This is a genomic window from Candidatus Baltobacteraceae bacterium (assembly GCA_035502855.1).
In the GTDB taxonomy this organism is placed as follows: Bacteria; Vulcanimicrobiota; Vulcanimicrobiia; order Vulcanimicrobiales; family Vulcanimicrobiaceae; genus Aquilonibacter.
Window position 1 is genome coordinate 172,820 of record DATJTX010000021.1, and the last position, 55,439, is coordinate 228,258.

64 protein-coding genes and 1 tRNA gene (2 of these 65 running past the window's edge) are annotated in these 55,439 nt (G+C 63.7%); 44 read left to right on the forward strand and 21 right to left on the reverse strand.

The genetic code is table 11. The features are described 5' to 3' along the window. Nucleotides 1-344: the start of an ATP-dependent Clp protease ATP-binding subunit gene (locus tag VMF11_07020; GenBank protein HTU70058.1), read on the reverse strand. It extends 1,567 nt beyond the left edge of the window; the window shows 344 of its 1,911 coding nt (coding positions 1-344); its start codon is at nt 342-344; its stop codon lies beyond the left edge, outside the window. 32 nt (nt 345-376) lie between these two features. Beyond that, nucleotides 377-1,075 (reverse strand): SIMPL domain-containing protein, encoded by a 699-nt coding sequence (locus VMF11_07025; protein ID HTU70059.1) that lies wholly within the window; start codon nt 1,073-1,075, stop codon nt 377-379. A gap of 76 nt (nt 1,076-1,151) precedes the next feature. Between VMF11_07025 and VMF11_07030 the strand changes: the two genes are divergently transcribed. Together VMF11_07030 and VMF11_07035 are read left to right on the forward strand one after the other, a co-directional pair. Beyond that, a complete protein-coding gene (locus tag VMF11_07030; GenBank protein ID HTU70060.1) occupies nt 1,152-1,415 on the forward strand; it encodes a GlsB/YeaQ/YmgE family stress response membrane protein in 264 nt (87 codons plus the stop codon). 38 nt (nt 1,416-1,453) lie between these two features. Next, nucleotides 1,454-1,702 carry a ferredoxin family protein gene (locus tag VMF11_07035; protein HTU70061.1) on the forward strand — a complete coding sequence of 83 codons (249 nt, stop codon included), beginning with the start codon at nt 1,454-1,456 and terminating at the stop codon, nt 1,700-1,702. Here VMF11_07035 and VMF11_07040 read toward each other — a convergent pair. Further along, nucleotides 1,686-2,519 (reverse strand): methyltransferase domain-containing protein, encoded by an 834-nt coding sequence (locus tag VMF11_07040; GenBank protein HTU70062.1) that lies wholly within the window; start codon nt 2,517-2,519, stop codon nt 1,686-1,688. The two genes, VMF11_07035 and VMF11_07040, sit on opposite strands and share 17 nt — an antisense overlap. A gap of 65 nt (nt 2,520-2,584) precedes the next feature. Between VMF11_07040 and VMF11_07045 the strand changes: the two genes are divergently transcribed. Then, nucleotides 2,585-2,827, forward strand: a complete 243-nt coding sequence (locus VMF11_07045) for a hypothetical protein (protein HTU70063.1) — start codon at nt 2,585-2,587, stop codon at nt 2,825-2,827. A gap of 20 nt (nt 2,828-2,847) precedes the next feature. Here VMF11_07045 and VMF11_07050 read toward each other — a convergent pair whose 3' ends face one another. Both VMF11_07050 and VMF11_07055 read right to left on the reverse strand, forming a co-directional pair. Continuing rightward, nucleotides 2,848-3,093, reverse strand: coding sequence for a NifU family protein (locus VMF11_07050; protein ID HTU70064.1), 246 nt, complete (start codon nt 3,091-3,093; stop codon nt 2,848-2,850). Between the two features lie 198 nt (nt 3,094-3,291). Next, a complete protein-coding gene (locus VMF11_07055; GenBank protein HTU70065.1) occupies nt 3,292-4,215 on the reverse strand; it encodes a hypothetical protein in 924 nt (307 codons plus the stop codon). A 50-nt stretch (nt 4,216-4,265) separates the two neighbouring features. On the opposite strand from VMF11_07055, the gene VMF11_07060 reads away from it, so the two are divergent. The 10 genes from VMF11_07060 (at nt 4,266) to VMF11_07105 (ending at nt 14,272) form a co-directional block, all read left to right on the forward strand. Next, nucleotides 4,266-5,153 (forward strand): NAD(P)-dependent oxidoreductase, encoded by an 888-nt coding sequence (locus tag VMF11_07060; GenBank protein ID HTU70066.1) that lies wholly within the window; start codon nt 4,266-4,268, stop codon nt 5,151-5,153. Further along, on the forward strand, nt 5,131-5,871 hold the full coding sequence (locus VMF11_07065) for a response regulator transcription factor (GenBank protein HTU70067.1): 741 nt from the start codon (nt 5,131-5,133) through the stop codon (nt 5,869-5,871). Before VMF11_07060 ends, VMF11_07065 begins: the two co-directional genes overlap by 23 nt. A gap of 3 nt (nt 5,872-5,874) precedes the next feature. Beyond that, nucleotides 5,875-7,035, forward strand: a complete 1,161-nt coding sequence (locus VMF11_07070) for an ATP-binding protein (protein ID HTU70068.1) — start codon at nt 5,875-5,877, stop codon at nt 7,033-7,035. 91 nt (nt 7,036-7,126) lie between these two features. Continuing rightward, nucleotides 7,127-7,285, forward strand: a complete 159-nt coding sequence (locus VMF11_07075; GenBank protein ID HTU70069.1) for a hypothetical protein — start codon at nt 7,127-7,129, stop codon at nt 7,283-7,285. 105 nt (nt 7,286-7,390) lie between these two features. Further along, the gene (gene pstB / locus VMF11_07080; protein ID HTU70070.1) at nt 7,391-8,182 is read left to right on the forward strand and encodes a phosphate ABC transporter ATP-binding protein PstB; all 792 of its coding nucleotides are present in this window, start codon (nt 7,391-7,393) and stop codon (nt 8,180-8,182) included. 279 nt (nt 8,183-8,461) lie between these two features. Beyond that, nucleotides 8,462-10,081: a hypothetical protein gene (locus VMF11_07085; protein HTU70071.1), complete on the forward strand. Its 1,620-nt coding sequence runs from the start codon at nt 8,462-8,464 to the stop codon at nt 10,079-10,081. Between the two features lie 137 nt (nt 10,082-10,218). Then, on the forward strand, nt 10,219-11,277 hold the full coding sequence (gene tdh / locus VMF11_07090; protein HTU70072.1) for an L-threonine 3-dehydrogenase: 1,059 nt from the start codon (nt 10,219-10,221) through the stop codon (nt 11,275-11,277). Further along, nucleotides 11,274-12,461 (forward strand): glycine C-acetyltransferase, encoded by a 1,188-nt coding sequence (locus VMF11_07095; protein ID HTU70073.1) that lies wholly within the window; start codon nt 11,274-11,276, stop codon nt 12,459-12,461. The genes tdh and VMF11_07095 overlap by 4 nt, the downstream gene beginning before the upstream one ends. Beyond that, entirely contained in the window at nt 12,442-13,014 is a 573-nt protein-coding gene (locus VMF11_07100) for a thymidine kinase (protein ID HTU70074.1), read from the forward strand. The genes VMF11_07095 and VMF11_07100 overlap by 20 nt, the downstream gene beginning before the upstream one ends. A 55-nt stretch (nt 13,015-13,069) precedes the next feature. After that, a complete protein-coding gene (locus VMF11_07105; GenBank protein ID HTU70075.1) occupies nt 13,070-14,272 on the forward strand; it encodes a hypothetical protein in 1,203 nt (400 codons plus the stop codon). Here VMF11_07105 and hisD read toward each other — a convergent pair. Genes hisD through VMF11_07140 form a run of 7 tightly spaced genes read right to left on the reverse strand, consistent with a single transcriptional unit; the run spans nt 14,269 to nt 20,320 of the window. After that, nucleotides 14,269-15,492, reverse strand: coding sequence for a histidinol dehydrogenase (gene hisD / locus VMF11_07110; GenBank protein ID HTU70076.1), 1,224 nt, complete (start codon nt 15,490-15,492; stop codon nt 14,269-14,271). The genes VMF11_07105 and hisD overlap by 4 nt on opposite strands. After that, on the reverse strand, nt 15,489-16,715 hold the full coding sequence (hisE, locus tag VMF11_07115) for a phosphoribosyl-ATP diphosphatase (GenBank protein ID HTU70077.1): 1,227 nt from the start codon (nt 16,713-16,715) through the stop codon (nt 15,489-15,491). The genes hisD and hisE overlap by 4 nt, the downstream gene beginning before the upstream one ends. Further along, nucleotides 16,712-17,464 carry an imidazole glycerol phosphate synthase subunit HisF gene (gene hisF, locus VMF11_07120; protein HTU70078.1) on the reverse strand — a complete coding sequence of 251 codons (753 nt, stop codon included), beginning with the start codon at nt 17,462-17,464 and terminating at the stop codon, nt 16,712-16,714. The genes hisE and hisF overlap by 4 nt, the downstream gene beginning before the upstream one ends. Further along, entirely contained in the window at nt 17,454-18,068 is a 615-nt protein-coding gene (gene hisH, locus VMF11_07125) for an imidazole glycerol phosphate synthase subunit HisH (protein ID HTU70079.1), read from the reverse strand. The genes hisF and hisH overlap by 11 nt, the downstream gene beginning before the upstream one ends. After that, nucleotides 18,065-18,649, reverse strand: a complete 585-nt coding sequence (locus VMF11_07130) for an imidazoleglycerol-phosphate dehydratase (protein ID HTU70080.1) — start codon at nt 18,647-18,649, stop codon at nt 18,065-18,067. The genes hisH and VMF11_07130 overlap by 4 nt, the downstream gene beginning before the upstream one ends. Then, on the reverse strand, nt 18,642-19,727 hold the full coding sequence (locus VMF11_07135) for an aminotransferase class I/II-fold pyridoxal phosphate-dependent enzyme (GenBank protein HTU70081.1): 1,086 nt from the start codon (nt 19,725-19,727) through the stop codon (nt 18,642-18,644). The genes VMF11_07130 and VMF11_07135 overlap by 8 nt, the downstream gene beginning before the upstream one ends. Beyond that, nucleotides 19,724-20,320 (reverse strand): hypothetical protein, encoded by a 597-nt coding sequence (locus VMF11_07140; protein HTU70082.1) that lies wholly within the window; start codon nt 20,318-20,320, stop codon nt 19,724-19,726. Before VMF11_07140 ends, VMF11_07135 begins: the two co-directional genes overlap by 4 nt. Nucleotides 20,321-20,533: 213 nt before the next feature. Between VMF11_07140 and VMF11_07145 the strand changes: the two genes are divergently transcribed. The 6 genes from VMF11_07145 (at nt 20,534) to VMF11_07170 (ending at nt 25,886) form a co-directional block, all read left to right on the forward strand. Further along, entirely contained in the window at nt 20,534-20,923 is a 390-nt protein-coding gene (locus tag VMF11_07145) for a RidA family protein (protein ID HTU70083.1), read from the forward strand. Nucleotides 20,924-21,005: 82 nt separating this feature from the next. Beyond that, the gene (locus tag VMF11_07150) at nt 21,006-23,228 is read left to right on the forward strand and encodes a hypothetical protein (GenBank protein HTU70084.1); all 2,223 of its coding nucleotides are present in this window, start codon (nt 21,006-21,008) and stop codon (nt 23,226-23,228) included. Between the two features lie 159 nt (nt 23,229-23,387). Continuing rightward, nucleotides 23,388-24,134 (forward strand): SDR family oxidoreductase, encoded by a 747-nt coding sequence (locus VMF11_07155; GenBank protein HTU70085.1) that lies wholly within the window; start codon nt 23,388-23,390, stop codon nt 24,132-24,134. Further along, nucleotides 24,131-24,505, forward strand: coding sequence for a DUF427 domain-containing protein (locus tag VMF11_07160; GenBank protein ID HTU70086.1), 375 nt, complete (start codon nt 24,131-24,133; stop codon nt 24,503-24,505). Before VMF11_07155 ends, VMF11_07160 begins: the two co-directional genes overlap by 4 nt. A gap of 61 nt (nt 24,506-24,566) precedes the next feature. Beyond that, the gene (locus VMF11_07165; GenBank protein HTU70087.1) at nt 24,567-25,106 is read left to right on the forward strand and encodes a hypothetical protein; all 540 of its coding nucleotides are present in this window, start codon (nt 24,567-24,569) and stop codon (nt 25,104-25,106) included. Nucleotides 25,107-25,178: 72 nt separating this feature from the next. Next, entirely contained in the window at nt 25,179-25,886 is a 708-nt protein-coding gene (locus tag VMF11_07170; protein ID HTU70088.1) for a type II CAAX endopeptidase family protein, read from the forward strand. An 82-nt stretch (nt 25,887-25,968) separates the two neighbouring features. Here the strand turns inward: VMF11_07170 and VMF11_07175 are convergent. Further along, nucleotides 25,969-26,045 (reverse strand) — tRNA-Met (locus VMF11_07175). Between the two features lie 56 nt (nt 26,046-26,101). On the opposite strand from VMF11_07175, the gene add reads away from it, so the two are divergent. The 4 genes from add to VMF11_07195 are packed head-to-tail and all read left to right on the forward strand — an operon-like array spanning nt 26,102 to nt 30,351. Beyond that, entirely contained in the window at nt 26,102-27,133 is a 1,032-nt protein-coding gene (gene add / locus VMF11_07180; GenBank protein ID HTU70089.1) for an adenosine deaminase, read from the forward strand. After that, nucleotides 27,120-27,788 (forward strand): metal-dependent transcriptional regulator, encoded by a 669-nt coding sequence (locus VMF11_07185; protein HTU70090.1) that lies wholly within the window; start codon nt 27,120-27,122, stop codon nt 27,786-27,788. Before add ends, VMF11_07185 begins: the two co-directional genes overlap by 14 nt. Then, the gene (locus VMF11_07190; GenBank protein ID HTU70091.1) at nt 27,785-28,456 is read left to right on the forward strand and encodes a rhomboid family intramembrane serine protease; all 672 of its coding nucleotides are present in this window, start codon (nt 27,785-27,787) and stop codon (nt 28,454-28,456) included. Before VMF11_07185 ends, VMF11_07190 begins: the two co-directional genes overlap by 4 nt. Continuing rightward, nucleotides 28,453-30,351 carry an ATP-dependent DNA helicase gene (locus VMF11_07195; protein HTU70092.1) on the forward strand — a complete coding sequence of 633 codons (1,899 nt, stop codon included), beginning with the start codon at nt 28,453-28,455 and terminating at the stop codon, nt 30,349-30,351. Before VMF11_07190 ends, VMF11_07195 begins: the two co-directional genes overlap by 4 nt. A gap of 36 nt (nt 30,352-30,387) precedes the next feature. Here VMF11_07195 and VMF11_07200 read toward each other — a convergent pair whose 3' ends face one another. Further along, entirely contained in the window at nt 30,388-30,552 is a 165-nt protein-coding gene (locus VMF11_07200; protein HTU70093.1) for a hypothetical protein, read from the reverse strand. A gap of 79 nt (nt 30,553-30,631) precedes the next feature. Continuing rightward, the gene (acs, locus tag VMF11_07205; GenBank protein ID HTU70094.1) at nt 30,632-32,731 is read right to left on the reverse strand and encodes an acetate--CoA ligase; all 2,100 of its coding nucleotides are present in this window, start codon (nt 32,729-32,731) and stop codon (nt 30,632-30,634) included. Between the two features lie 100 nt (nt 32,732-32,831). Between acs and VMF11_07210 the strand changes: the two genes are divergently transcribed. The 14 genes from VMF11_07210 (at nt 32,832) to VMF11_07275 (ending at nt 44,068) form a co-directional block, all read left to right on the forward strand. Then, nucleotides 32,832-33,326, forward strand: a complete 495-nt coding sequence (locus tag VMF11_07210; protein HTU70095.1) for a TlpA disulfide reductase family protein — start codon at nt 32,832-32,834, stop codon at nt 33,324-33,326. 6 nt (nt 33,327-33,332) lie between these two features. Further along, the gene (gene hrcA / locus VMF11_07215) at nt 33,333-34,379 is read left to right on the forward strand and encodes a heat-inducible transcriptional repressor HrcA (protein HTU70096.1); all 1,047 of its coding nucleotides are present in this window, start codon (nt 33,333-33,335) and stop codon (nt 34,377-34,379) included. Between the two features lie 18 nt (nt 34,380-34,397). Then, nucleotides 34,398-35,522: a molecular chaperone DnaJ gene (dnaJ, locus tag VMF11_07220; GenBank protein HTU70097.1), complete on the forward strand. Its 1,125-nt coding sequence runs from the start codon at nt 34,398-34,400 to the stop codon at nt 35,520-35,522. A 7-nt stretch (nt 35,523-35,529) separates the two neighbouring features. Continuing rightward, on the forward strand, nt 35,530-36,264 hold the full coding sequence (locus VMF11_07225) for a 16S rRNA (uracil(1498)-N(3))-methyltransferase (protein HTU70098.1): 735 nt from the start codon (nt 35,530-35,532) through the stop codon (nt 36,262-36,264). Between the two features lie 9 nt (nt 36,265-36,273). Then, on the forward strand, nt 36,274-37,878 hold the full coding sequence (locus VMF11_07230; protein ID HTU70099.1) for a diguanylate cyclase: 1,605 nt from the start codon (nt 36,274-36,276) through the stop codon (nt 37,876-37,878). Between the two features lie 14 nt (nt 37,879-37,892). Next, nucleotides 37,893-38,609, forward strand: coding sequence for a polyprenol monophosphomannose synthase (locus VMF11_07235; protein HTU70100.1), 717 nt, complete (start codon nt 37,893-37,895; stop codon nt 38,607-38,609). A 20-nt stretch (nt 38,610-38,629) separates the two neighbouring features. Next, entirely contained in the window at nt 38,630-39,478 is an 849-nt protein-coding gene (gene accD / locus VMF11_07240) for an acetyl-CoA carboxylase, carboxyltransferase subunit beta (protein ID HTU70101.1), read from the forward strand. Beyond that, nucleotides 39,475-40,464: an acetyl-CoA carboxylase carboxyltransferase subunit alpha gene (locus VMF11_07245; protein ID HTU70102.1), complete on the forward strand. Its 990-nt coding sequence runs from the start codon at nt 39,475-39,477 to the stop codon at nt 40,462-40,464. The genes accD and VMF11_07245 overlap by 4 nt, the downstream gene beginning before the upstream one ends. Beyond that, complete coding sequence (locus VMF11_07250) at nt 40,461-40,793, forward strand: hypothetical protein (GenBank protein ID HTU70103.1); 333 nt, start codon at nt 40,461-40,463, stop codon at nt 40,791-40,793. Before VMF11_07245 ends, VMF11_07250 begins: the two co-directional genes overlap by 4 nt. After that, nucleotides 40,790-41,134, forward strand: coding sequence for a hypothetical protein (locus VMF11_07255; protein HTU70104.1), 345 nt, complete (start codon nt 40,790-40,792; stop codon nt 41,132-41,134). The genes VMF11_07250 and VMF11_07255 overlap by 4 nt, the downstream gene beginning before the upstream one ends. Next, complete coding sequence (locus VMF11_07260; protein ID HTU70105.1) at nt 41,127-42,107, forward strand: hypothetical protein; 981 nt, start codon at nt 41,127-41,129, stop codon at nt 42,105-42,107. The genes VMF11_07255 and VMF11_07260 overlap by 8 nt, the downstream gene beginning before the upstream one ends. Continuing rightward, nucleotides 42,076-42,318 (forward strand): DUF2630 family protein, encoded by a 243-nt coding sequence (locus tag VMF11_07265; protein ID HTU70106.1) that lies wholly within the window; start codon nt 42,076-42,078, stop codon nt 42,316-42,318. The genes VMF11_07260 and VMF11_07265 overlap by 32 nt, the downstream gene beginning before the upstream one ends. Nucleotides 42,319-42,936: 618 nt before the next feature. Beyond that, on the forward strand, nt 42,937-43,323 hold the full coding sequence (locus VMF11_07270; GenBank protein HTU70107.1) for a helix-turn-helix transcriptional regulator: 387 nt from the start codon (nt 42,937-42,939) through the stop codon (nt 43,321-43,323). Nucleotides 43,324-43,468: 145 nt separating this feature from the next. Continuing rightward, on the forward strand, nt 43,469-44,068 hold the full coding sequence (locus VMF11_07275; GenBank protein ID HTU70108.1) for a hypothetical protein: 600 nt from the start codon (nt 43,469-43,471) through the stop codon (nt 44,066-44,068). A gap of 27 nt (nt 44,069-44,095) precedes the next feature. On the opposite strand, the gene VMF11_07280 is transcribed toward VMF11_07275, so the two are convergent. Next, the gene (locus VMF11_07280) at nt 44,096-44,737 is read right to left on the reverse strand and encodes an FMN-binding negative transcriptional regulator (protein ID HTU70109.1); all 642 of its coding nucleotides are present in this window, start codon (nt 44,735-44,737) and stop codon (nt 44,096-44,098) included. 44 nt (nt 44,738-44,781) lie between these two features. On the opposite strand from VMF11_07280, the gene VMF11_07285 reads away from it, so the two are divergent. The 7 genes from VMF11_07285 to VMF11_07315 all read left to right on the forward strand — a co-directional run bounded on the left by VMF11_07285 (nt 44,782) and on the right by VMF11_07315 (nt 52,412). After that, entirely contained in the window at nt 44,782-45,852 is a 1,071-nt protein-coding gene (locus VMF11_07285; GenBank protein ID HTU70110.1) for an NADH:flavin oxidoreductase/NADH oxidase, read from the forward strand. Between the two features lie 77 nt (nt 45,853-45,929). After that, a complete protein-coding gene (locus tag VMF11_07290; GenBank protein HTU70111.1) occupies nt 45,930-46,055 on the forward strand; it encodes a hypothetical protein in 126 nt (41 codons plus the stop codon). A gap of 54 nt (nt 46,056-46,109) precedes the next feature. Further along, nucleotides 46,110-47,981, forward strand: a complete 1,872-nt coding sequence (locus VMF11_07295) for a hypothetical protein (GenBank protein HTU70112.1) — start codon at nt 46,110-46,112, stop codon at nt 47,979-47,981. Nucleotides 47,982-48,038: 57 nt separating this feature from the next. Then, nucleotides 48,039-48,827, forward strand: coding sequence for an electron transfer flavoprotein subunit beta/FixA family protein (locus VMF11_07300; GenBank protein HTU70113.1), 789 nt, complete (start codon nt 48,039-48,041; stop codon nt 48,825-48,827). Continuing rightward, a complete protein-coding gene (locus VMF11_07305) occupies nt 48,828-49,805 on the forward strand; it encodes an electron transfer flavoprotein subunit alpha/FixB family protein (GenBank protein ID HTU70114.1) in 978 nt (325 codons plus the stop codon). A gap of 18 nt (nt 49,806-49,823) precedes the next feature. Continuing rightward, nucleotides 49,824-51,377: a tetratricopeptide repeat protein gene (locus VMF11_07310; GenBank protein HTU70115.1), complete on the forward strand. Its 1,554-nt coding sequence runs from the start codon at nt 49,824-49,826 to the stop codon at nt 51,375-51,377. Between the two features lie 30 nt (nt 51,378-51,407). Further along, nucleotides 51,408-52,412 carry a hypothetical protein gene (locus VMF11_07315; GenBank protein ID HTU70116.1) on the forward strand — a complete coding sequence of 335 codons (1,005 nt, stop codon included), beginning with the start codon at nt 51,408-51,410 and terminating at the stop codon, nt 52,410-52,412. On the opposite strand, the gene VMF11_07320 is transcribed toward VMF11_07315, so the two are convergent. The 5 genes from VMF11_07320 to VMF11_07340 form a co-directional block, all read right to left on the reverse strand. Continuing rightward, nucleotides 52,381-52,791 (reverse strand): ACT domain-containing protein, encoded by a 411-nt coding sequence (locus VMF11_07320; GenBank protein HTU70117.1) that lies wholly within the window; start codon nt 52,789-52,791, stop codon nt 52,381-52,383. The genes VMF11_07315 and VMF11_07320 overlap by 32 nt on opposite strands. A 6-nt stretch (nt 52,792-52,797) precedes the next feature. After that, nucleotides 52,798-53,715 carry a DUF4367 domain-containing protein gene (locus VMF11_07325; protein HTU70118.1) on the reverse strand — a complete coding sequence of 306 codons (918 nt, stop codon included), beginning with the start codon at nt 53,713-53,715 and terminating at the stop codon, nt 52,798-52,800. Between the two features lie 100 nt (nt 53,716-53,815). Further along, nucleotides 53,816-54,292, reverse strand: a complete 477-nt coding sequence (locus VMF11_07330; protein HTU70119.1) for a zf-HC2 domain-containing protein — start codon at nt 54,290-54,292, stop codon at nt 53,816-53,818. After that, nucleotides 54,289-54,855, reverse strand: coding sequence for a sigma-70 family RNA polymerase sigma factor (locus tag VMF11_07335; protein HTU70120.1), 567 nt, complete (start codon nt 54,853-54,855; stop codon nt 54,289-54,291). Before VMF11_07335 ends, VMF11_07330 begins: the two co-directional genes overlap by 4 nt. Nucleotides 54,856-54,864: 9 nt before the next feature. Next, nucleotides 54,865-55,439 carry the 3' portion of an SCO family protein gene (locus tag VMF11_07340; GenBank protein ID HTU70121.1) on the reverse strand. Its footprint extends 376 nt past the window's final position, so only the last 575 of its 951 coding nucleotides appear in the window; its start codon lies off the right edge, out of view; the stop codon is at nt 54,865-54,867.

Sequence of the window (55,439 nt, forward strand, 5' to 3'; positions counted from 1 at the left end):
TTTTTGCTGCGGCGCGCCAAGATCGAGATGACGCGCTCGATTTCGTCCTCGCGCCCGACCACCGGGTCGAGCTTGCCGGCGCGCGCGAGTTCGGTCAGGTCGCGCGAGAAGTTCTGCAGCGTCGGCGTTCCGCCGGTGATCGAAAGACGGCGCGAGAGTTCGTCGCGATTTTCGATCAGCATCGCACCGCCGGCGATCAGGCCGGCTGCCGCCAGCGCCGCGCCGAGAAACGGTAATGCGCTCGCAGCCGTGCGGCGCTGCGCGCAGGCCGAACAAAGCGCCGCGCGCCCGATGACGGTGGTAGGCGGACGGCGCCCACAGGCCTCGCACATGCTGGCGGTCATATCTTCACCTACTTCGCCGGCCGGGGGCGGTTTCAGGGCTGGGCGATGAAGATCACGGTCAGACTGCTGGTCACGTTCACGCTCCCGGCGTCGAAGACCGTCGGCGGTGCTGGCGCGGACATGGCAGCCATGCGCACCATCGGCACGATGCCGGGCGAGCCGCCCAGAGTGATCCGCCCGATCCGGACGATATGCAGGCCCGCTGCCTTGGCAATCTCCGCCGCTTTGCTTTGCGCATCGCGCATCGCCTTTGCGATCGCCTCGCTTTGGGCTTGTGCAGGATTCGCAAGGCCGAAACTCACGTTATCGACGTTTGTCACTCCGGCGCGGGTCAACGCGTCCACGACTTTGCCCGCATTCGCGACCGCACGCACCTTTACGGCGAACGACCGATTGACGATATAGCCGAATCGCCCCGTCGGCGCGGGCTCGCCCGGAGCCGGACTCGGCCGTGGGTTGTAGGTCAAGTTGTAATACGAGAGCGTAACGTCGTCGCGCGCGATGCCGATCGCGGTCACCGCGGCGACGAGACGCGCGTACGAGGTGTTGTTTTGCGCGGTGGCCGCATCCGCGCTCGGCGCGTCGGTCACGATCGATGCGTTGACCGTCGCCTGATCGGGTATGACGGCGACGCTGCCCTCGCCGGTAACCGTTATGCGGGTTGCCGCAGGCGTCGCCGTCGCCGCGGTCGCAGCCATCACAACGGCCAGCAGGATAGGGAAATGCTTCATGGGGTCCTCTCAATCGAGTGCCCGGTTTTTGCTGCGACGCTGAAGGGTATCCTCTTGCTACACCACGGGAGGCAGTATGGGAATTCTCTTATGGATCATCTTCGGAATCATCGTTGGCGCCGTCGCACGCTGGATCATCCCAGGTGAGGGACCGGGCGGCATTCTCGGCGATCTCATCGTTGGCATTCTCGGTGCGCTGATCGGCGGCTGGATCTTCTCGTTCTTCGGTCACGTCGGCGTGACGGGCTTCAACCTGGGCAGCTTTATCTGCGCGCTGATCGGCGCGGTCGTGCTGCTTTGGATCATTCGCGCGGTCGCGGGGCGGCGCACGGTGGCATAGCAGGCGTCGGCTTCGGCCGTTGCCAATACGACCCCGTTATGGCGTACATCATCACCGAGCCGTGCATCGGAACCAAGGATAAATCGTGCGTCGACGTGTGTCCGGTGGACTGCATCCACGGCAAGGATGAGGACGACCAGCTCTTCATCGATCCGGAAGTGTGCATCGATTGCGGAGCCTGCGTTTCGGCTTGCCCGGTTGAGGCGATCTTCGCCGACTCCGACGTTCCGGAGAAGTGGGAGAACTTCATCGCGATCAACGCCGACTATTTTAAAAAGTCCGCTTGAGCGCGAACATCGTGTGAGCCCGGGCAACCACGGCGTCCGCTTCTTGTAGAAGCGAGGCGTCGGCGTTCCGGCGCTCGACTGCAACCACATCGAGCGGCGTGCTCGCCGCGGGACGCTCGTAGCGATCGTGGCGAGTGCGAAAAAAAATTGCGGGATCCGCGTCGTCGTCCCCACCGCGCAGCTCGACGAACGCGCACGCATACGATCCGACGCTTCGCAATCGGTCGCCTTCGCGCACGAATCCGATCGCGCGTTCGCCGCCATACCCCACGTCGAGCGGAACGACGATGCGGCCTGCGGAAGCGAGCAGCCTCCACCACTGCGGATCGATGTCGTTCGATCGCGCGGTCACGATGATGCGCTCGAACGGACGGTGTAATTCGGCAAGCTTATCGGCGTGCATGACCGCGACGCGCGCGTAGCCCAAGTCATCCAGGCAGGCGCGGGCGCGCTCGATGAGATCCCGTTCGAGTTCGACGCTCACCACCGCGCCGGCGGCACCGGCGAGTTCGGCCAGCAACGCAGCGTTATACCCGCTTCCGGTGCCGATTTCGAGCACGCGCGTTCCCGGCACGACCTCGAGCAACTCGAGCATGTGCACGATCATCGAGGGCTGAGAGATCGAAGAAATGACGAAGCCGTTGCGCTCCTTGATGGCCAGCGCCTTGTCCTCGAAAGCTTCGTCCGGCGAAATCTCGGGTATGAACTGATGCCGGTCGACGGCACGAAGGGCCGCCGCGATGCGCGGGTCGCGCAGGATGCGAGTGCGCTCGAGATGGGCGATCAGGCCGTCGCGCAGCGACCGGTCACGATCCATCGCCTGACCTTCGGGCCGGCTTCCGAGGGCTCTTGCGAGCGGCGTGCGAATGAAAGAAATCCGTTATGAATCCAGTCATTTCGCAGGACGCGCTCCGGGATTTTTTTGCATGGGCGCCGTTGGTGCTCGGAGTCGCCATCTATTTCGCGTTCTGGCTTGCCAAGCGCCACGAAGGCGTGACGGAGCCTGCGACCTTCGGCGCCACGTTCGCGTGCGCGAAATGCGGCCGGCGCGGATCGCGCGAGCACATGGTGCCGCAGCCGCATGACGGTGCGATCAGCTACTACTGCTCGCACTGCTCCCACTAGAAGAGGGACGAAGAGCCGCCCTAAATCTCGACGACTTCGGTGATTTCGGGGACGTCGGCCGTGACCACGGCCTCGATCGCGCCCTTGAGGGTCATCGTCGACGCCGGGCACCCGCCGCACGCGCCGAGCATCTGCACGTAGGCCGTTCCCTGGTCCACGCGCACGAGCCACACCTCGCCGCCATCGGCGGCTATGGCAGGCCGCACCTTATCGAGCGCCCGGTTGATCCGGACCTCGATGCACTCGCCATTCGCCGCGTCAATCATCTGTTTCAATTCTAACTGACCGTTTCGCCGAGGGGCTGCGACGTTCGGCCGAACGGGTTAGCCGAAGCGGCGAGGACCCTGACATTCACTGTCCGAGACGCGAGGCGTTAAGAGAGGTCGAATGTCGCGGGCCCGAGGCCAAACGATCACACCTGCCTCCGTTCGGTCGAATGTCGCAGGCCGAACCCGAAAAATCGGCTATTCTTCTTGGCCGTAGCTTTTCATCAGGTCGTGCATGCGCGAGCTCATCGCGAGGGCGTCGTCCCATTTGCGTTGCCACATGTTACGGCCGAAGATCAATCCGACGCAGCCGGCTTCCATCGCGGCGCGGGCCTTGTTCATCGTGTCGTCGTCGCCCATCTTGCTGCCGCCCGAGACGAGAACCAACGTGCGGCCGGCGGATTTTACGACTTTGCGCAAACCTTCGACGTCGGTGAATTGCATCGTGTTGTACGGCTTGGGCATCTTATCGGCGGTGGCAGGATCCCACTTCGGTTCGTTGAGCTTGACGATGTCGCAGCCCATCTCGCAGGCGACGCGCGCTGCGTAGTCGACGGCGTAGAGCGTGTCGATGCCGCCTTTGGCTTTCATCGCCGAGCCGCGCGGATACGACCAAATGATCAGCGGCATGCCGTAGCGCTCGCACTCGCGGCGCACCTCGTTGCACTGTGCGATGTCGACGTCTTGGGCGGGGCTTCCGACGAAGAGCGTGTAGCCGACCGCGTCGGCGCCCAGACGCACGGCGTCTTCGACCGACGACGTGAGCGACGAGAAGGCTTCGTCATCGGGAGGCACGTTGGTCTTCCCGTTGATTTTGAGCACCAGCGGAACGCGGCCGGCATAGGCTTTGTGATATTTTTCCGCCAGGCCGATATGGAGCGCGATCCCCGAAAAATTCCCCTCGACCGCGAGCCGGTGAATCCATTCCGTGTCGATCGAGTCGGGATTATCGAAGAAATCGATCGGCCCGTGTTCCAAGCCCTGGTCGATCGGCAGAATCATCAGTGTGCCGTTAGCGGGTCCATGTTCGTACATCAATCGATGCAAGCGCGTACGTTTGCCCACCGAGAGGTTCAGTTGATCGAACGTCGGGCGCCGGACGGCGGTGGGTGCAATGCTCATGGCGGCCGCTTCGGCCAGGAGCGGGGCCGCGCCTGTAAAAAGAGCCCGCGATGGAATCACACCCTTCGCTCGGTTTTCTCGGTCTCGGTGCAATGGGCGAGCCAATGGTACGCTCGCTCTTGCGCGCCGGGTTCCCGGTAACGATCGCCGCTCACCGCCGGCGCGAGGCGCTCGAACGTCTTGTGAGCGAGGGTGCGCGCGAAGCCGCCGACCCCGCGGCAGTCGCGGCCCTTGCAACGATCGTCATCACGTGCGTGCCGGATGCTCCACAGGTCGAGGAGGTGCTTTTCGGCGAGCGCGGGATAGCGTCGGGGCTCGCTGCCGGTGGGGTGGTGATCGACATGTCGACGATCTCACCCGTCGCCTCACAGCGTTTCGCCGAGCGGCTGGCCAAAGGCCGGGTCGGGTTCGTTGACGCACCGGTCAGCGGCGGCCCCGTTCGTGCCGCCTCCGGGACGCTTACGATCATGGTCGGTGCCGAGCCGGCGGTCTTCGAGCGCGTCGAGCCGGTGCTGCGCGCGATGGGTACGCCGACCCATCTTGGCGGGGTCGGCATGGGCGAGACCGTGAAGCTCGTCAATCAGGTGATCATCGCCAGCGTGATGATCGCCAACGTCGAGGGCCTGGTCTTCGCGAAGCGGGCCGGAGCCGATCTCGACGGGGTTCGCAAAGTTCTCGCAACGGCGACGGGTTCCAACTACCTCCTTGACCAATGGCTACCCAAGACCTGGCTGGGCGGGACCTTCAATGGTGGCTTCGCCATGGATCTGCTGCGCAAGGACGTTGCAGCGGCACTGGATGCGGCGCGCGCGACGGGATACGCGATGCCGTTGACGGGGCTCGCATACCAACTCTACACCGCCCGATCGGGAAGGGGAGACGGCGCGCTCGACTACAGCGCGATCGCCAAATCGTATGAACGGATCGCTGGAGACTAAACCTTCGCGGGGAACGTTCGTCAAGAGTCCGGACTTCAACAAGAAGATTCTCGTCGTTGACGACGAGTCCGCGATCTTGCAGACGTTGCGCTTCAACCTCGAGCGAAGCGGCTACACGGTCGTGACCGCAAGCGACGGACGCAGCGCGGTCGCGATGGCCCAGCGCGAATCCCCCGATTTGGTCGTACTCGACATCATGCTTCCCGTGCTCGACGGGGTCGAGGCATGCAAGGAGATCCGCAAATTCTCCTCGGTGCCGATCATCATGCTTACCGCCAAGGACCAGGAGATCGACAAAGTCCTCGCGCTCGAATTGGGCGCCGACGATTACGTGACCAAACCCTTCGCGCTGCACGAGTTTCTCGCGCGGGTCAAGGCACGGTTGCGCCGTCAAGCGCCGATCCAGGGCGGACATGAGGAGGCGATCTCACTCGGACAGATCGTGCTCGATCCATCGCGGCAGCAGCTCACCGTTCGCGGCAAGGACGTGGCGCTCGCGCCGAAAGAGTTCGCGTTGTTGCGCGTGCTGATGGAGAACAACGGCCGTGTCGTCACGCGTCAAACGCTGCTCGACAAAGTCTGGGGTTACGATTTCGAAGGCGAGCAGCAGACCGTCAGCGTGCACATCCGCTGGCTGCGCGAGAAGATCGAAGAAGACTCGCGCAATCCGCGCCACATCATTACGGTGCGCTCGCGCGGCTACATGTTCAAATCGTAGGCCATGGTCGAGATCGCGCTGCTGCTCGTGGTGGCGCTCGTGGCGGGTGTCTTGATCGGCTGGGCGGTCGCTAGGCCGCGCTTTCCGCACGAAACCGAGCACGACGAACCCGAAGCTTCGGCAAACGGGACACAAAGCGATGCTGACTTTGCCCGTCTCGTCGGGGCATTGCCGCTCGGCGTGGTGTTCGTCGATCGCGCCGCTCGCGTGCGCTTCGCCAATCCGGCGGCGGGAACGATCTTCGCTTTCGACCCCGAGCGGGCGATCGGATCGCACGTGATCACGTCCATTCCGAACGTTGAGCTGGAACGCCGTATCGACGACGCACTGCTGGGCGAAGCATCGGTCGCACCGATCACGCTTGCGAATGCGACGCAGAGCCGAACGTACGGCGTGTCCGTCTACCCGATCGGTGATGACGGCGCGGGCGGGGTAGTCGTGTTCGCCGACGACCAAACCGACATCGCCCGGCTCGAACGTGCCAGCAAAGAATTCCTCACCAATGTCTCACACGAATTGCGAACGCCGCTCTCTTCGATCAAACTGATGCTGGAAACCGTCGTCGAATCGCCGGATGACGAAGCCGCAGACCTCTTCTTGCCGCAGGTGCTGGCGCAGGTCGATCGTTTGGCCTCGCTGGTGCAACAGCTGCTCGAGCAGGCCCGCGCCGAGTCGGGTCAACTGCGGCTGAATCTTCGCCAGATGGATCTCGAGGAGGTTGCGCATCCGATCGTTGCCTCGTTCGAGCCGCAGGCGGCTAACAAGGGCGTGCGTCTCGAATTGCGCGCGATACGTCCGGTCTCGGTTGAGGCCGATCCCGACCGTCTCTCCCAAGTCTTCGTGAACCTGATCGACAACGCGATCCGTCACACGCCCGCCGGCGGGAGCGTGACGGTCGAACTGGACGCAAACGGCAACGATGCGATCATGCGCGTGCGCGATACCGGAGTCGGCATCCCGTATCGCGACATCCCGCACATCTTCGAGCGCTTCTACGTGGTCGATCGTTCGCGCACGCGCGAGAGCGGGGGAGCCGGCTTGGGCCTGGCGATCGTCAAAAGCATCATCGATGCTCACGGCGGGACGGTCTCGACCGAATCGATGCTGGGGAGCGGGACGCTCTTCACCGTGCGTCTGCCGATCATGCGCGTCGCCGCGCGATAGCCGCGGCGCGGCTCGCCCTTAAAGAGGCGATAAGCCGTGCGTAATCTGGGTGCCCTACCGTAGACCTATGTCGCGTTCCAAGGGCCCTGAGATGGACGAGCGCGCGATGCGCCGGCAGATCCTCGCGTTTCTGGACGAATACTGCGGTAGCCTCACGCTGCAGGACGTTCGAGCGTGGTATGTCGACGTTTTCCCCGATGTCACGCCCGCGGCGCCCTTCGCCGAGGGCGTTTGTCTTAATGCCCCTTAATCGCGACTTAAGGCACACTTCCGGGAGATCACGTAGGAGCTGCTATACTGCCGGCTCAATTCCCACGTACCCGCTTTGCATATGAATGATGACACAGAGACGCGCATGATCGCCACAAATCCCGAATTGACGAGTACGCCGGTCGCTACCAAGCTGGAGGCGCGTGACCTCGAGGTTTACTACGGAAACTTTCACGCGATAAAGAACGCAAACTTGAGCGTGCCGGAACACTGCGTGCAGGCGCTCATCGGCCCGTCGGGCTGCGGCAAGTCCACCTTTCTTCGCGCTCTCAACCGCATGCACGATCTCACGCCCGACGCTCGAGTGGAGGGCAGCGTCCTGCTCGACAGCGAGAACATCTACGCGAGCAACATCGACCCGGTCACGGTTCGTCACCGGATCGGGATGGTTTTCCAGCGGCCAAATCCGTTTCCGAAGAGCATTTTCGAAAACGTCGTCTACGGTCCCAAGATTCATGGCGAGCGCAATCGCAAGATGTTGATGGATATCTGCGAGAAGGGCTTGCGCGGCGCGGCGCTGTGGGAAGAGGTCAAAGATCGTCTCGATCGGTCGGCACTCGATCTCTCCGGCGGTCAGCAGCAACGTCTGTGCATCGCCCGCTGTCTCGCGGTCGACCCCGAGGTGATCTTGATGGACGAGCCCGCTTCCGCGCTCGATCCGATCGCCACCAGCAAGATCGAAGATCTCATCGACGAGCTCAAAAAAGATTACACCGTCATCATCGTCACGCATTCGATGCAGCAGGCGGCGCGCATCAGCGACTTCACGACCTTTTTCCTGATGGGAGAGCTGATCGAATCGGATACGACCTCGACCATCTTCACGAAACCGCTGGATAAGCGCACCGAAGACTACATCACCGGCCGTTACGGCTAAATCGCGGCGATTTTCCGCCCGGTCGTCGTCACCGGCCGCCTCGTGTATTCCGACATACACGTCGGCGGCCGTTTCCTAGACCGGACGAAAAGGCGCTCGCGATGGGTTGTTGGAGGCGTGTCCTTTTCGGCGTTTGCGGGTTTTGCGTTGTGCGAATCCGCTACAGAGCGCGAGGCCTCTCGAGCCGCTTAAGCCGACGTTAAGTGAGGCTTAATTTCATCCAGGTAGCATGAGGCCGTTACCCCTGTACCCTCACTTTCATACGGGAGTACTTTTTACGTGTTAACGAAACTCGCGCGCGTCGGTCTGACCGCTGCGGCGATGGTTTTGGCAGCCACGACTTTTGTGCTGGCGGAAACAACGGCAACACCAGCGCCAAAGAACGTCGCGCAGGCTTCGGCTTCTGCGACGGCTTCGCCCAATCCATTTACCTATCGCGGCTACGTTCGCGCTTACGACCTCACGCGGCAAAACGCATACAGTGCTTTCGGCGGACCGGGACCGGGCAGCAAGGCCAACCAGGCCTCGTTCAACTCGGCGATCAGCCTGCACGGCGACTACAATTTCCTGGGCTCCGGTTTTGACGTCGGCGCCTCGTACCTCTACGCGCAGCCGTTCAACAACTGCGCAAATCCGGCCACGCACTCGTCGACGGCCGGACCGCCCTGCGGTACCAAGAGTGAGCCGCCGGGTCTCAATCCGGACGACACGCTGCCGGGGTTCGAGATGAGCACGCTCTACGAAGCCTATGCGCGGTACGACGCCAACGGTCTGTACGTGCAAGGCGGCGATCAGGTCATGAATACGCCGTGGGCGCCGAGCTCGGATTCGCGCCTCAAGCCGGTGTCGTATCAGGGCGTCGACGCTTCGTACAAACTCAATTCGAACTGGACGATCGAGGGCGCCGACATTTGGGAGTGGGAGTGCCGTACGTGCTCCAACTTCGATAAGGGCACCCTGCTGACGGTCGTCAACCCCGGCGGTTACGCCTATCCGGGTGCGAGTGCTCTGCCGACTACGGTTTACGATCCGTCGGAAACGCCGCTCGACAACAACGGCTTCTTCTATGGGCATCTCGGCTACAAAGGGCCGAAGTCGCTACCGCTCGCGGCGAATCTCTACTACTACAGCTTCAGCAATATCGCGACCAACTTTTGGGCGGACGCGAAAATGACGCTCGGGACGAGCATGCTCAAACCGTACCTCGCGCTGCAGGGCGGCACCGAGAACGGCACGTCGAGCGATCTGCTCGGAAAGATCGACTCGTCGATCATCGGCGCGCAGATCGGCTTCTACCCGATGCCCGCTCTCCTCTTGGCGGGTTCGTTCGATTACATTCCGCTAAAGACCGACACCGTCGATCTCGCGACGTACGGCCTGACCTGCAGCGCGCAGCATCAGATCGGCTTTGCGGCAGGACACAAAGCCTACAACGTAGCGTTTCCGTACTTCCTGCCTTCCGGCGGAACCGCGCAGTGTTCGCCCAACGCGTCGAATGCGGCGCTTACCGACGTGTATTACGGCGGATGGGCCTCGCCGTACACCGACTCCTACGCAACCGACCCAACCTTCGTCTCGAGCGGCACGCAGGACATGCCGGACCGCCGCAGCCCCGGCAGCGCCGCCAAGATCGCCGCGACGTTCACGTCGGACAATCGGCAGCTCGTCACGACGGTGCAACAGGAGTGGTACGACTACTCGAACCCGGGCTATGCGACCGGCAACAGCGAGACCGACTTCGATACGCAGTACTTCTTCGCTAAGGTTCCAAAGCACGGGCTCTACAAAGGGTTCTCGTTGCGCGTGCGCTTGTTCAGCCGTTCCGAGAGCACCTGGCCCGGCGGCTCACCCGACGGACTGTTTAAGTACAGTCGCTTCCAAGCCGAATACGACTTTTAGCATGCAGCCCTGATTCGTCCATACCGTCGTCGCCGAAGGTCTGAACGAATCATGATCTGCAGGTGGACTTCGGGGACCAAGCAGTCGGGGCTCGTGCAAGGCACGGGCCCCTTTTATTTGGAATATGTCCGGCCGCCATGCCATCGACGATGAAAGCGCTCTCGAAACTACGGCCCGAGGCGGGCTTCACCCTGAACGTGGTTCCCGTTCCCTCGATCGGCCCGACCGACGTGCTGATCCGCGTCGAGAAAGCCGGGATCTGCGGCACGGATCATCACATCTACGAATGGGATCCGTGGGCGCAAGCACGCGTGCGTCCGCCCGTTGTGATCGGCCACGAGTTCATGGGTAGCGTGCACGCCGTCGGAAACGCCGTCCGCGCGGTCAAACCGGGCGATCGCGTCTCCGCCGAGGGACACATCGCCGATCTCACCTGCGTGCTCTGCCGCACCGGTCAGGCGCACATCTGCGAACACGTGAAGATCATCGGGATCGATCGCGACGGTGCGTTCGCCGAATTCATCGCGATGCCCGAATACAACGTGTGGAAACTCGATCCGGCGATTCCGGATGAATTCGCCGCCGTATTCGATCCGCTCGGCAATGCGGTCCACACGGTGATGGCGGCCGGCGTGAGTACGAAGAGCGTGGTGATCACCGGCGTGGGGTCGATCGGGTTGATGGCCATCCCGGTGGCGCGCGCGGCCGGAGCGGCAACGGTCTACGCGATCGACGTGAACCCCGCCAAGCTCGAGCTGGCCAAGCGCTTAGGCGCCGACGATACGTTCGATGCGCGCGAGGTCGGGCTCGTCGACGAGATCAAGGAGCGCACCGGCGGCGACGGCGTCGAAGTCCTGCTCGAGATGTCCGGGAGCGGAAGTGCGATCGACCTCGGATTGCAGATGGTGCGCAACGGAGGTACAGCGGCGTTGCTCGGGATTCCGGGCGACAAAGTCAACCTCAATCTCGCCGAATTGATCATCTTCAAAGGCCTCACCGTCTTGGGTATCAACGGCCGCACGATGTTCGAGACCTGGTACCAAACGCAAGCATTGGTCAAGAGCGGGCGCGTCGACCTGCGCCCGATCATCACTCACGTGTTGCCGATGCGCGAATTCGACCGCGCATTCGAGCTGATGCGCAACGGCGAGGCCGCGAAAATCGTCCTCGACGTCAAAGGGGACATAGCAAAGTGAACACCACGTTCGATGCGTCGCTTGAACGGGAGCTCGACGCGTTGCGATCGGCGGGTACCTACAAGCGCCTGCGTCATCTCACCACACCGATGGCGCCGGAAGTGCACATGGAAGAGGCCGGCGACGTCATCGTGCTCTCCAGCAACAACTATCTCGGGCTCTCGGATCAACCGGACGTGATCGAGGCCGGGATCGAGGGGTTGCGGAAATACGGAGCGGGCACCGCCTCGGTGCGCTTCATCTGCGGCACGTTCGACATCCACCGCAAGCTCGAGGAACGAATCGCCGCGTTTTTGGGAACGCAGGCGTCGCTGACGTATGTCTCGTGTTGGAACGCGAATACCGGGCTCTTCCCGACGATCTGCGGGGACGGCTCTGCGATCGTTTCGGATGAGCTCAACCACGCCTCGATCATCGACGGCGTACGTTTGGCGAGCAAGGCCAAGCGCGCCGTGTACAAGCACGGCGACATGGCCAACCTCGAAGCCATCCTTCGACAAGCTCGGGATGACAAGAACTCGCCGGTATTCGTGGTCACGGACGGCGTTTTCTCGATGGAAGGTTCGCTGGCGAAGCTGCCCGAGATCGTGGCATTGTGCAAACGCTACGGCGCGGTGAGCGTGGTCGACGATTCGCACGGAACCGGCGTGATGGGAAAGACCGGTCGCGGCACGATCGAGCATTTCGGGTTGACCGGCGAGGTCGACGTCATCACCGGCACGCTCGGGAAGGCGCTCGGCGGCGCCGCCGGCGGCTTCGTCGCCGGGAGCGCCGCGTTGATCGACGTGCTGATCCAGCGTTCGCGCCCGCAGCTCTTTTCCAACGCGCTGCCGGCGACCGTGGCGTGCAGTTCGCTGGCGGCGATCGACTACCTCGATGCGCACCCCGAGCTGGTCGAACGTTTGCGCGGGAACGTCGCCTACTTCCGCAGCGGCTTGCTGCGCTTGGGGTTCAAGCCGCTCGACGGTCCGAGCGCGATCGTGCCGATCATTGTCGGCGAGACCGCGCGCGCGATCAAGATGAGCGACGAGCTGCTCGAGCACGGCGTCTTCGTGACCGGCTTCGGTTTTCCGGTCGTGCCCGAGGGCACGGCACGCATTCGCACGCAGCTTTCCGCCGCACTGACGAAAGAAGAAATGGACCGCGCGCTCGACGCGTTCGAACATGTCAAAGCTCTACTTTAGATACTCGGCGATGAACGCGGGCAAATCGACCGCGCTCATTCAAGTCGCGCACAATTACGAGGAAAACGATCGCGAGGTGAAGCTGTATACCGCGGCGATCGATCGCCGGTTCGGCCAGGGCGTGGTCGCGTCGCGGATCGGGCCGCAGCGTTCGGCGACGACCTTCGACCCGCATACCGATTTCTTCGCCGAGATGTCGGCGATGCGCGGGATCTCGTGCGTGCTGATCGACGAGGCGCAATTCCTGACTCCAGACCAGGTTCGAGACCTCCACCGCGGTGCGCATCTGCTGGACATTCCCGTCATCTGTTACGGAATACGCAGCGATTTCTTGGGTGAGCCGTTTCCCGGCTCGGCCTATTTGCTCACTTTGGCCGATAGCATCGAGGAACTGAAGAACATCTGCTCGTGCGGCCGGAAAGCGACGATGAACCCTCGTTTCGCAGGCGGTGAGCGCTTGTTTGTAGGTGACCAAGTCGCGATCGAGGGCGATGTCGAGTACCGGCCGATGTGTGCGCGTTGCTTCTACGAGGGCGCCCGTTCGATTAGATGAGCATCCCCTAGCCCGCTGCGGTTTGGGAAACCTTGGAATGCGGGACAACGAGGGTATGGCTCGCTTCATACATCTTCTCGCGGCGCTCGCAATCGCGAGCATTATGTTAGCCGCAGTCACTCCGGCGCGAACCGACGCGCAGATTTCTCTCGGCTTATCCGTGTCGATCGGACCGCCGGCGATTCCCTATTATTTACCGCCCCCGCCGCCGGGTCCCAATTACATTTGGCAGCCCGGCTACTGGGCGTGGGATCCGGTGGACGGCTGGTACTGGGTGCCCGGCACGTGGGTGCTGGCTCCGGCCGTAGGCCTGTATTGGACACCGGGCTACTGGGGCTGGAACAACGGCTACTACCGGTGGAATAACGGCTATTGGGGCCCGCAAGTCGGCTTCTACGGTGGCGTCAATTACGGCTACGGTTATTACGGCAACGGCTACAGCGGCGGCCAGTGGCAAGGGAACAACTTCGCCTACAACACCGCGGTCTACACCAACGTCCCGACGAATCGCTACCACCACTATTACAATCGGGCGGCCGTGCGCTCGTGGACGAACCGTGTCAGTTACAACGGCGGCCCGCACGGCATCGACGCGCGCCCGACCGCAACCCAACAGAGCGCGTATTCGCATCGCCGTTTCGGCCCGACGAGCGTGCAAGTGCAGCACGCGAGCTACGCCAAGGCCGATCCGTCGCTGCGCTATAACACGAATCACGGCCGCCCGTCGATCGCGGCAGAGCAGCAGCCGTTCAGCGCGAGGCATACGCCTCCGGGCGTCCGCGCGTCTGCAGTAACCGCGCATCGCGCCGCGCCCTCGACCGCGCATCGCGCCGCACCCTCGACCGCGCATCGCGCCGCGCCGTCGACCGCGCATCGCGCCGCACCGTCGACCGCGCATCGCGCCGCGCCCTCGACCGCGCATCGCGCCGCGCCCTCGACCGCGCATCGCGCCGCGCCCTCGACCGCGCATCGCGCCGCGCCGGCAGCCGTGCATCACACGGCCCCCGCCGCAGTGCACCATGCGGCTCCGGTGCATCGGGTGATGTCGGCACCGGAACACCGCGCTGCTCCGCCGGCGCACACCGCGTATCACGCGCCCGTTTCCCACGCTGCACCGGCGCAACATGCCTACCACCCGGCAGCGCGCGCTGCGCCGGCCTATCACCCCGCAGCGCGCCCGGCTCCACAGCGCGCAGCGGCGGCACATCCGGCTCAGCGCGCTGCTGCTCCGCATCCGCGGGCATCTCGCGCTCCCTAGCGGCGCGCGAGCGCAGCTTGGCGGTGGGCGATAAGTCCCTCCGCCTGGGCCAGAATCGCCGCATCGTTCGCGATGCGGCGATTGACTTTTCCGAGGGATCGTTCGTACGTGCGCAGGGTGAGGAAATTCATGACCGAGAGACCCGACGAGAACCGTGCGGTGCCCCCGGTCGGGAGCACGTGATTCGGGCCGCTCCCGTAATCGCCGAAAACCTCGGCTGCACCTTCGCCGATGAAGAGCGTGCCGTAGGCCGTAAACCGGTCGGCCAATGCTTGCGCGCGCGATCCCTGCAGCGAGAGATGTTCGGGCGCGAGCCGGTTGCAGAACTCGGGTGCCTCACTGAGCGGCAGTACGATACATCCGCCGCGGCGCTCGAGCGAAGCACGTGCGGTTTGCGCGGTCGAGAGCGTGGCGAGCCGCGATTCGATCTTTGCTCCGACGGCCGACGCGAAGCAACGATCGTCGGTGACGAGCAGCGCTCGCGCGTCGTCGTCGTGTTCTGCCTGCGCCAACAGATCGACGGCGATCAGGTCCGCATCGGCATCCGCTGCAGCGACGATCGCGATCTCGGATGGCCCGGCGAGCGCATCGATTCCGCATTGCCCGAAGAGCGCGCGTTTGGCGGCGGTCACGTACGCGTTGCCGGGTCCGACGATGAGATCGACGCGCGGCACGCTGCGCGTCCCGTACGCCATCGCGGCGATAGCCTGTGCGCCGCCGAGTTCGAAGACGCGCTCGATGCCGGCAACATGGGCCGCGGCGAGCACTTCGCGGCCCGCCCGCGGCGTGCAGACGATCCGCTCGCCCACGCCCGCCACCCGCGCGGGGATCGCGCCCATGAGCAGCGAGGACGGAAGCGGATGGCGACCGGCGGGCACGTAGATACCGGCCCGCTCCACCGCGACGAGCCGATGTCCCAGTTCCAAGTCGTCTTCGCGGATGCTTACGTCGGCGATCGCGGCACGCTGCGCACGGGCGAAGCGTTCGATGCGCGCCGCAGCGCCCTCGAGCGCGCTGCGCAGATCGCCGCCCGCCTCGGAAAATGCGCGCGAGATCTCGCGTGATTCGATTTGGCGCGGGGCCGGATCGCCGAATTGCGCTGCGAGTTCGGTCAGCGCGTCATCGCCGCGCGCGCGCACGGCGGCGAGGATCGGCTCGACGTCGATCGGCTCGCGCGAAGGGCTTGGTGCAAGCACCTCGTCCGGCGTGCGCTCGATCATCGCGCCCTGGAAGCAAGCTGCGCCATCACGTCGTCGATACGAACGCCGGCTTGCTGCATACGAACCGAAAGAAAGTACAACAAATCTGCGCATTCCCAGGCGACCTCGTCGCGCGTGGCCGCTTGCGCCACTTCTTCGGCCTCCTCCAGCAGCTTCGCGCGTAGCAGTGCCGGATCGCGCAGAAGTTTGCGCGTATACGAGCGCTCGTCGCCGGTTCGCGCGCGCTGTTCGATGCGCTGCGCGAGCGTGCTCCACGAAAAGGCGGGTGTGCCAAAGCAGCGTTCGGCGCCGGTATGACAGGTCGGCCCCGACTGATCGACATAGAAGGTGAGCGCGTCGCGGTCGCAATCGAGATCGACGCGCACCAGTCGCTGCGTCGCGCCGGAAGTTTCGCCCTTGCGCCAGAGCGCGCGGCGTCGCCGGCTAAAGTAGACGCCGACGCCGTCGCGCAGCGCCGAGCCGAGCGATTCGCGTGAAGAATATGCCAGCATGCGCACGCCTCGATCGCCGCTGTCGCACACGACGGTCGGTATCAAGCCGTCCCCCTTGGTGAAATCCAGCAGCGCGAGAACCGCTTCGACGGGGTCGATGCGCCCGGTATAGAGCGCCATCCCGACCTGCGCATCGATTCCCAAACGATCGAGCGCGACGATCTCGTCGATTGCGGTGATGCCGCCGGCGATCGTCAACGAACCCTCGATGCGCGCTCGCAGCGCCTCGGCGGAGGCGAGATCGATGCCGCCGAGCAATCCCTCGCGCTCGATATCGGTGTAGAGAAAGCCGGCGCAATAGGGCTGCAAGCGCAGCGCGCGATCGAGCGGTGTCTCGTCCGTTTGCGTGCGCCAGCCTTCGACTGCCACGCGGCCGGCGCGCGCGTCGAGCGCGACGAGGACGCGTTCGCGCGGAAGTGCTTCGAGGAATTCGGGCGTTGCGGCGGTGCCGACGATCAACGACGCCGCGCCCCCGCGTAGATAGCGCTGCGCGCGCTCGAGGTCGCGAATACCGCCGCCGACGCGGCACCGTGCGAGGCGGCAGAGCCGCAAGATCAGCTCGGTGTTCTCGCCCTCGCCGAACGCCGCGTCGAGATCGATCACGGCGATCTCGCCGAAGCGTCCAAAACGCTGCGCGAGTTCGACCGCGTCGTCGACTTCGAGCACCTGACGCCGGCCTTGTTCGAGCTGCACGGCTTTCCCGCCGCGCAAATCGATGCTGGTGACGATCACGCGCGAACCTCGAGTCCGCGCGCGCGGCACACGTCCTTGACGTCGCGCGGACGGGCATCATCGTCGTGAAAGATCGACGCGCCTAGCGCCGCGTCGGCTCCGGCCTCTAAGACGTCGGCGAAGCTTTGCGCATCCGACGCGCCGCCCGATGCAACGACCGGTACGTTCACGTTGCCGCGAACTGCGCGCACGAGGTCCAAATCGAAGCCTTCGCGGCCGCCGTCGCGATCGATCGAGGTGAGCAGCACTTCGCCGGCGCCGAACTCCTGCGCCTCACGCGCCCAGGTCACGGCATCGCGCGCCTGCGGACGGGTGGCGCTGTGCGTGGCGATGGCATAGCGCTCCCCGGAGCGATACGCATCGATCGAGATTACGATGCACTGCGAGCCGAAGCGCGAGGCGGCCTGCGCCAGCAGCGCCGGCTGCTCGAGCGCCGCGCTGTTGATCGCGACCTTGTCGGCGCCCGCATCGAGCAGCCGCGCGACATCGCCGATTCCGCGCACGCCGCCGCCGACGGTAAGCGGCACGTCGAGCGCCGTCGAGATCGATTCGATGGTGCGCAGATTCGCAAGACGCGATTCGAGCGTCGCCGAAACGTCGAGCACGACGATTTCGTCCACGCCATCGTCCCGATAGCGCCGTGCGCGCTCGACCGGGTCGCCGGCTTCGCGCAAATTGGCGAAGCGTTGCCCCTTCACCACCCGTCCGTCGCGGATATCCAGGCAGGCGATGATGCGTTTAGCGAGCATACGCCACCGCTGCCGAGTCTACGAACGTACGCAAGAGCCGCGCACCGTATGCGCCGCTGCGTTCGGGGTGGAATTGCACGCCGAGCGCGCAGCCGCGCAGACCTGCGCTGGCAAAGCAGTCGTTGCCGTCGGAAGAGCTTGCGATCGCATCGGGCGCGTCGGCGTCGGGCGCATACGAGTTCGCAAAATACCCATAACCGGGTTCGATCGCCGCGCAGCACGCGCAGGGTTCGACGCGGTTCCAACCCATGTGCGGCACGCGCGGCGTGCGTAGAAGCCGCACGTTTCCGCTGAAGATGCCCAGCCCGCGGGCGCCCGGAGCTTCGTCGCTGGTTTCGAACAGCAGTTGAAAACCGACGCAGATGCCCAGGAGCGGCAGTCCGGCGGCCCACGACTCGAGGAGCGCGGTGCGCAATCCGGTGCGATCGAGTTCAGCGGCCACGTAGCCGAAGTGCGCGACGCCCGGGATCACCAGCGCATCGCAGGCAAAGACGGCGCCCGGCTCGGTGACGGAGTGCGTCTGCGCGCCGGCGCGCTGCAGCGCTGCGGCGATGCTGCGCCGATTGGCGGCCCCGAGCGCGACGATGCCGACGGTGGGTTTCAAACCAAGAGCCCTTTGGTCGAGGCGACACCTGCGAAGCGGCCATCGAGACTCCACGCGGCCGCGCAGGCGCGGCCAAGCGCTTTGAACGCCGCCTCGGCGAGGTGATGCGGATCTTCGCCGGCGAGGCGATCGAGGTGAATCGTCGCGCGCGCGTTGGCGGCAAGCGTTCCGACGACGTGCGGAATCATGACGGTTTCGAGATCCTCGATTCGTTCCGCGCGCAAATCGAGCGCGGTGCGCGCGTAGATGCGGCCGCCCAGATCGACCGCGCAACGAACCAGCGCGTCGTCCATCGGCAGTGTGACCGCGCCGTACCGCGCGATGCAAGAGCGATCCCCAAGCGCATCGTCGAGCGCGCCCCCGAGGACGATTGCGACGTCTTCGATCAGATGATGGCGAATCGCGTCCAGCGACCGCGCCTCGACCTCGAGCCCCGCACGGGCGTGAAACGCGAACGCGCCCAGCAGGTGATCGAGCATCACGATTCCGGTCTCGACCCGAACGCTCGGTTCGCCATCGAGCGCGAGAGAAACGCGAACGCTGGTCTCGCTGGTTTGACGTTGACGCGCCGCGCTACGCATAGACGACCTCGGCGGCGATTTCGCGCAGCGCCCGTACCACCGTATCGGTGGCTTCGTCGGTGGTTGCGCACAGGCGCAGCATGCCGGCAAGCATCGGATCCTCGAAGGTGCGCACGGCGATGCCGCGTGCCGCGAGCGCGTCGCGAATGACGGTTGCGCGCGCGCCGCAGTCGGCGAGCAAGAAGTTGGCGGGGCCGCGCCAGATCTCGCGCGCGAACGGAGCGAACGCATTTTCGAAGGCGTCGAGGCTGCGTGCCGTCTGGGCTTCCAAACGCGTTTCGAAGGCGCGCGTGCGCGCGGGGTCGCGCAGGTACGCCTGCGCCGCAATCAAGCTGAGCGCGCCGGCCGGATACGGCCCGATACAGCGCCGCAGGGCGGCTGCCGTCGCCGGTGCGGCCAGCGCGTAACCCAACCGCGCGCCGGCCAGCGATGCGCACTTCGAGAACGAGCCGGTGACGACGACGTTCTCGAACGCAAGCGCGTCGCGCGCGAGCGAACGGTCGGAGAAGGCCAGATAGACTTCGTCGATCACGATGAGCGCCTCGGGCAAGGCGCGTGCGACCGCGGTGAGATCGCCGGCGCGCAGCGGATCGGTCGTCGGGTTGTTCGGGTGTCCGAGAAAGACCAGACGCGTGCGATCGTCGGCCGCTTCGATCAACTGCAAGGGTTCGAAGCGCCAGCGCGCCGGATACGGTACGCGCCGCAGCTGCGCGCCGGTGAGCGTCACGACGCGGGGATACATCCCGAACGAGGGCGCGCTGCACAGCGCGGTATCGCCCGGATCGAGCGCGATGCGCGCGCAGGCGGCGAGAAGTTCGTCGGCGCCGTTCCCGAGGACGACGGCGGTTGCCTCGCGCGAGAAGCGCGCGGCGATGCGTTCGCGGACTTCGGCTTGCAGCTCGGTCGGATAGGTGCGTAACGATTCGCCGTCGATGGCGCGAATCGCGTCGAGCACGAACTCGGGCGGCGGCAGCGCGCCCTCGTTGCGGTGCAGACGAATGGCGATGCCGCGATCGGAGAGATCGCGCGGATCGTAGTCCGGGAGCGCCTCGATCGCTCGGCGCAAGGGCAGACTCATACGTTGGCCTCCAAGACCGCCAGGTCGCTCGTGGTGATGACGGTCTTGACGTCGAGGTCGAGTTCCTCGATGGTCTTTCCGGTGACGACCACGTCGATCATGAAGTCGGCCACGTCGTGCAGCAGCGTCGCCTCGACCGTGCCCGAGATCGCGACCGGAGCGATCCGCAACCCCGGCCGCTCGAGCGAGAGGAGGTAGCGCCGTGCGAGGTTTTCGTATTTCGCGCAGAGCGCGACCCGCACGTCGCCTTGCGCCGGAAGCTCGAGGTTGCGCGGACCGATCAGGCAGAGCGCGGGTTTGCCGTATCGCGCCGCCGGATCGTTCCACGGGATGCTGCGCCGGAGGATGCGCCGGTCGAGCGTACGCCCCGCGGCGAGCCATTCGTCGAGCAGATCTTCGCCGGTGAGCGCCAGGAGCGGACGGCCGCTGCGCGCGACTTCGTTCGCGAGAAGCGGAACGTCTTCGCCGCGTACGAGCGTGCGTTCGAACGCGCCGCGCGGCGCAGCGAGCGTGAGCGCGTACTCGGCCATCGCGGCCAGGCCGCGATTTTTCGGAACCAGCACCACCGTCGGCGGCGCATCGATCGTATTCATAAATAAAAAGATAAGAGGCCGCGGGCGGACCGCGACCTCTTCCTGAAACTGGCTAAAACTCAGGCTTACGTCAAACAGTCATCGCACGCGATTCGGCAGAATCCGTGATGATGGTGGTGGTGAACGTGCGCCTGGGCAAGTGACATGGTGTTGTTGGGTTATAACAGGCTGCGCCGGGGCTGTCAAGGCTGATCGGCCGGAAAGGATGGATTCATGCACCGCGAGGTCATCGAGGTTCCGGGTATCTCGGAGGTCAGCCGCGGCCGCGGCGTGCCAATCTCGGCCGCGGTGCGGGCCAATGGCTTCATTTTCGTCTCGGGGACGCCCCCGATCGACCCCGCCGCCGGGACCTTCGAGCGGGGCAGCATTGCCGAGCAGACCGAACGCTGCCTGCGCAATCTGCAGCACGTTCTCGAGACCGCCGGATCGTCGCTCGAGAAGATCTGTATGGTCCGTGTCTACTCCTCGGGCGACCACTACCGGACGATCAATGAAGTCTACGCGCGCTTCTTTCCGGACAATCCGCCGGCGCGCACGTTCGTCCCGGTGGGCGATTGGCCGCTCGACTTCGATCTCGAGATCGAGTGCATCGCACTGGTGTAATTTGGACCATTGCGTGATTCGTTCACCGGGAGTAGCCTGTAGAGACCTCGCGAGCTTTTCATCGCGGGCAAAGGGGTGTGCTATGGGAACCCCGCTCAGCACCACGCACTGGACCGCAGTCGGACCCGCGCCGGTAAACAACGGTCCCGGGAATCTGCTTGTCAGCGGCCGGATCGAGGGCGTCGTGCCCCATCCGACCATCGCCAACCGCATTTTTGCGGCCGGACAGAACGGCGGCATTTGGCGCACCGACGACGGCGGCACGTCGTGGACGGCGCTCACCGACAGCGAGCCGAGTCTGGAATTCAACGGCTACCACCAGTTGCAGATGAATCCCGGTAACGCCGATATCATCGTCGGCGGGTTGGGCTCGCCAAACGGCGGCTTGCTGATCTCGCAAAACGGCGGAACGAGCTGGACCTACGCGACCATCACCAGCAACGACGACGTGCGCGGGCTCGGCTTCGATCCCGTTCTTGCAAATACGATCTACGTCGCAAACGGATGGAATGGCGTCTTCAAGTCGACGGATCTCGGAACGACGTGGACGCAGCTCACTCTCCCGGGCGGCTATTTTTCGGATCTGATTGTGACGCCGTCGGGCGCCATTTACACCGCGCTGTTGGGTAACGGCGGCGGCGCCGCATCGCAGAACGGGTTGTACAGGAGTGTCGACGGTGGAACGACATGGACGCAGCTCAGCTCGAGCGCGCTGCCGTCGGGAACCGCGCTCGGTGGCGGAAGCGCCGCGCGGCTCGCGTTCGGCGTGCACATTTTCTTCACCCACGTGGGGCGCTACGAGCAAGTGTACGCAACGTTCTTGCCGGTCGACGTCAACGGCAACGTGACCGGCGTGACGCGCGCCACCAGCGCCGACTCCGGTGCCACCTGGACCGCGCTCGCACCGTCGCCGGGAAACCTCGAGAACCGGAGCTGGCATCTGCTCATCGCGGTCGCACCGCTCAATCCGAATCTCGTCTTCGTGAACGATGCGTATGCGCTCTACATGAGCTACGATGGCGGCCAAACCTGGAACGCGGCCAACACGCCGGGTTGGGACTACGTGAATCTCGCCTTCGGTGCCGATGCGACCGTCTATGCGACCGCCGATCAAGGATTGTTGAGTTACAATCTCAACACGCAGCAGGCCGCCTCGCTCGTCGGCGATCTCGAGGTCACGCAGTTCTATACCGTCGCGCTGGATGCGCAGAATCCGCAGAACGTGTACGGCGTGGCTCAGGACCTGGGCGCGCTCAAGAGCACCGGGTCGGCGTCGTGGGTGAACGTGCCGGGCGGCGAGATCGGAAAATTCCTGGTCGATCCGACCAATTCATCGAACGTGTACAACTATAATCCGACCAGCAGCGGCAGTTTCGTCACGCAATCGCTCGACGGATATCAAACCCAGGCGACGATCCTGACCGATGCTCAGGCCGGCGTCCAAGCCGGCTACGGCGTGGCGTACGCAACGCAATACGCCTTCGTGATGGATCCCCAGAATTCCAAACGGCTAGCGCTGGGAACGACGAAAGTGTTCGTAACCGACGACGCGACCGTTGCGACGCCGGTATGGAACACGATCGGCGGCGTGCTCTCGAGCGCCGGCGGCGTGGATCAATTCATTCAGGCCTTGGCGATCGCCCCGTCCAACTCGAATGTGTTCTACGCGGCGACCCAGGATGGACACGCGTGGAATTCGGTGGATGGCTCGACCTGGCAAGCGTGCGATGACGGCATGTGGGGCAACGCCAACGGCGCGATCGCCGATCTGCGTGTTGACCCGAGCGATGCAGCGCACGTCTTTGCCGTTACCGGCGGCGGTGGAAAGGGCGTGTGGGAGCTGGTCGCCGGAACGTGGCAGAATCGGACCGGAAACCTGCCGACCGATCTCGGAAACAACACGATCTACGTCGACTGGACCTTCAGCACGCCGGTGCTCTACGTCGGCACGGGTCGCGGCGTGTATTCATCGGTCGACGGCGGGACGACCTGGAGCGTGTTTGCTCAAGGGCTGCCCAACACGCAGGTCAACAATCTCCAGGGGATTTTGCAGTGGCGTCCGTCCCGTTTCTTCGAACGGCAAACGCAGCTCTGCGCGGTGACGTACGGACGCGGCGCCTGGATGATCATGCTCAATTCGGCTCCGCTCGGATGGCCGTGGTGGCGAAAGCTTGCGCCCGCGCAACTGCAAGCGGGGCTCCTCAGCCAACCTCCGGCGAATCTACCGATCAACGTGGGGGTTACGAACGTGCCCGTGCAGGTAGGAGAGAATAATGGAATTCATCGAGTCGCTCTTCGGAATTAGCCCGGACGGTGGATCGGGGGCGCTAGAGACGCTCTACCTCGTACCTCTAATCGCGCTAGCGGTCTTTCTCGCCGTTCGCGCGGTTCGCCGGAGGTCGCGCAGCTAGCGTATTCACCCTCGCTTGAACCCATCGAGATGCGGATGCGGTTCTAGCCGAGTATGAACCCGCAAATCGTTCTCATCACCGGCGCGTTGGCCGGTATCGGCCGCGCAACCGCGCTGGCTTTCGCCAAGGACGGCGCCCGGCTCGCGATCTCGGGCCGTCGTGACGATGCCGGCACCGCTCTGGTTGCCGAGCTGCGCGCGCTTGGAGCCGAGGCCGAATTTTTCCGCGTCGACGTTCGTAACGACAACGAGGTTCGAACGTTCGTCGATGCGGTCGTCGCGCGCTTCGGCCGCCTTGATGCCGCCGTGAACAGTGCCGGCACCGAAGGGAAGACCGGTCCCATCACCGAGCAGACCGCGGAAAGCTACGCGGCCACCTTCGATACCAACGTGCTCGGCACGCTGCTGAGTATGAAACACGAGCTGCGCGTGATGGAGGCGCAAGGATCGGGTAGCATCATCAACCTTTCGTCGACGGTGGGGCATCGCGGAGCACCCGGCGCAGCACTCTACACGGCGAGCAAACACGCTGTCGAAGGGCTGACGAAGGCCGCCGCACTCGAAGCGGCGGCGTTCGGCGTACGCGTCAACGCGATCGCTCCCGGCCCGGTCGATACGGAAATGCTGACGCGCTTCACCGGCACGCCCGATCGTAAGGCGGCGCTGATCGCCGGCGTACCGTTCAAACGCGCGGGCAAGCCCGAGGAAATCGCGGACGTCATCCTCTTTCTCGCCTCGGAGAAAGCCTCGTTCATCACCGGGCAGATCGTCGACGTCAACGGAGGCAAAACGGCCGCATGAAGACCATGAAAATTCCCAATGCCGATCATCCGATCACGATCGAGCCGAGCAAATCGCGCGTTCGCGTGATCGTCGCGGGACGCACCGTCGCCGACACGCGCGCGGCGCTCACGCTGCGCGAGAGCGACTATCCGCCGGTGCAGTATGTTCCGCGTGGCGATGTCGACATGTCGCTGCTGGAGCGGACCGACAACGCATCATATTGTCCCTATAAGGGCGACGCGGCGTATTTCAGTATTCGCACCGGCGGAGAACGCGCCGTGAACGCCGTCTGGACCTACGAAGAACCGTATGACGCCGTCGGGCAGATCAAGGAGTATCTCGCCTTTTACCCCGACCGCGTCGACTCGATCGAGGAGCTGCCGGCGTAAAAGAACCACTCTGCGTGAAACAATCCCCGTCGAGTGGCGTAGACTCTGGCGGGAGGGCCGTATGACAGAGAGGCGCGCGTATCGCTTAGAATTCTACGTCATCTCATTCGCGGTACTTTTTGCGGCTGTGTATCTCGCCTGGCAAGTCGCTCATGGTGGGGTGGTGACGCATCATTTGCTCGATCAACGCAGCCTGCCGGGATTTTCGAATTGGTGGGGCCTCGCGATTATTCCGCTGATCGGTTGGCTTGCAGCGTGGTCGGTGCAACGCCGCGCAGCCGTCGACGCAACGGCGCTTACCAAAGCCGCTGCTGCAGCCGTCGGCGCGCTGCTCGTCGGCGTAGCACTATCGATATCTTTTGCGATCGACCGCGGTGGGAACGCCACGTTCTACATATTTGTGGCCGCGCTTGCGTCAGGACTCGCATTGCCTACCTATCGGGCGGAATACGTCTTCGGCTTTGTCATCGGGATGTCGGTCGTTTTCGGCCTCGTGCTGCCGAGCATTCTCGCACTCGTCGCAGTTACGATCTCGGTGACCTTTCATTTTCTCGTGCGACCGGCTTTTGTATGGACGGTGCGCCGCGTCCGAGCGTCATAACGAGCACGCGCTCATACGACAGATACGCGGCAGGTTCGAGGTGATTCAACAAGTTGCCGAAAAACATACGTAATGACACTTGCTGGTGCAATCTATCCTCTTGCCTTCGCGGTCTACCTTTTACTGGTGCTCCCCATTCTTTCGGCCTTGCGGCACCGCCGGGAGCGGGCTCGCGGCGGTCGTGACCCTCGGGCGAAGGCACGTTTCCTTCGAGCTACCTTGTTCAGACAGATCGTCAACTTCTTACTGTTCTGTTTACTGTTCTACGCTCTCCGGTTCTTTGACGGAGTTCCGGCGTCGCGTCTTGGACTCGGCGCGCCAACCTCGTGGTGGTTGGCCGGAGGTTTGGCCATAGCGGCTTTTGCGTTCTTCACGGTGACGGCTGTTCTCCAAAGACCGAGGGGTGCCGAAATTCGAACAATGGCCGAAGAGCGCGCGAGCGCGTTGATTCCAAGGTCAACTGAGGAACGGCGCTTGTGGGCGGGGATCTGCATCGCCGGAGGGGTGTTCGAGGAACTGGCGTACCGGGGATTCTTGTTTTACTTCTTGAGTGCCGTGATTCCACACATCGATATCGTTGAAACCGTAGTGATTAGCTCTGCGCTGTTCGGTCTCGCGCACATCTATCAAGGGTGGCGCGGAGTCGTATCGACGGGAGTTGCCGGTCTGGTTTTGGGTGGTCTCTACGCGCTGAGCGGTAATCTCCTGGTCCCCATCGTAGCGCACGTGATGGCGAACCTACGCTTGCTCCTGATTTTACCGCCCGAAGAGCCTCCCTAGCTAGGCGACTCCGCTGGCTCAATAAGTCACGCAAAAAAACAAGCAGGTCCAACAACGTTTCCGTTATTGGACCTGTTCGAGTTGGTTGCGGGGGCAAGATTTGAACTTGCGACCTTCGGGTTATGAGCCCGACGAGCTACCGGACTGCTCCACCCCGCGGTGGAGAGGCTTGGATACGGCGGAGCGAATGCCTTTCCTTCCGAATCGTTCCGGTCGTGCAATCGCTCGATCCGGCCATCGCGAGTCTACCAAAGATCCACCTGCATTGCCACCTCGAAGGGTGTCTGCGGCCGCAGACCTTTGTCGATTTGACCCGCCGCTACGGCCTCTCGACGCGGTATCGTCCCGGTGCCGCCGAGGTGGCGGGACCGACCGATCCTGCGCTGGTCTACCAATTCTCCGGCTTTCCCGAGTTCTTGCTGATCTTCGCCGCCGTGAGCCGGGCGCTCGCTTCGCCCGACGACTACGCCCGCCTCGCGCACGAGTTCGTTCACGATGCGCTCGCACAGAACGTCGTCTACGGCGAGCTGTTCATCTCGCCGTCGGTGTGGGCGTATTTCCACCCCGGTCTCGATCTGGTCGCGACCATTCGCTCGATGCTCGCCGAACTGCGTCTGGCACGTGCGCACGGTGCGGAGTTTTCGCTCATCGTCGACGTCACGCGCAATTTCGGTGCGGAATCGGCGATGCGTACCGCGCGTCTGGCAGCCTCGCTTGCGGGCGACGGCGTGATCGGCATCGGGCTGGGCGGCGACGAGGCTCGCTTTCCCGCCGGGGGCTTCGGCGAGGTTTTCGCGGTCGCACGTGCGCACGGGTTACACACGGTCGCGCATGCGGGCGAGGCCGACGGCGCGCGCAGCGTTCGCGCCGCGATCGAGATCGGTGCCGAGCGTATCGGTCACGGCGTGCGCGCAATCGAAGATCCCGCGGTCGTCGCGCTGTTACGCGAGCGCGGCATCGCGCTCGAAATCTGTCCAACGTCCAACCTCTGCACCGGTACGGTTCCCGCCGGCGCAGACCATCCGCTGCACGAACTGGACGCAAACGGCGTGCTCGTCACGATCGATGCCGACGATCCGGCGATCTTCGGGACCTCGATTTCACAGGAGTATGCGCTGGTCGCGCAGCGTGCCGGGATCGAGACGTTGCGGCGGTACATCGCGCAGGCGGCCGGCGCCGCCTTTCTGGAACCGGCAGCGAAAGCGGCGCTGGCCGCGAAGTTGGAACGCAGAGATGTCCGGTCATAGCCATTTCACCGAGTCGATCGAGGAATATCTCGAAGCGGTGTATCGTTTGGAGCGCGAGGGGCCCGGGGTGACGACCTCGGGCCTGGCGACCTCGCTTGGCGTTGCTCCGGCGTCGGTTTCGGGCATGCTCAAGAAGCTGGCGAAGGACGGCTACGTGGAGCAAGTCGGCCGCGGTGAGGTCAAGCTCACCCAGAAGGGCCTTGCCGTCGGCGTGCGCGTGCTGCGCCGTCACCGCATCGCCGAACGGTTTCTCAACGAGATCCTCGGCATGCCTTGGGACCAGGTGCACGACGAAGCGTGCGTGCTCGAGCACGCGATCTCATCCAACGTCGAAGCGCGGCTGCTCAAGCTGCTCAAGGACCCGACGACCTGTCCGCACGGACAGCCGATCCCGCCGAACGATTTGAGCGATCCGGTTCGCAGCGGTGAACCGCTCGCGCAGATGCCCGAGGGCACACACGCGCGCATCCAGAGCGTCACCGAAGAGTTTCCGGAGATTCTGCGTTATCTTGCCGAGATCGGGCTGCGCCCCGGTGTCGAGATTTCACTCCTGAAAAAAGCGCCGCTCGGCGGTCCGCTCACCATCGCCGTGAACGGTAAAGAGCACGCCATCTCACTCGAACTCGCCGGTTTGGTCACGGTTCTCGCGGCGTGATCACCCGCGTCCTCATCTACCTGAACGTCCTCGCGTTCGCGTGGGAAGTGCTCGTCGCCGGCCCGGGCATGCTCTCGCTGATGGGCGGCGGAAACGAACTCGCGGTCCTCAACGCGGGCGCGCTCTGGCCCGCGTCGGTGCTGGTCGATCACCAGTGGTGGCGCATCCTGACGTCGGCCTTCTTGCACGGCGGGCTGCTCCATATCGGCGTCAACATGATCTCGCTGTGGTATCTCGGCCGGTTCGTCGAAGCGATCGCCGGATCGCCGCGCACGGCGATCATCTATTTCGTCTCGCTCGTCGCCTCGGGCTTCGGCGTCGTCTACCTGAGCCCGGCCGCGAACGCGATGGTACCCACGCTCGGCGCCAGCGGTGCGATCTTCGGCCTCTTCGGCGCGCTCTTCGCGATCGGGTTCAAGCTCGGTCCGCCGGGCATGCAGCTCGTGCGGGCCAACATCGGAATCTTGGTGCTGAACCTCATCATTACGTTTACCGTGCCGCAAATCGCGTGGGAGGCCCACGTCGCCGGCCTCATCGTCGGATTCTTTCTCACGCTGTTGATCTTCACGCCGCCGCGTCGCGTCGCTCCGGTCGTGACCGATGCGAGAACCGGCGACCAATACGAGACCGAATACCAAACGCCCGAACCGCCGCATCCCCATCGATGAACGAAACCTCCACCGAGGAACTCTTCGCACCCGGCGGGCCGATCGCGCGCGCGCTGCCGGGCTTCGAAGCGCGTCCCGGACAAGTGCAGATGGCCAAATCGATCGAGCGCGGCATCCTCGAAGGGATGCATACCATCGTCGAGGCCGGTACGGGTGTCGGAAAATCGCTCGCCTATCTCGTGCCCGCGGTGCGCAGCGGGAAGAAGATCGTGCTCTCTACCGGCACGATCGCGCTGCAAGAGCAGCTCGTGCGCAAGGACATTCCGCTGGTGCAGCGCGCACTCGATATTCCGCTGCGCGTCACCCTGCTCAAAGGCCGGGGTCATTACCTGTGCAAGCTGAAATTCAAGCGCATGCGCGCCGAACGTTTGATTGCGAGCTCGCGCACGATGGAAGAGATGTGGGCGTGGGGGGCGCGCACGCAGACCGGCGACCGCGCCGAACTCCCGTTTCTTCCTCCGGCTGACGAATGGGAGATGCTCGATGCCGATGCCGACGATTGTACCGGCGAATTTTGCGAGCATTTCCGCGATTGCTGGTTCTTCAAAAAGCGTGACGAGGCGAAATACGCCGATCTCGTGGTCGTCAATCACGCGCTGTTCTTTCTCGACCTCGCCGTCGGCGGAGGTCTGCTCCCACCCTACGACGTCGCAATCCTGGACGAGGCGCACCAGTGCGAGCGCTGGGCGACCGACGCGCTGACCGCCACGATCTCGCGCGGCTCGCTCAATCGCATGATGCGTAAATTGCATCGCACCTACACGCTGCCGGTCTCTTTCGACGGCGAGTTCGACGAAGGGATGCGCGCGCTCGAGTCGGCGCTCGCGAGCGTCCCCGGCGAGCGTTACCCGCTGGGAGCGAACGAAGGTGCGTGGCCTCCGCTCGACGGCCTGCGAGCGACCCTCTACAAGCTCGAGAACTGGCTCTACGCCAATTGGCATTCGGCGCTGAAAAAGCGAGTCGAAAACGATGCCGAAGCGGAACGCCGCCGCGACTTGGCGATGCGCGGAATCCTCGCGCATCAAGGCGCGATCGACCGCGCGCAATTGCCGTCGGATGAAGCGATCGCCTGGGTCGAGCGCGGCGAGCGCGACGGACGTTACGAGGTGAACAGCGCGCCGTTCGATGTGGCGGAGTTCCTGCGCGCGGCGCTCTTCGCGCGCACGGCGAGCGTCGTACTCACCAGCGCCACGATCTCGATCGACGAGGATTTTGCCTTTCTGCGGCGTTCGCTGGGCATCGGTGATGCCCAGGAGCTGGTCGCGCCTTCGCCGTTCGATTACGAACGGCAGGCGCGGCTCTACATCGCGCCGCCCGAGGTCAATCCGAAGACGCACGACTTCGCGCGCAAAGCCGCGCCGATCGTCGAAGAGTGCCTCGATCGCTGCCGGGGGCGCGCCTTCGTGCTGTTCACCTCGTACGCGCGGCTGCGCGAGGTCTACGCGCTCGTGCGTGAGCGCATTCCCTTTCCGGTGAAGTTGCAAGGGGAGCTGCCGCGGGCGCATCTGCTGCAGTGGTTCCGCTCGACGCCCAATGCCGTGCTCTTTGCCACCGGCACGTTCTGGGAAGGGATCGACGTCGTGGGCGACGCCCTCTCGTGCGTGATCATCGACCGCCTGCCGTTTCCTTCGCCGGCCGATCCGCTCGTGATGGCGCGGGTCCGCGATCTCGAGGCGCGCGGGCACGACGGTTTCGAGGATTACATGATCCCGGCCGCGATCGTCCGGCTCAAACAGGGCTTCGGGCGTTTGATTCGCAGCACCAGCGACACCGGCGTCGTCGCGCTGCTCGACGGCCGCGCCGCTTCGACCCGCTACGGCGAGCGGATTCTGCGCGCGCTGCCCCCGGCTCGCCGCATAACGCACCTCGATGAATTGACGGAATTTTTTGCCTAATCCGTCCTGATCGGACCGGCGTATAAGGGGTATGCGTTACTTTATTGCGATTCTCGCCGCCGCGTTTATCACGGCCGCCCCGGCGATAGCCGACTCGATGATGGGCTCGCCCAAGCCCAGCCCCTCGTCCATGCACTCGATGAAGAGCATGCACTCGATGAAAAGCACCCACTCGATGAAGAGCGATTCGATGAAGAGCAATCACATGATGAAGAGCTCCTCATCGATGATGAAGAGCTCTCCGACACCCAAACCGACCAAAGCGCCCTAACGGAAGCGCTTATTCTATCTGACCGAACTGCTTGATGTCTTCGGGGCCATCTTGCATGACGCGTTTCTCCGCGCCTTGCACTTGCACGCGGATGGCCTCGACGATATCAGGGTTCGCCAGGGTGGTGATATCGCCGGTGTCCATGTTGTTCGAGATCGCGGCGAGAACGCGCCGCATGATCTTGCCGGAGCGCGTCTTGGGCATGTCGGGAACGATCCGCACGTTCGTCGGCCGCGCGATCTTGCCGATCATCGTCTCGATGGTGTGGACGACTTTATGAGAGATCTGCGGACTCGCTTCGATGCCGGGCTTGAGCGAAACGTAGACCTCGGGAGCGCGTCCACGAATTTCGTCGACGATCGGAACCGCCGCCGCCTCAGCCACCTCATCGACGGTCAAACACGCCGATTCGATCTCCTTGGTGCCGAGCCGGTGGCCGGCGACGTTGATCACGTCGTCGACGCGCCCCAAGATGCGGAAATACCCGTCTTCCGCGAGCAGCGCGCCGTCGCCGGCGAAATACGGCCAGTCGCGCCAGTCGGTGCTCTTGGGGTTCCGGCAATATTTCGCGTAGTACGTTTTCACCATGCGGTCGGGATCGCCCCAGATCGTCTGCATGATGCCCGGCCACGGATTGAGGATACAGATATTGCCGGCGCGGCTCGAACCCGCCGGAAGTTCCTTGCCCTGCTCGTCGTAGATGACCGGGTAGATGCCCGGTAAACCGGGGCCGGCACTGCCGGGCTTCATCACGTCCAGAGCGGGAATCGTGCTGCAAAGAAAACCGCCGGTTTCCGTTTGCCACCAGGTGTCGCAGATGACGGCTTCACCCTTCCCGACGGCATGATAGTACCAGCGCCACACTTCGGGTTCGATCGGTTCACCGACCGTCGTCATGTGCTTGAAGTGATAGTCGTACTTGGCGGGCTCGTTCGGTCCTGAACGCCGCAACATCCGGATCGCCGTCGGTGACGTGTGGAAAATGTTGACGTCGAGCTGTTGCGCGATGCGCCAAGGCCGTCCGGGATCCGGATAGGTCGGAACCCCTTCGTAGATCACCGTCGTCGCCGCAACCGCGAGCGGGCCGTAGACGATATAGGAATGTCCGGTGATCCAACCGATGTCCGCCATGCACCAGTACACGTCTTCGGGGTGGATGTCCTGAATGAACTTCGAGGTTCCGGCGACGTAGGAAAGATAGCCGCCGGTGCCGTGCTCGCACCCCTTGGGCTTGCCGGTCGTACCACTGCTGTACATCAGGAAAAGCGGAGCAGTGGAATCCATTGAAAGAGGCGCGACGAGTTTGGCCTTGTACTTCGTGAGCTCGTCGTTCACGAAGAAGTCGCGCCCGTCGACCATCGGCGTCGGCGAGGAGTACCGGTCGCGATGGCGTTTCCAGACCAGCACTTTGTCGACGGCCTGACCCTCTTTTGCCGCCGTCTTGACGGCGATGTCGGCATTTGCTTTGTGATCGATGAGTTTGCCGCTGCGGTAGTAGCCGTCCATCGTGATCAAAACGCGGCTGCCCGAATCGGCGATTCGAGTGCCGCACGCCTCGCCGCTGAAGCCGCCGAAGACCTCGGAATGCACGACCCCGATGCGCGCGCATGCCAGCATCGTAATCGGCAGTTCGGCCGCCATCGGCATATGCAGCGTGACCCGGTCGCCGGGTTTGAGGCCCGCGAAATCCTGCAGCAACGCGGCCATCTCGTTCACCCGAACGTAGAGCTCCTGATAGGTCAGCGGCTCGATCGGCGCGCCCTCGTCCTCGGGGACGAAGATAATTGCTGCCTTGTTCTTGTATTTCGCCAGATGGCGGTCGATGCAATTGGCCGACGCATTGAGTTTTCCGCCGACGAACCATTTCCAGAACGGCGCTTTACTCGTATCGAGCGTGGTGTGCCAATAGCGATCCCACGTCAGCAGGTCTGCATACTCGCGGAAGCATTCCGGAAAATGCTCGACCGAAAATCGCTCTCTGATGCCGGGGTCGGTCAGGTTCGCTTGCCGGATAAATTGCGGAGAGGGGCTGTAATAGGGTTCCTCTTGCCAATGAACGGCAATCTCGGCTTCGGTAACCTTGAGCTCTGGCTTGCTTGCGACCGTCATTACGCGGGCCTCCGTCTGCTGTTATGCGGATGCGCTCTGCACTCTCGGATTGCGAGTTCACCGGGGATGCTTCCTAATGCCTGCCGAAAAAATCGAGCAAATGATTGCCGCGTTTGTGCTCGCCGCGCTCACCGAGGCAGCCAACATTCACGAGCATATGCCGCCTCCCGATTTCACCTTCCCAACCGCTAAGGGGACGAAGCAGCTGTACGATCTGCGCGGCAAGGTGGTCGTACTGAACTTTTGGGCGACCTGGTGCCCGCCGTGTACCGACGAGCTCAAGGATTTCGTTCGTGCCGAAAGCGCCTACGGGAAAAAGATCGAGATGCTCACGATCTCGTCCGAGCCGCACCTGGTGGCGTCCAGCTATTTGATGCACTGGGACATCGATTTGCCGGTGATCGAAGACCTGAACGGCTCGATTTCCAAGATGTACGAGGTCCCGCCGATTCCGCTGACCGTGGTGATCGATCCGAGTGGCAACGTATCCTATATTTCCCGCGGCGAGCTCTCGTGGCCCGAGCTCAATTCGGCAATCGAGCACGCGCTTGCGACTCCGGCAGTTGGCACTCCGGGTCCCGGAGTGCTAAGATAGCAGGCTATGAAGCATGAGGGCGCGCTGGACAAACGTAAGGCGTACATCCTGGCGACGGTGGTCTACGAATACATCGCAACCGCCGAGCCGGTCGGTTCGAACACGCTCACGCAAAAGTACAATCTCGGGGTGAGTTCCGCCACGGTCCGCAACGAGATGGCCGAGCTGGAAGCCTCGGGCTATCTCGTGCAGCCCCATACCTCGGCCGGGCGCGTCCCCTCGGACGCCGGCTACCGTACCTACGTCGACGATCTGATGCAGCCCGAGACGCTGGCGCCCGGCGATCGCAAACGCATCCGCGAGGATTTACGCGAAGCTAGCCGCGAGCTGGACGAGGTGATCGAGAGCGCCACGCGATTGCTGGGCCGCATCTCGAACAACCTCGCGTTCGTCACGAAACCGCAGTCCGACACCCAAACATTCAAGCACATTCAGCTGATCTGGCTCTCGGTGCGGACGGGCGTGGCAATCGTGGTCACCTCGCTCGGCGTGGCGGCGCAAACGCTGTTCGAAGTGACGTTCGATCTCGACGCCGACACGCTCACGAAACTCTCCAACGCACTCAACGCGCGGCTGGGCAATCGGCTGATGCGCGACATCGGCGAGCGCGATGTACAAGCCGCGGTCGAGGAACTCGGGCTCTCCGACGAACTGCGCGGTGCGGTGCTCTCGGCGTTACGAAGCGCACGCAGCGTCGAAGCACCCTCGATTACCGCGGCCGGCGCGCAGAACTTGCTCGATCAGCCCGAATTCCATGACCTGCGCAAGCTCCGTTCGATTCTGCGCATCGTCGAAGAACAGAAGACGCTCTACGACATGGTCGCCGACGCGATTGCCAGCGAGACACCCAGCGTGAAGATCGGCGCCGAATTCGGAAGCGACGAGCTGGCCGATCTCTCGGTCGTCACCGTGCCGTACCACGTCGGCCGCAAAGCGATCGGGATGCTCTCGATCCTCGGGCCGCGTCGTATGCCCTACGCCCGCCTGGTCGCGCTCGCCTCGGGAACGGCCGATACTCTTTCCGAACGGCTCTCCGACGTCGACATACAGTAAGGAAACTCCCCGGAAGAAATGCCCACCAAGGATTACTACGAGGTCCTGGGCGTCGCGCGCAGCGCCTCGCCCGATGAGATCAAGCGCGCGTATCGGACGCTCGCGCGCCGGCACCACCCCGACGTAGCGGCCGACAAGACGCGCGCCGAGCATCTCTTCAAAGAGATCAACGAGGCCTACGAAGTACTCTCCGATCCGCAAAAACGCGCGCAATACGATCGCTTCGGCACCGTAACCGGTCCGCAGAACGGCGCGGATTTCGGGTTCTCGGGATTCGGGCCCAATGGGTTCGGCGACATCTTCGACATGTTCTTCGGCGAAGCTCGTGCTCAAAGCGGCCCGCGTCGCAGCGGCCCGCAGCGCGGTTCGGATCTGCGCTACGATCTGGGCATCACCTTGGACGAAGCGTTCAGCGGCACCACCAAAGAGATAGCGTTCTCGCATCTCGCACAGTGCGAGACGTGCAAGGGCTCGGGCGCGCAACCGGGCTCGCTGGTGGCCGGGTGCGAACGCTGTCACGGCAGCGGCATCATGCGCACCGTGCGTGAGACCCCGCTCGGGCAATTCGTCACGCAGACCACGTGCACGACCTGCCACGGTGAAGGACACGTAGTTACGCAGCCGTGCACCGCCTGCCACGGCCGCGGCCGCCACGAAGTGGAACGCAAGCTCACCGTGCGCGTACCCGCCGGCGTCGACGACGGTTCGCGCATCCGCATCGCCAGCAACGGCGAAGCCGGCATCCGCGGCGGTTTGCCCGGGGATCTCTACGTGTATCTCAGCGTCGCGCCGCATCCGCTCTTCAAACGCGACGGACTGGAAACGTTCGTCGACGTTCCGCTCAGTTTTCCGCTCGCCGCACTCGGCACGACGATCGAGGTTCCCTCACTCGAAGGGCCGCTGCCCTTGACCATCCCCGCCGGAACGCAAAGCGGAACGGTCCTGCGCCTACGCGGTCACGGCATGCCGTCCGTGCGCGGATCGCAGCGCGGCGATCATCACGTCACCGTTCACGTCCTCGTACCGACCAAGTTGAACAAGCGGCAACGCGAACTGCTCGAAGAGTACGCACGCGCCGGCGGCGATGCGATCGAGGAGAGGAGTTTCTTCGATCGCGTGAAGGAAGCGTTCCGCCCCGAGTAGGGCAGCGATGCCGGCGCGGCGCTTTTTCGTTCCCGACGTTCATCGGCTCGGCGAATTGGTTGCGATCGACGGCAGCGACGCGCACAAGATCGCGCACGTCCTGCGTCTGCGCGACGGTGATGAAATCGAAATCGTCGATTCGGCCGGCGCGGTGTTTGCGGCGCGGCTCGAAAGCCGCGATGAGAATCTGGCCGCACGCTTGACGGAACGGCGTGCCTCGCACGCCGGCAGCGAGGTTGCGATCGACGTCGCGCAAGCGATCCCAAAGGGTGCGAAGATGGAGTTCGTGGTCGAAAAACTCAGCGAACTCGGCGTGCGCGCGCTGCTTCCGTTCGAAAGTGAACGCACGGTTGTGCGCGATCCGCGTGACGCCAAGCTCGAGCGCTGGCGGCGGGTGGCGCGCAGCGCCGCGCAGCAGAGCGGGCGCAGCGATGTGATCGCGATCGAGGAACCGGCGGCATTCACGCAGGTGTGCGAACGGATGGACCGCTACGACCTCGTGCTGCTGCCGTGGGAACTCGCCGAACCGCAGCCGCTGCGGGGGCGGCTGCCGGAATTGATCGCCGGAGCGCGCCGGATACTGGTCGTGATCGGCCCGGAAGGCGGCTTTTCACACGCCGAGGCCGAGTTGGCCCAGGCCGCGCGCGCGCGCCCGATTTGGCTCGGGCCGCGCATCCTGCGCACCGAAACGGCGGCGTTGGCCGTGGCGGCAATTCTCGGCTACGAACTGCTCGGCCGATAACCCTAGTACATGATGGAACGCCAGAGCCCACGCCGAAGGCGGGGCGCCGGAACCATCGGCGCGATCGCGGTCACCGGCGTCCTGCTTGTGCAGGTCGCCGCACTCGTCATGCTCTCCGACGCGGCGACGACGACCATGCATTTGGCGGCAATCGCGACCAGCGTGGCCGCGATTCTCGTCGTCGGTGCGCTCTATTTCGCATTGGTACGCCCCGGCGCGGCGCGTTGGGAAGCGCTGGTCCGGCGTCTGGAGCAGCAGCGCGAGAGCTTCCGCTCGATGTTCGATTACCATCCCGACGCGATCGCGGTGATCGATGCGAGCGGACGCATCGTGCGCGCGAACGTCGAACTCGAACGTCTGACGCTCTACCGCGTCGAGGAACTGATCGGTGCGCCGCTCGAGAGCCTCGCCCCGGTGCCGGATGAGATCGAGCACGCCGGGATCGCGCAGTCTCTTTTCTCCGACGTACCGATGCGTTTCGACGCCGCGCTCCGCGCGCGCAACGGGGCGTCGGTGATGGTGCGCGTCGACACGGTTCCGATGCGAGTCGGCGACGTGCTCGAGGGCGTGTTCGTCATCGCGCGCGACGTCACGCGTGAACGGCAACTCGAATTTCGCGAGCGGCTGCAGCGCGAGCGCTTGCGCTCGCTGGCGCGGATCGCATCGGTGCATGCCGGTTCGGTGGACCGCCAGATCAGCGAGACGCTCCAATACGCCGTGCGCGCGCTCGAGATGCAGGGCGGCGGAGTTTCGCGCGTCCGTGCCGACCAAGTGCAGATCGTGCATGCCGTCGGGAATGGTGTCACCGTCGGCATGACTTGGCCGTTCGCCGAGTCGTTCACGCGGCACATCTACGGCACGAACAAGGTGCTCGCGTTCGCCGGCGACGGAAATGACGAGTGGGCGGGCGATCCGGCGCAGCTTCGCTTCGGCTGGCGAGCCTTCATCGTCGCGACCGCCTTTGCCGACGGCGTGCCCGTCGGCGGCATTGCGTTTACGTCGATGCGTGCGCGAACGTTACCGTTCGAAGAGGCGGATCTCGATTTCGTGCGCGTCGTGTCGGCGATGATCGGCGCATCGCTCGCGCGCGAACAGCGTGAAGAAGAGCTGGAAGAAATCGCGTATGTCGATCCGGTGACGCGTCTGCCGAACCGGCGCTACGTCATGGACCAATTACGCATGGCCATCGCGCGAGCCGAGCGCAGCGGCGAACAGGTGATCATGTATTTCATCGATCTCGACGGCTTCAAAGCGGTGAACGACGCGTTCGGACATGCGATCGGCGATCAATTTCTAGCGATCACCGCGGGGCGTTTGCGCGCGATTTTGCGCGAAGGCGACGTCCTCGCGCGCGCGGGCGGCGACGAATTCGTCGCCCTCCAAATGGCCACGAGCGGCGATACCGGAGCACTGCGCCTCGGCGAACGGCTGATCGAAGCCGCATCCGAGCGCGTAGTGTTCGACGGAGCCGGCGTCACGGTCGGCGCGAGCGTGGGCATCGCGATCTATCCGCTCCACGCACGCACCGCCGAAGAGTTGCTCGAACGAGCCGACCAGGCGATGTATGCGTCGAAGCGCGCCGGCAAAGGCGTGGCAACGCTCTGCGGAGTATAGCGTCCCGCTAGACTATGCCGAAATTACCCTTCTCGATCGTCGTCCCGACGTATAACGAGGCCGGCGGTATCGAGCGTTTGCTCCGAGCCGTGAACGAGGTCTTCACCAAACATGATCTCGACGGCGAGATCATCGTCGTCGACGACAATTCGCCCGACGGAACCGGCGCGATCGTCGATCGCCTTGCAGCGGAGTTGCCCGTTCGTTGTCTCCACCGTCCCGGAAAACTCGGCCTCTCGAGCGGCGTGATCGACGGGTGGGCGTTTGCCCGACCGCAATCGCAAGCGCTCGGTGCGATGGACGCGGATTTCAGCCACGACATCAACATCTTGCCCCAGATGGTCGCGGCGCTGGAGTCGGGCAAGTATGGTTTGGCGATCGGCAGCCGCTATGTCGAGGGCGGTGGAATCGTCAATTGGCCCAAGCGGCGCATCATTACCTCGCGCGTAGCCTGTGCTCTCGCACGCCCGCTCACGCCCGTGAAGGATCTCACCAGCGGTTATTTTCTGGTCAAACGCGAAGCGCTCGAAGGGGTCAAACTCGATCCGATCGGCTTCAAGATCGGGCTCGAAGTGATCGCCAAGGCGCACTACGGACGCGCGATCGAAATCCCGTATGTTTTTACGGACCGCGTCGTAGGTGAGTCGAAGCTGAATCAGAACGAAATATTCAACTACCTCAAGCAATTGCGAAAGCTATACGCCGCTCGGTTTCTTCCGGGGCAACAATAGGTCAGCAACAAACGATGTCGATGATTCCCGACTGGCTGCGCAGCCGTCGCAGCAAGAACTCCGACGGACGCGACGCGGCGCTCTGGACCAAGTGTCCGGTTTGCGGCGAAGTGCTCTATCGGCGCGACCTCGCGGCGAATCTCGACGTCTGCACCAAGTGCGGCTACCATTTCCGCATGAACGCCTACGATCGGATCAACACGCTGATCGACGGTGATTTCACCGAGATCGGTGCGGAGATTCTTCCCGGCGATCCGCTCGGCTGGGTCGACAAGAAAACCTACCCGGTCAAGCTCGCCGGCGATCGCGAGAAGAGCGGCATTTCGGAAGGCGTGGTGTGCGGTATCGGCGCGATCGACGGGTTCGAGATCGCGCTTGGGGTCATGGATTTCCATTTTCGCGGCGGCACGATGGGCACGGTCGTCGGCGAACGCGTCACGCTCCTATTAGAGGAAGCGCGCCGCCGCAAACTGCCTTGCATCATCTTCACGGCCTCGGGCGGCGCGCGCATGGAAGAAGGCATGTTCGCCCTGATGCAGATGGCCAAGACCACCGGCGCCGTCGCACGCCTCAAAGAAGAGGGGCTGTTCTTCGTGACCGTGCTGACCGATCCGACGACCGGCGGCGTCTCCGCCTCGTTCGCGTTCGAAGCCGACGTGATTCTGGCCGAGCCCAAGGCGATGATTGGGTTCGCGGGCCGCCGGGTGATCGAGCAAACGATTCGCCAGAAGCTGCCGGACCAGTTTCAAACCGCGGAGTTCTTGCTCGAACACGGTCAGATCGACATGGTCGTCGACCGGCACGATCTCAAGCGCACGCTGGTGCGCTTGCTCGAATACGCGCGCGGCGCGATCGGAGCAAGCCCGTGAACGGGAACGTGATCGTCGAGCGCGAGCGCGGTTTGCTCGAAGTCGAGCGGCGAATCGCCGACCTGCGCAGCGCCAACCTCAATCAGCCGGTCGATTTTTCAGCCGAAATCGCCGCGCTCGAGCAAAAATACGAAAGCCTCCAACGCGAACTCTTCGGTTCGCTCACGCCATGGGAGAAGGTCCACATGGCGCGCCACCCGAGCCGTCCGACCTCGCTCGATTTTATCGGGCAGTTCGACCGGTTCGACGAGCTGCACGGCGATCGCGAGTTCCGCGACGATCCGGCGATCGTCGCCGGCTTTGCGCTCTTGCGCGGGCGCGCGCTGATGGCGATCGGGCAGCAGCGAGGCCGCGACACGAAGGAGAATCTGCGCCGCAACTTCGGCATGGTCACGCCCGAAGGGTATCGCAAGGTCCAGCGGCTAGCACACATAGCCTCGCGTTTGGGTCTGCCGATTCTGACGTTCATCGACACCAAGGGCGCCGATCCCGGCATATCGTCCGAGGAGCATGCGCAGTCCGAAGCGATCGCGACCTGCCTGTACGAATTCACGCGCGCCCGCGTTCCGATCGTCGCGGCAGTGATCGGCGAGGGCGGATCCGGTGGGGCGCTCGCGCTTGGAATCGCCGATTTCATCGTCATGCTCGAGCATGCGGTGTACTCGGTTGCATCGCCCGAAGGCTGCGCTGCAATTTTGTGGGGCGATGCCGCCAAGGCCGAGGAAGCGGCCGCGCGGCTCAAGCTGACCTCGGCAGATTTGCTTCGGTTTGGTATCATCGATGAGATCATTGCCGAACCGCTCGGCGGCGCGCATCGAGATCCACAAGCCGTGATTGCCACGGTGCTGGGTGCGATGTCGGGGGCGGTTGAAAGGCTCGCACGCTCCTCACCCGAGGAGTTACGAGAGGCTCGCTATCGGAAGTACCGCCGGGTAGGCGCATGGCAAACGGAGCGCCGGGAAGACATCGAAACACGGGTACGGTGAAGCGTCACACGCGCGCTTCGCTGATCTGGCGCTTCCTGGGACGTCTCGGCGCGACCGCGCTGGCGTTGCTCATTTTCACCCTGGTCGCCATCCAGTTTGCTCGCGTCATCGGTCAAAACGTCGCGTTGGGGCACGAGCTTGCCTCGACGCAGAGCGACATCTTGCAATTGCAGGCGCGCCGCGCGTGGCAGCTGCGGCAACTGCGCCGCCTCGAGGATCCCGAAGGCGCGATTCCCGAGATCCACGATCGCCTGCGTCTCGTGCGCTCGAACGAAGCGATCGTCTTCGTGAGCCCGCTCCCCTCGCCGCAGCCCTCTCCCACGCCGTGAGCGATCGCGTCTACGGATTCGTGATCAACCTGAACGCATACGGCGCGGCCGTGCGGCTGGAAAGCGGAGAACTCGCGAGCGCGCCGGCGGGCGACGTTGAAGCCCATCGCAACGATTACGAACGCGCGATGTCCACGCGCAAGTCGCTGGCCTTCGAACGCCATCCGGGGGCGCGCCGCGCGATGGTGACGATCGTTCCGCGGATCGACGAGCCCGAGCTCGACGCCCAGATCGCGCAGTATCTGGAGAGCACGTCGGAATGGGAAAACGACGAAAACGGCGTACCTGCGCACGAACGGCATTTCTTGCAGAAGAAGAAGCGCGCCAAACTTTTTGAGTAAACACCAAGCCGTCATTTCGATCGGCACGAACTCGACGCGTGTCGTGCTGGCCGACATGGCGCCGGATATTCCGCACGTCGATTTGGCCAATTCGATCGGCACGCGCGTCGGCGAGGGGCTGCGCGAACGCGGATCGCTCGGCGAAGAGCCGATGCGCCGCACGCTCGACGCGGTAAAGCTGCATCTGCGCGCGGTGCGGGGACATTACCTGCGGCTCTTCGTCATCGCCACCAGCGCGCTGCGCCGCGCCGAGAACGGCGCGGAATTCACCGCGCAGGTCGAGGGGCTCACCGGCGTACCGGTGCAGATTCTCACCGGTGACGAGGAAGCGGCGGCGTCGTATCGCGGCGCGATCACGGCGTTCGGGCCGCCGCATCCGCAAGCGCTCGGCGTGGTCGACGTGGGCGGCGGAAGCACCGAATACGCGATCGGCGAAGGGCCGGCGCCCAGCCGCACGATCTCGTGCGAGATCGGCGCGGTTCGCATGACCGAAGAATTGCCGCTCCTGGCAGGTCTCGATGGCGTGGTCGATCTGGACACGATCGAACGCGCGCGTGCGGTCGCGCGCGAGGCGCTCGCGCCGATCGCCGAGTTCGCGAAGGTCGCGCATCTGGCTCTGGTCGGTGGTTCGGCCACGACCGTCGCGGCGTTGCTGCGCGGCAAGAAGACGAAGATCGACACCTACGAAATCTCGCGCAGCGATCTGCAGCGCGCGCTCGTTCGGCTGTGCGCGCTGACGCTCAAAGAACGCAAGGCGCTCGACGGGATGAAGCCGCAGCGCGCGGACATTCTGCCGGCCGGCATCATCGTACTCGAAAGCGTGCTCGATATCGCCGGGCACGACCGCGCGACCGCGACCACCGCCGATCTCTTGCTGGGATATCTGCTCCAGCAGCGCGACCGGGCAGGACGAGCCGGGTACGGCCCCGGATGGAGTCCGCATGGAAGATCAGGCTATACACCAGCACATTGAGGACCTGGTCGCCGAGGAGCACCGGCTGCTCGCGCGCGGCGAAGCGGGGCGCCTCATGCCGCCCGAGCGTTTGCGTCTGGAAGAAGTCCAGGTGCAGCTCGACCGGTACTACGATCTGTTACGTCAACGCCGCGCGCGCCGCGACGCCGGACAAGATCCCGACGTCGTGCACATGCGCTCGGCCGATACCGTCGAACACTACCAACAGTAACCAGAGGCGACCGAAACCGGGATGATGGTGGAACAGGCAGACACAGCAGACTTGGGGTAAGCCCCTCGAGCCGCAGGATCGGAAACGCCCTGCGGGATGCGCTCAAATTCGGCGAACTCTAACTAGTTGTTACCCTGAGCGTAGGCGCGAAGCGCCGAAGTCGAAGGGCCGCTACACGACAACGCCGAGCTAAGCGGAATCGCACGTTCGTGCGATTCCCGAAAGTGTAGAGACTGGACGGGCGCGACCTAAACACGTTCGGCGATGCTGAACATGCATGGCCAAGGCACAGTCCGGACCACAAACGTGAACGCGGTAGCGAAAGCTATAGTGGTGCGAAAATCTGCAGCTGGAAACAGCGTCCGGGTTCGACTCCCGGTCATCCCAAAAACATTTTCCTTATCTTCCGCCGCACCGGCGCGGTCTTATGTGTCACCCTGAGCTTGTCGAAGGGTGGCACACACCTGGTTTGTCACGGACTTGTCACCGTGTCCGAGCCGCTTGAAATCGACGTTGTTGTATGTGACAACGACCCGTTGGTGCTTGCAGGCAGGCTTTAGCTCGTTTTTGTCCTGTATTCTGGACAAATCTGGTCGCCGCTGCTAGGATGAGCGAGAAATGGCGTTACCCAATCCCATCGCGCGCTTGAATGAGGCACTTCGAATCAACCTCGTGGTTCTGCGAGCGAGAGCCGGCCTTTCGCAGGCTGCGTTAGCGAAGCGCTCAGGCGTATCGCGGGCGATCATCTCGGAACTGGAACAGGGGCGCGGCGACGTCCGCCTTACGACCCTAGCACGCGTCGCACAAGCTCTTGGCGCCACCGTGAACGAGCTCTTGGAGCCGTGGCATCCCCGTCCGCCAACCGAGGACGAACTCGCCCGTCGCGCGCGGGAAGACGATTTTATCGACGCCGAAACCCTGCTCGCGGCGATGGACGAACGAACGACGACTCCCCGCTATAGCCGGCGTGGGCGCCGGCCGGCGAACCCCGGCGCCGTGAGATAATCTTCCCGTAACCCATTAGGGGCATAGACTTCGTTCCAACCCGCGCCTGGATCGAGACTGAGCCCTCTGACATCCTGAACTGTGCTTGTGGGGGGTTCGACTCCCGGTCATCCCATAAACTTTTCTCTCGTTGCCGGAGCCGTCTATGTCAAAGCTCGGGGCCACCCTGTTGATTGCAATCGGAGCGCTCGCCATAGTGATCGGCGCCCCGGGCGTGTATCTCGCGCTCTACGCATACGCGAACGTGGACGTTCTAAATGAGAGCAGCTTCTACATCACGGCCGGCGGCATTGCGATCGCTGCGGCCGTCGGCATACTGGCCGCATACAGCGCAGACCCGGAGCGGAGTCGATTTCCGTCTTGGGTCCTGAGTCTGGTCATCCTCGCCGGGAGCGTCCTGGGCGTCGGCTACGACACGGTGAATCGCTTGCAATTGGAACGCGAAAGAATGGCCGCGGTGCAGATGCAGTCCGCGCTGCGCCGTGAAAATGCGACCTTACAAGGCGAGAACGTGCGCATTAGAGAGACGGCGGCTAAGACCTACGCGTCGGCTCTTGCCCTCGATCGCAGCGGCTCCGCAGCGCTCGCGTCGATCCAACGCGAGACGGCCACGGCGGGCACGATCAACCAAGAAACGCTCGGCATCGCCGATCAGGCGCGCTCGCTACAGTCGTCTGCGATAGCTGCGCTGCTTCGCTTGAGACGCGACTGGCGAACCTCGCTTTGCGAAAAGCGCCCGCGCTGATTCTACTTTGCGCGCTGACGGGCATCGTCAGGACTCGCGTGCGTCGAGGTCCGCTCGCATGTAGGCGGCAATTGCCAACGCGTCGGGGTTCCCGAGTTTCTCCAAGCCCGCGATAACGCCGGCGACGTTCTCCGCCGGGTGGTGGCGATTCAATTTGAAGAGGCCGGTCAATTCCTCGACGCGCATCTCTAATCCGACGATTGCCTTGAGTTGCGATTCCAAATAATCCGGCGGGGCTTCGTCGATCGTCCAGTGCGAACCGGCGCGCGTCTCCTGCGCAACCGTGAGCCGTGCCACGAACTCGCGCAGCCATCCCGTGTCCTCGATGAATCGCACCCGACCGCGTGCCTCGACGGCGACGTAGTCGAACGTGGGCACCACCCGACCATTGATGCGCTTGGTGGCGTACCAGGTCGGCGAGACGTAGTGATCGGCGATACGAAAGAGCGCCGCGCCGCGGCCGTCGCCGCCGCGCCATTGGTTGTTGGCGCGAGCGATGTGACCTTCCAGGATCACCGCGTCGTCTTCGACGCGCGCGAGCAGCGGCACGTAGGTGACGACCGGCTCGCCCTCGGCAACGGTGATAAATGTCGCAAGCGGATGGCCGGCGATCAGATCGAGAAGCGGTGCGCGCTCGTCGGCGCGGACGTGTGGCGGGCGATAGGTCATTCGGTAGCGCAACCCTGGTTTGAGTGAGTGGGTACGTAATTTTCGTGAGTACGCTATTCTCCCCCATCATGCTGCGCGATTTGACGCTGGAGAACCGGATCGTCGTCTCGCCGATGTGCCAGTATTCCTCGACCGACGGGAACGCCAACGACTGGCACGTCGTCAACCTCGGCCACTTCGCCCTTTCCGGGCCCGGTCTGGTCTTTTTCGAAGCGACGCACGTCAGCCGCGAAGGGCGCATCACCGATCACGACCTCGGCCTCTATTCCGACGAGAACGAAGCGGCGATGGCGCGTGTGATCGCGTTCGTTCGCACCTGGACCAAGAGCAAGATCGGCGTACAGCTCGCCCACGCCGGCCGCAAGGGATCGACGGTGCCGCCGTGGCAGGGCGGCGGCCCCGCGAGCGGCGAGCACGCCTATCAAACCGTCGCGCCCTCCGCGCTGCCGTATTCGAATTGGCCGCCGCCCAAGGCGCTCGACGATGCCGGCTTGCAAAAGATCCGCAATGATTTCACTGCCGCGGCCAAACGCGCGCAGCGTCTCGGGCTTGACGTGATCGAGCTGCACTTTGCGCACGGCTATCTCGCGCACGAATTTCTCTCGCCGCTTTCGAACCGGCGCACCGACGCGTACGGCGGCTCGCTCGAAAACCGGATGCGTTTCCCGCTCGAGCTTTTCGATTCGGTTCGCGCCGCGTGGCCGCAACGCAAACCGCTCGGCGTACGCATCTCCGCCAGCGATTGGGTCGCGGGCGGTTGGGATCTCGAGCAGTCGATCGTGTTCGTCCGGGAACTACACAAGCGCGGCTGCGATTTCGTCGACGCCTCGAGCGGCGGCCTCTCGCCGGATCAGCAAATTCCGCTCGGTCCGGGCTATCAGGTGCCCTTTGCCGAGGGCATCCGGAAGGCAACCGGCATGACGACGTTTGCGGTCGGCATGATCACGCAGCCTGCGCAGGCCGAGGAGATCGTGAGCACCGGACAGGCCGATTGTATCGTGATCGCGCGCGGTTTCATCCGCAATCCGCGCTGGGTCTGGGATGCGGCCGACCAGCTCGGCGGTGAGCCATTCGTCCCACCCGAGTATCTGCGCGGCCGCAAATTAACGACGTAACGTTTGCGTTTCAAAACGGCGAATCGGGTTAGAATATCCTAGGGAGGGCCGATGATACCCCTAGGAGGGTGCGTGTCATGAAAGCACTATTCGCGTTTATCTTTCGCGCTGCACCGGCCGCGCACAATGATTCGCTCCGCGCCAATCAGTTCGACGACGCACCGCGGTTTAGCCCGTGGCGCGCAATGCTGCCCCACCTGTAAATCGGCCTTAGCCCGAAGGCCGGGAGGCGGTTCGGATTCAATCTAGGTGCGCAAGTGCGAAAGCTTGCGTATTGGGTTGCCGCGATGCTGATCGCAGGCGGAACACCCATCGCCGCCGCGGCGGCATCCCCGGCCCCCTCGCCCTCGCCGACGCCGGGCTTTTCCTTGCACGCGCAAGGCGCCGACGTCTTCGTTACGCAGTCGGCAGCGGGTCCGGGACTCTCGCCGCCGGAAGCGCCGGCGTTCATCGCCGGGCTCCCACTCTCACCGATGTCGCCGTACGACTGGTTCACCAGTGCCGCGCAAACACCGGGGACGGCCGGCGAACTGCAATACCTCATCGATGCCAACGAGCGCACGCGCGCGCTGACGCTTGATGCGCAAGTGCTGGTCGGCGCATACGGCGGTGACTTGAACAATCTCATGTATTGGGGTGAGCCCTGGGAAGGGCCGCTCGATCCGCACGAAGGCCACTCGCCGATCGACTACACGATCGATTTTCCGACACACGGCGGCGCGGGTATCGAAGGCGGCGCGGCGCAAGCGGTGCTGCCGTATGCTGCATCGCTCGGGAGCAACGACGGCGCTTGGAAACTCAGCGGCGGATATATCAACCTCACGCAGACCGATCTTTTCGTCTTCGATCCCGCTGCTGCGACCAACGTCACGCCGTCGATCGGCGTGCAGAACGCGGAAACGCTCGGGCCGGGCATGCCGAACCTCGATTCGTGGAGCGCGTCGCCTTCGACGCTCCCGATGCTCGGTGGGGATCTGGTCACGACGCACGGCCAATCGACGGTCGAACTCACCGACGCGCTCTTGCCCGTTTTGCAAGGCACGCAAGCACGCTTGGCGATGGGCTCGTACGTGCTCGATCGCGGCGACGGCGGGCGCTTCTCCGCGCAGGTCGCGAACATCACGACCTCGGGCGATCCGATTATGACGACGACGTACTTCGGCGCCGATCAGACGCTCTATCCAACGGCGCAAGGCCGGCTGTTCTCGAGCGTACTCGCGGATCAAGTGCAAACGATTGCAGGCGTGCGCGCCTTCGTGCATCCGCGTCGTGGCGATGACGTCTTGGTGGAACTCGGCGAGGGCTGGTATCACGACGGGCTTGCCGCGGAGCCGGGAACGCAGCGGCCGGGAAGCTACGAACACTTCGCCTTCACGCGCCATTTCAACGGCAATGTGGATGCCGGCGTCGAGTACTATCGTTTCGATCCGCGCTACGCGGATGTGATCTTACCCTACGGCGTTCCCGAGAACGTGTGGAGCGTGGCGTGGTCGTGGCCCGGGCAATGGCTCAAATCAACGTATCAGGCAGTCGACAACGCGATCATCGGCATCAACCGCGAAGGCTGTCGCGCGCACGCCGACTACACGCGCGGCGGTTTGGAACTGCATGCCGACGCGTACGTCTGGCGCCAGATCACGCCGATCACGCTTTCCCAAGCGTCGCAGGAAGGCTGGATCGACGGATTCTTTTTGCCGCAGATCGACGCCGACGCAACCCTCGGGTGGCAGCGCCAAGCCGGACTGTATGCCGCCTGGCACTGGCCGAGCGACGACATCGTGCTCGATTCGATCTGGGATCGCTCCTATCGTCCGGCGATCGACCCGACCGATTTCGTGAGCATGAACTACCCCCAGTGGATCGCCAGCTTCCAACATCATTGGAAAAGGAAGATGGTCTCGGCCGCGGGTTACGCGCGCTACGGTGCCAACGGCACCTGGTCGACGACGCCGGTCCAGGGCATCTACGGCGTCGCCTTTCTCGGCGGCGAGTGGGACTTCACAAACGGGCAGCAGCTGCTGGTGCAGCTGCGACGCTACGGTTTGACCGGGCTCCCCTCGGAGCCGGGCGGCCCGCTGCCGGCAACCCGTGGGACCGTGCTCGTCGTCGATCAGAGGATTCAGCTCTAACCAGCCCTAATGGCGCCGGGTTCTCCCCCACGCGTTTGAGGAGGTCAAGTACTCCACGTGAAGATCGTGGTTACGGTCAAGCTTGTGCCGGATCCGAACGCCGAGAAGCGCATCGATCCCGGCACAAAGCATTTGGTGCGCACCGGCGTTGAAACGGTGCTCAACCCGTACGATGAGTACGCGCTCGAAGCAGCGCTGCAAATCAAAGAGAAGGCCGGCGGTGATACCACCGTCACGGTCTTTAGTATGGCACCGGAAGCGCTCAAGGAAACGCTGCGCAAGGCGCTCGCGATGGGCGCCGATGACGCGGTGCTGCTCAGCGACGCGGGGCTCGAGGGCAGCGACGTTTGGGCAACCTCGTACGCGATCTCGCACGCGCTCAAAAAAGTCGGTTTCGACCTCTTGCTCGTCGGCGGTCTCTCCGACGACGGCTCCACCGGCGCAACACCCGGTGCGCTCGCCGAATACCTGCAGACTGCGCTGGTGACGAACGTGCGCAAAGCCGAAGTGCAGGATGGTAAACTGCGCCTGGAACGCGAGACCGACACCGGCTATCAAGACGTGGTCGCGCCGCTGCCGTGCGTGATGACGACGGCACTCACCTTCGGCGAGCCGCGCTATGCGTCGCTCAAAGGCATCATGGGGGCCAAGAAAAAGACGATCGCCGCTCTCGCGATCGGCGATCTCGGACTCGATCAGGCGGTCGGGCAGGGTGGTTCCAAGACCGAACTGCTTGCGTTCGCGCCGCCGCCGGTGCGCGGCAAAGGCACCGTGGTCGAAGCAGCCGACGGCGCCGCCGGTGCGAAAGCGATCTTCGATTTCCTCAAAGAGCGGAAGTTGGTATAGATGAAAGACGTTCTCGTCTACGTTCAGCACAAGGGCGGGCAGACGCCGAAAGTCAGTTTCGAGATGGCGACGCAGGCGCGTGCGCTCGCCGATCAGCTCGGCGGTAAAGCGCATGCACTCGTCGTGGGAAGCGGTGCGAGCGCGTTGGCGCAGACGCTCAAGACCTATCCGCTCGATGTCGTGCACGTCAACGACGACCCGCAGGTCGACGAGTTTCTGCTCGATCCCCTCATCGATTATTTGGAAGCGGCCGCCAAGACGATCGGTCCCTCGCTCGTGTTGGTTGCCAACACGCTGACCGGGAAGGACGTTGCCGGGCGTTTGGTCGGCCGTTTGAACGCGGGGATGTGCGCCGACGCAACCGACTTCAAAATCGAGGGTGGTACGGTCGAAGCGATCATGCCGAAGTTCGGCGGCGCGATGGTCACCACGTGCGCGCTCAAACCCGGTGATTACGGGGTCGTGACGATTCGGCCCAATGCGTTCGCCGCGCAGGCCGGCGGCGGCGGCGCGAGCGTGCAAGCAATCGAAAAACCGGCCGGCAAGAAGTACACGGTGACGATCGAGAAGGACGTCGAGGAGGGCTCGGGCGAGCTGGCGTTGGAAGAAGCGCCGGTTGTGGTCGCCGGCGGGCGCGGCCTCGGTGGCCCCGAGCCGTTCGAGCAGCTGCTCAAGCCGTTGGCGAGCGCGCTTGGGGGAGCGGTCGGCGCGTCCCGCGCGGCGGCCGATGCCGGATGGGTACCGTACAGCCTCCAGATCGGGCAGACCGGAAAGACGGTCAGCCCCACGCTCTATATCGCGGTCGGGATCTCGGGCGCGATACAACACAAGGTCGGCATGCGTTCTTCAGGTACGATCGTCGCGATAAACAAAGATGGAAGCTCGCCGATCGGCGAATTCTCGGATCTCCTGGTCGTGGGCGACGCCTTCGCAATCGTTCCGGAGCTTACCAAACTCGTGCAAGCCGCCAAATCATAAGTTAGGATCTCGAACACTTTGAAACGCCTCACCTTCCCGCTCACGCTGATCGCTGCGTTCACCGCACTGCTCATCGTCACGCAGCCTAGCGCCCAAGCCGGGCTGTTCGGCGGCGACAAGCACGCCGCATCGCCGTCGCCCTCACCCTCGCCCTCCGCGCTCCCGACCGCATCACCCGAACCGCCGTCGGTAGCGATTCCACGTTTGGAAGCCAAGCTCAAGGCCAATCCCAACGACCAGGACGCGATGACGCAGCTGGCCGGACAGTTCTTGGGAATCAATCGTCCGGATTACGCTGCGCAAATCACCCAGCATCTGCTCCAGATGGGCGATAAGACCGCGCAAGTGTATTATCTGGACGGATATGCGATGCAGGCGCTGGGGCGCCAAGACGTTGCGATCGCGGATTTGGAGCAAGCCGAGAACCTCGATCCGAGCAACATCGGTATCCTCGAGCAGCTCACCGATCTGTATCTCAAGGCCAACCGCTTCACCGACGCCGAGCGCATCGCCAACCGCAGCATCGTGTTGAACAAAGGCGACGCCGAATCGTACTCCATGCTCGGAGCCGTCTATGCCTCGGAACAGAAATACGACGATGCGCGCGCGCAGTTCGAGATCGCGGCTGCCAAGGATCCGAAGGACACGGACCCACTCTTCCAGATCGCGCAGACGTATGCGGCGCAAGACAATATTCCGATTGCGCTGCAAGAGATCGCGCGCGTTCTCGCAATCGATCCGAAGAACGTCCAGGCGCTGGTTTTCAAAGCCGATCTCTACGCTCGTCAACATGACGACCAAAAGGCGTCCGACGCGTATGACGACGCGATCGTGGCCGCCCCCGACGATCAGCAAAAGGTCGCGATCGTTGCGCGCAAAGCGGCATACTACGTCGGAGAGAAGAAGTTCTCGCAAGCGGAGACCGTCTTTCTCCAAGGAATAGCGCAATATCCGAAGGTTCCGCAAATCTACGTTGCTTACGGCGATTACTTGGCCAGCCAAAAAAATCTCGACAAGGCCAAGGTGCAGTGGCAGACGGCATTGTCCATCGACGGCAGCGATACCGATGCCTTGAATCGGCTGGGCCAGCTGGCGCTGCAAGAGCAGAAGTATCAAGATGCCGTGAACTACCTCAAGCAATTCACCACGTTGCAGCCCGATCCGGCGGCATTTGCGATGCTCGGACAAGCCTATTCGTTCTTGCACGATTACCCGGACTCGAAAGACGCGTGCAGCAAGAGCTTCCAGATGCAGCGCACGCCTGATTCGCTCGGCTGTATTGCCGGCGCCGATTACGCGATGAAGAACTACAAAGAAGCCTCGCAGATCTTCGACGTCCTCGATAACAATGCCAAGGGCTTCTTGGATCAGAATCCGGAGCTGCTGTACATTGCCGGCAGGTCCTACGAGCAGACGAAACAGCGAGAAAAAGCCGCGAATGCCTACAAGCGTTTGCTGCCGATGGTGCGAAAAGGGACCAAGCAATACAGCGAGATCCAGCACTGGATCGCGGATTTGAGCAAGCCCGCACCGAAGCCGGCGCCGAAAAAGAAACCGGCCTCGAAACCGTGAGGTGAGGTCGCACCTCGGGATGAGGTAGGCGTGAAGATCGTTTTCGATCCCATCTATGGCGACCATCTCCGCGATCTCGGGCACCCCGAGTCGCCCGATCGCGTAGAGCTCGTCGCGGCGCGTTTGGGCGAGCGCGGTTTGGCAAGCGACATCCTCGCCGCGCGTGACGCGGCCGACGACGTCATCGAGCGCGTGCACGAACACCGGTACGTCGAATTGGTCAAACGCGAGATCGGCGATCTTTCCGAACCGCGGTATCTCTCGACCGGCGACGTCGTCGTCGATGCGCGCACGCTCGACGTCGCACGCCGCGCCGCCGGCGGTGCCGTCGCAGCGATGGAAGCGGCGGTCGCCGGAAATCAGGCGGTTTTCGCGTTGGTTCGGCCGCCCGGTCACCACGCCGAATCCGCGCGCGGCATGGGGTTCTGCGTCTTCAATAATGCGGCAATCGCCGCGCGGGCGTATCAGGCTCAGGCCGGCGGCCGCGTGCTGCTGGTCGATTTCGATTATCATCACGGAAACGGGTCGCAGGATGCGGCCGGCAGCGGCTTGAGCTACGTCTCGACGCACGCCTGGCCGGCGTATCCCGGCACCGGTCACGAAATCCTCGAATTCGGCGGCGATGCGCTGGTCAATGTCCCGCTGCCGGCAACCGGCGTCGCAACCGAAGCGTTCGTCGCGATTTGGGAAGCGTTGCTCGATCGGATCGCGGCATTCGTTCGTCCCGATCTGATCGTCGTGAGCGCCGGATTCGACTACGTCGCCGGCGATCCGGTGGGCGATCTGGGCGTTGACGTCGGGGCTGCTTCCGAGTTGGCGCGAGCGATCAATCGCACCGCGCAGCAATACAGTAACGGTAGGGTCGCCTACGTGCTGGAAGGCGGTTACGACCTCGACGCGCTAACGGATTCGGTCGCACAGGTCATCACCTGCACCGATCGCGGCGAGTACGAGCGCAGCGCAGCTCGCCTCGATGCGGTCTCGGTACAGCAGCGCGAATTGCTCAAAGTAGTCGACGAGCGTTTTCCGCACTGAGATCTTCCAGGACGCGCAATGCTTCCTCGCCGCGGTCGAGCGGGACGAAGATGTGGTCGTGGTAGTACCCGGCGACGACGTTGCTCGCGATGGTGTGCTTGGCCAGCTCGGCGGTGACGGCGGCGGTGAACCCGACCGATTCCAGATCCGAGTGCACGCGCAGCGTTATTCTGCGCGATTTGAACGCGTAGTCGAGGCCATACTCATCGGCCACGCTTCGTTCGAGCACGATCGTGATGCCCTCGCTCTCGCGAAACATCAAGAGCGGCGGCGCATCGGCGATGGGAAACGAACGGTCTACACAGCAGAAAACCCACTCGCGTGGGTCTAAGGCCGGCTTCATAGTGATGAGAAGCGTTGCTAAATCGCGTTCCGGCATCACTCGCTAGGGTACCACACTCGCGCCGATCTTTTCTAGTTCCGCAAGGCTGAGTTCGCCGACGAGAGCGAAATGGCGATTGCCGTCCGCCCACGCGAGCAGCGTCGTCGGCCCTTCTTGGACGTACTGTGCCGGGTGATCGGCTACGCGGGTCTTGGTTACGCGATACCGCGATAGGTCGACTGCGGCGTTCTTTTCGTTTTGAAAGAACGAGACCGTGCGAATTCCGTCGGAATACAGCAGGTGGAGCGTCGTCACACCTTTGATCGAGGTGACGTCGCCGGCGATCGGATGGAGCCCCTCGGGAAGATACTTCGGCACCACCGCGACGAAGCCGGCTGAGGCGATCACCTGCTGCACGTCGCCCGAAAGCTGACCGTGCGCCGCACCGTTCACGCGCTGCAGGCCCGGCGGCAGCGTAAAGAGCGCCGGCGGGATCGCGTTGGTGTAGCGCAGCTGCTCGATGCGCATTTCTGCGATCAACGAGCCATTGCTGGCGTATTGCTGGCGCTCGAGGACTAAGCCGGTTCCGGCATCGATGCACACCCGCATGATCGTCTGTCCGGTGAACTTGTTGTTCAGAAGGACGACGTGGCACAGCCGGCCGTCGAATTTTTCATCGGGCGCGTATTGAGCGGTGTAATTGGCCATCAATATGCCGAAGTTCCCGACTTCGACGATCTGGTCGTCGAGCTGGTCGTGATGCGAAACCACGACGCGATTGCTCTTCACGTCGATCGAGTAGGTGGTCAGGCCGCGCGAAATGATCGAGTCGCCGTAAAGCGCTTGCGGCGCCAGATACCAGCGCCGCGTGAGACTCGGCGCGCGGTGCTCGATGCGATAGATCTCGGCGTCCGAGCGTTCCGCCCCGAAATTGAGAACCTGAACCTCACCGACGTATGAAACACGCTGCGGAGCGGTCATCGCGCTCCGCAGGAGGTTTGCGGCGGTTGGCGGGTGAGCGGCGCCGGTCAGGAACGCCGCAGCGAGTGCGATTCCCGCGCGAGGGAGCCCGAGGGGCTCCCTACTGCGCGCCATCCACGGACTCGGTCGTAAAGAGCGCCGATGGTACCGTGCCGCCCTCGTCGAAGGGCACGCGGCTGGTCAGAGCCGCATGGTCGTCCAGATAAAACGCGGCGTCGATCGTCGTTGCACCGCGGTGCGTTGCGCTCGAACCGTAGGTGAAATAGGCCCCGATCGCGAGCACTGCCGCAACGGGAATCGCCAAGGCGGGGCGCACCCAGCCCGGAAGGCTCCGCTGCGCCGGCACCCGCGACGATTCGATCGCCGCACGAACGCGTACTTCGAAGCCGAGCGGGAGTTCGCGCTCGGTCGCACGCGCATACGCGCGCAGTGATTCCGAAAGGCGCGCTTGCGCGTCATAGCGCACGCGGCATTCGCCGCAGCCCTCGAGGTGCAGCAGCAACGCCGCATCGGCGCCCGGGGCCAGCTCACCGTGCAGATAATCGATCAGTTGTTCTTCGGTAATGTGCGTGTTCATGATGGTTTGGGAAGCGACTCGATCAAACGCCGTAACTGATGCCTTGCGCGGTGCAGTCGCGAGCGCACGGTTCCGATCGAGCAACCGACGATTTCGGCGATCTCCTGGTAGCTGTATTCCTCAATGTCCGCAAGGATCAAAACCTGACGTTGCTCGAGCGAAAGCGCGGCGAGCGCAGTCGACATGCTCTCGCTGAACTGCCGTTCGACCAAATCCTCGATGGGCTCGACGGCCAGGGGCCGCGGAGTCCCGACTCGATGAGGGGCATTGTCCTCCGGTATCTCCTCCTGATAACGTCCTTTCCGCCGCCGAAGTTCATCCCGGTGGAGATTCGTGACAATGCGGTATACCCAGGAGAGGAAGGATGTGCCCGGCTGGAAGCTGCGCCACGCGCGGTAGACGCGGATGTATGCTTCCTGGGTCAGGTCCCGGGCGTCGGACTCGTTGCGCGTGAGGCGCAGCGCGTAGTTGTAGGTGGCTCTGCCGTAGTCGTTGATCGCCCGCTCGAGGAACGCGGCCTGTTCCGGAGTCGGCGGTTCGAACGGCTTGCGCGGCGCGGCCATGCCCCGAGTTTACGCAGCTCGGCTCCAAATGACCCGCCCGATGATGATGAGGGCGATGGTGACCACGATCGTGATAAGGATGAAGAGCGCGGTCTCCAGCAGGACCACGCCGGCGTACTGGCTGCCTCCGCAAAACGCGACCACGCTTGCGATCAGCGAGAGCTTGAAGCGTTCGAATGGATTGCTGCTCATGCCGTCGATCTGACGCGCTTCCGCGACCACCGTGCGCGGGTCCCATTCCGCCGTGTCGATGACGTAGGCGACTTTACCGTGGGGCGTGACCATATAGAGCCGGTCGCTGTGGACGTAGGTGGCCGAGTCGGTCTGCAGCGAGGAGATCTGGAATTCGTCGAGCACGCGTTCGATGGTGGATCCGGTGCCGGTCAGGAGCGACCAGACCCCCGAATCCCGGCCGAGGCGCTTGCCGTAGGCGTTCAGGACCGCCGGCGAATCGTAAGGGGGGTCGAGCGTGATCTCGACCAGGGCGAAGTGCGCTGGATCGAGTTCGTGCTGTAGCTGCGCGTACTTGGTGCTGATCGCGATGCAGACGTCGGTGTCCGGGCAGCGCGAGTAGATGAAGGAGA

What these genes read in the sequence shown, in the direction of transcription:
- VMF11_07025 (HTU70059.1), bottom strand. Translation starts at nt 1,075, where the DNA reads ATGAAGCATTTCCCTATCCTGCTGGCCGTTGTGATGGCTGCGACCGCG.
- VMF11_07030 (HTU70060.1), top strand. Translation starts at nt 1,152, where the DNA reads ATGGGAATTCTCTTATGGATCATCTTCGGAATCATCGTTGGCGCCGTC.
- VMF11_07035 (HTU70061.1), top strand. Translation starts at nt 1,454, where the DNA reads ATGGCGTACATCATCACCGAGCCGTGCATCGGAACCAAGGATAAATCG.
- VMF11_07040 (HTU70062.1), bottom strand. Translation starts at nt 2,519, where the DNA reads ATGGATCGTGACCGGTCGCTGCGCGACGGCCTGATCGCCCATCTCGAG.
- VMF11_07045 (HTU70063.1), top strand. Translation starts at nt 2,585, where the DNA reads ATGAATCCAGTCATTTCGCAGGACGCGCTCCGGGATTTTTTTGCATGG.
- VMF11_07050 (HTU70064.1), bottom strand. Translation starts at nt 3,093, where the DNA reads ATGATTGACGCGGCGAATGGCGAGTGCATCGAGGTCCGGATCAACCGG.
- VMF11_07055 (HTU70065.1), bottom strand. Translation starts at nt 4,215, where the DNA reads ATGAGCATTGCACCCACCGCCGTCCGGCGCCCGACGTTCGATCAACTG.
- VMF11_07060 (HTU70066.1), top strand. Translation starts at nt 4,266, where the DNA reads ATGGAATCACACCCTTCGCTCGGTTTTCTCGGTCTCGGTGCAATGGGC.
- VMF11_07065 (HTU70067.1), top strand. Translation starts at nt 5,131, where the DNA reads ATGAACGGATCGCTGGAGACTAAACCTTCGCGGGGAACGTTCGTCAAG.
- VMF11_07070 (HTU70068.1), top strand. Translation starts at nt 5,875, where the DNA reads ATGGTCGAGATCGCGCTGCTGCTCGTGGTGGCGCTCGTGGCGGGTGTC.
- VMF11_07075 (HTU70069.1), top strand. Translation starts at nt 7,127, where the DNA reads ATGGACGAGCGCGCGATGCGCCGGCAGATCCTCGCGTTTCTGGACGAA.
- pstB (HTU70070.1), top strand. Translation starts at nt 7,391, where the DNA reads ATGATCGCCACAAATCCCGAATTGACGAGTACGCCGGTCGCTACCAAG.
- tdh (HTU70072.1), top strand. Translation starts at nt 10,219, where the DNA reads ATGCCATCGACGATGAAAGCGCTCTCGAAACTACGGCCCGAGGCGGGC.
- VMF11_07100 (HTU70074.1), top strand. Translation starts at nt 12,442, where the DNA reads ATGTCAAAGCTCTACTTTAGATACTCGGCGATGAACGCGGGCAAATCG.
- VMF11_07105 (HTU70075.1), top strand. Translation starts at nt 13,070, where the DNA reads ATGGCTCGCTTCATACATCTTCTCGCGGCGCTCGCAATCGCGAGCATT.
- hisD (HTU70076.1), bottom strand. Translation starts at nt 15,492, where the DNA reads ATGATCGAGCGCACGCCGGACGAGGTGCTTGCACCAAGCCCTTCGCGC.
- hisF (HTU70078.1), bottom strand. Translation starts at nt 17,464, where the DNA reads ATGCTCGCTAAACGCATCATCGCCTGCCTGGATATCCGCGACGGACGG.
- VMF11_07130 (HTU70080.1), bottom strand. Translation starts at nt 18,649, where the DNA reads ATGCGTAGCGCGGCGCGTCAACGTCAAACCAGCGAGACCAGCGTTCGC.
- VMF11_07135 (HTU70081.1), bottom strand. Translation starts at nt 19,727, where the DNA reads ATGAGTCTGCCCTTGCGCCGAGCGATCGAGGCGCTCCCGGACTACGAT.
- VMF11_07140 (HTU70082.1), bottom strand. Translation starts at nt 20,320, where the DNA reads ATGAATACGATCGATGCGCCGCCGACGGTGGTGCTGGTTCCGAAAAAT.
- VMF11_07145 (HTU70083.1), top strand. Translation starts at nt 20,534, where the DNA reads ATGCACCGCGAGGTCATCGAGGTTCCGGGTATCTCGGAGGTCAGCCGC.
- VMF11_07150 (HTU70084.1), top strand. Translation starts at nt 21,006, where the DNA reads ATGGGAACCCCGCTCAGCACCACGCACTGGACCGCAGTCGGACCCGCG.
- VMF11_07155 (HTU70085.1), top strand. Translation starts at nt 23,388, where the DNA reads ATGAACCCGCAAATCGTTCTCATCACCGGCGCGTTGGCCGGTATCGGC.
- VMF11_07160 (HTU70086.1), top strand. Translation starts at nt 24,131, where the DNA reads ATGAAGACCATGAAAATTCCCAATGCCGATCATCCGATCACGATCGAG.
- VMF11_07165 (HTU70087.1), top strand. Translation starts at nt 24,567, where the DNA reads ATGACAGAGAGGCGCGCGTATCGCTTAGAATTCTACGTCATCTCATTC.
- VMF11_07170 (HTU70088.1), top strand. Translation starts at nt 25,179, where the DNA reads ATGACACTTGCTGGTGCAATCTATCCTCTTGCCTTCGCGGTCTACCTT.
- VMF11_07185 (HTU70090.1), top strand. Translation starts at nt 27,120, where the DNA reads ATGTCCGGTCATAGCCATTTCACCGAGTCGATCGAGGAATATCTCGAA.
- VMF11_07195 (HTU70092.1), top strand. Translation starts at nt 28,453, where the DNA reads ATGAACGAAACCTCCACCGAGGAACTCTTCGCACCCGGCGGGCCGATC.
- acs (HTU70094.1), bottom strand. Translation starts at nt 32,731, where the DNA reads ATGACGGTCGCAAGCAAGCCAGAGCTCAAGGTTACCGAAGCCGAGATT.
- VMF11_07210 (HTU70095.1), top strand. Translation starts at nt 32,832, where the DNA reads ATGATTGCCGCGTTTGTGCTCGCCGCGCTCACCGAGGCAGCCAACATT.
- hrcA (HTU70096.1), top strand. Translation starts at nt 33,333, where the DNA reads ATGAAGCATGAGGGCGCGCTGGACAAACGTAAGGCGTACATCCTGGCG.
- dnaJ (HTU70097.1), top strand. Translation starts at nt 34,398, where the DNA reads ATGCCCACCAAGGATTACTACGAGGTCCTGGGCGTCGCGCGCAGCGCC.
- VMF11_07225 (HTU70098.1), top strand. Translation starts at nt 35,530, where the DNA reads ATGCCGGCGCGGCGCTTTTTCGTTCCCGACGTTCATCGGCTCGGCGAA.
- VMF11_07230 (HTU70099.1), top strand. Translation starts at nt 36,274, where the DNA reads ATGATGGAACGCCAGAGCCCACGCCGAAGGCGGGGCGCCGGAACCATC.
- VMF11_07235 (HTU70100.1), top strand. Translation starts at nt 37,893, where the DNA reads ATGCCGAAATTACCCTTCTCGATCGTCGTCCCGACGTATAACGAGGCC.
- accD (HTU70101.1), top strand. Translation starts at nt 38,630, where the DNA reads ATGATTCCCGACTGGCTGCGCAGCCGTCGCAGCAAGAACTCCGACGGA.
- VMF11_07265 (HTU70106.1), top strand. Translation starts at nt 42,076, where the DNA reads ATGGAAGATCAGGCTATACACCAGCACATTGAGGACCTGGTCGCCGAG.
- VMF11_07270 (HTU70107.1), top strand. Translation starts at nt 42,937, where the DNA reads ATGGCGTTACCCAATCCCATCGCGCGCTTGAATGAGGCACTTCGAATC.
- VMF11_07275 (HTU70108.1), top strand. Translation starts at nt 43,469, where the DNA reads ATGTCAAAGCTCGGGGCCACCCTGTTGATTGCAATCGGAGCGCTCGCC.
- VMF11_07280 (HTU70109.1), bottom strand. Translation starts at nt 44,737, where the DNA reads ATGACCTATCGCCCGCCACACGTCCGCGCCGACGAGCGCGCACCGCTT.
- VMF11_07290 (HTU70111.1), top strand. Translation starts at nt 45,930, where the DNA reads ATGAAAGCACTATTCGCGTTTATCTTTCGCGCTGCACCGGCCGCGCAC.
- VMF11_07305 (HTU70114.1), top strand. Translation starts at nt 48,828, where the DNA reads ATGAAAGACGTTCTCGTCTACGTTCAGCACAAGGGCGGGCAGACGCCG.
- VMF11_07320 (HTU70117.1), bottom strand. Translation starts at nt 52,791, where the DNA reads ATGCCGGAACGCGATTTAGCAACGCTTCTCATCACTATGAAGCCGGCC.
- VMF11_07325 (HTU70118.1), bottom strand. Translation starts at nt 53,715, where the DNA reads ATGACCGCTCCGCAGCGTGTTTCATACGTCGGTGAGGTTCAGGTTCTC.
- VMF11_07330 (HTU70119.1), bottom strand. Translation starts at nt 54,292, where the DNA reads ATGAACACGCACATTACCGAAGAACAACTGATCGATTATCTGCACGGT.
- VMF11_07335 (HTU70120.1), bottom strand. Translation starts at nt 54,855, where the DNA reads ATGGCCGCGCCGCGCAAGCCGTTCGAACCGCCGACTCCGGAACAGGCC.